This is a genomic window from Gallibacterium sp. ZY190522, from assembly GCF_054166015.1.
In genome coordinates, this window is record NZ_CM135118.1 from 1,436,482 (window position 1) to 1,494,152 (window position 57,671).

Consider the following 57,671-nt stretch of genomic DNA (forward strand, 5'->3'; position numbering starts at 1 on the left):
CATCATCACAAACCACTACAAATTTAGTATACATAAACTGTCGTAAGAATGACCAAACTCCCATCATTACACGTTTAGCGTGGCCAGCATACTGCTTTTTGATCGTCACTACCGCTAAACGATAAGAACACCCTTCCGGTGGTAAGTAAAAATCAACAATTTCCGGAAATTGCTTCTGCAAAATAGGAATAAAAACCTCATTCAATGACTCCCCCAGTACCGCTGGCTCATCCGGTGGACGACCAGTATAAGTCGAATGATAAATCGGGTCTTTACGCATTGTTAGATGAGTGACGGTAAATACCGGAAAGTGTTCCTGCTCATTGTAATAACCGGTGTGATCGCCATAAGGCCCTTCTAATGCAGTTTCATTCGGATCAATATATCCCTCCAGCACAATTTCCGCACCAGCAGGAATCTCCAGATTGCAACTTAATGCTTTCGACACTTCTGTTTTATTACCACGAAGCAAGCCTGCAAAGGCGTACTCAGAAAGCGTATCTGGAATAGGTGTTACTGCACTTAAAATAGTTGCAGGATCAGCGCCCAACGCTACAACAACTGGGAATTTCTCGTCTGGATGGACTTCTTTCCATTCCTGAAAATCTAAAGCACCACCACGATGCGATAGCCAACGCATAATTAATTTATTTTTTCCAATCAGTTGTTGACGATAAATACCGATATTTTGCCGTTTTTTATAAGGCCCTTTTGTAACTGTCAATCCCCAAGTAATTAAAGGGGCTACATCATCCGGCCAACAGTGCATAATCGGTAAACGGTATAAATCCACCTGATCTCCACTTAAAACAACATCCTGACATTCCGGTTTACTCACCGTTTTTGTCGGCATATTCAACACAGGGCGAAATTGCGTAATGCTGCTGAATAGATCTTTGATCCCTTTCGGTGGCTCTGGTTCTTTCAAAAATGCCAACAATTTGCCTACTTCACGCAAGGCGCTAACATCCTCTTGCCCCATCCCCAATGCAACTCTCTTCGGCGTACCAAACAGATTACATAAAACAGGTATATCAAATCCTTTTGCATTTTCAAACAACAGTGCCGGCCCTCCTTTACGCAAAGTACGATCCGCTATTTCTGTCATTTCTAAATACGGATCCACTTCAACAGTAATACGTTTCAGTTCTCCTTGCTGTTCCAACAATGCAATAAATTCACGCAAATTTTTATACTTCACCCTCTGCTCCTTATTAAGCCAATACTATCCAAGCTAATAAAATTGCTAAGATAAAGCGATATATAGCAAAAGAAACGAATGAGATTTTACCAATTAAATGCAAGAATGTTCGAATAGCAATCATTGCTACTACAAATGCGGTAACGAAACCAACCACAAATAACGGTAAATCATCCCACGAAAGAAAAGGACGGCTTTTATATAAATCCAATGCTGTTGCACCAATCATCATCGGCACAGCTAAAATAAAAGAATATTCTGCTGCTGCTTTTTTACCTACTCCCATCAACAACCCACCGGAAATAGTCGCTCCGGAACGAGAAAAACCAGGGAATAATGCCAAACACTGGAATAGCCCGATCGCAAATGCCTGACGGTAAGTAATTTGATCCAACTCTTCCGCATATGCCGGTTGCGGACGAAATTTTTCCGCCAAAATCAATAAAATACCACCGGCAACCAAAGCACCGATAACATTATGAATATTAAACCAAGATTTGATCGTGGAATGAAATACTAACCCCAACACCACTGCTGGGATCATCCCTAAAATAATATGTATTAAATTTAAGTGAGCTTTGTTACGCTCCACTTTCTCACCGAAATGAATACCGATCAATCCGAACATTTTGCGCCAGTACACAAAAATAACTGCCAAAATCGACCCTAATTGAATAATCACTTCAAACGTTGCCGCTTTTTGCCCTTCAAAGCCAAGAAAATGACCGGCAATTATCATATGTCCAGTTGATGAAACAGGTAAAAATTCGGTTAAGCCTTCAACACAACCTAAAATGAAAGCAATTAATAATTCAGACATTCAAAACTCCTGCTTACGGCAACATTTTGCCAAGCTGTTTACCACCAACCAAATGCATATGTAAATGAAACACTTCCTGTCCGCCGTGTTTATTACAATTCACAATGAGGCGATAACCATCCTCATCAATACCTTGTTCTTTTGCAATTTTTGCAGCAATGACAAACAGATGCCCTAAAACTTGTTCATCTTCCGCTGTTACATCGTTGACAGTTGGGATGATTTTATTCGGAATAATCAAAATATGTGTCGGTGCTTGCGGAGCAATATCGCGAAATGCCGTAACTAAATCATCCTGATAGACGATATCTGCCGGAATTTCTTTACGGATAATTTTGCTAAAGATAGTTTCTGTTGCCATAACTTTTCTCCTTAAAAATAACTAATAATATGAAGGTTAAAATAACTCGTCTATTATAAAGGCTTTTTTATAGTTATGCTTGTAAAAGAGAAGAAAACTTCTTTACATTGTTTTAAAACAACTTTTTAACAATATTTCAATAACTTAATTTGAAATTTGATCTGTATCAACGATACCTCAAAACGGTAATTTCTAAACACTGAATTTGCTATTTATTCCCACTAAAACTTCCTATAATTAGCAAAATTTTTGAAAATATAAAATTTTTTTGAAGGAAATCGTGTTTATGAAAGATGCGACAACTATTGCACTGAATCCGGCACAGATGACAGATCTGGCGGAAGATGTTGCCGCTTATAAAGCACAGAAAAAACCTTTTCTCTCTTTTGCCTCCGGTATTTCCGCCGGTGCCTGTATTGCACTTGCCTTTGTGTTTTATACAACAACACAAACCGGATTAACTAATGCTTCGTGGGGATTGGCTAAACTCGTTGGCGGTTTGGTTTTCTCTCTTGGTGTCATTATGGTAGTGATTTTGGGAACAGAACTTTTTACCTCCTCCACACTAACCGCCACCGCCAAAGCTTCCGGTAGAATTACTGCTGTACAAATGCTACGCAACTGGGTTGTTGTTTATTTTGGCAATTTCGTAGGCAGTTTAATCATTGTGGCGTTAATCTGGTTCGCTGGGCAAACAATGGTCGCGGAAGGTCAATGGGGATTAACTATTCTGAAAACTGCACAACATAAAATTCACCATTCTTGGTTAGAGGCTTTTTGCTTAGGTATTTTATGTAATATTATGGTTTGTGTCGCCATTTGGATGGCTTATTCCGGACGGACGGTAACCGATAAAGCATTAATTATGATTTTACCGATTGGGATGTTCGTTGCTTCAGGTTTTGAACACTGTGTAGCAAATATGTTTATGATTCCAATGGGTATTTTGACAGCACATTATAGTGATGCTTCATTTTGGCAACAATTGGGAATTGATGCTTCACAGTTTGCCGATTTAGATTTCTACCATTTTATTGTGAAGAATTTAATTCCTGTCACATTAGGTAACATTATTGGTGGTGCGGTTTGTATTGGCTTATTCCATCGCTTTTTAGCCAAAGCGCACTAAAGCATTTATTTTTATTCATTATTCAATTAAGGAAATGATTATGACTCAATTAACAGAACAACAACAATTAGCTTGGTCAGGTTTCCAAGCTGGTGATTGGCAAGAAAACGTCAATGTACGTGATTTTATTCAGCGTAACTACACTCCATATGAAGGTGATGAATCTTTCTTAGCTGGTGCTACTGCTGCTACCACCAAACTTTGGGATAAAGTTATGGAAGGTATTAAAGAGGAAAACCGCACTCACGAACCTCTTGATTTTGATACAGACATTCCTTCAACAATCATTTCTCACCCAGCAGGATATATCGAGAAAGAATTAGAACAGATCGTTGGATTACAAACTGATGCTCCTTTAAAACGTGCCATTATTCCTTTTGGTGGGATCAAAATGGTTGAAGGATCTTGCAAAGTTTATGGTCGAGAATTAGATCCTAAAGTAAAAAAAATCTTTACTGAATACCGTAAAACACATAATCAAGGTGTATTTGATGTTTATACACCAGATATTCTACGTTGTCGTAAATCAGGTGTATTAACCGGCTTACCAGATGCTTATGGACGTGGACGTATCATCGGAGATTATCGCCGTGTTGCCCTTTATGGTATTGATTTCTTAATGGCTGATAAATATAAACAATTCTCTTCACTTCAACCACGCTTAGAAAGCGGTGAAGATCTTGAAATGACCATCCAATTACGTGAAGAAATTGCTGAACAACATCGCGCATTGGGTCAAATCAAACAAATGGCTGCCAGTTATGGTTACGATATTTCCGGACCGGCAAAAAATGCTAAAGAAGCTGTACAATGGACTTACTTCGGTTACCTTGCAGCAGTTAAATCACAAAACGGTGCAGCGATGTCATTTGGTCGTGTCTCTTCATTCTTAGATATTTATATTGAGCGTGACTTAAAAGAAGGCACTTTGACTGAAGAACAAGCTCAAGAGTTGATCGATCATCTTGTTATGAAATTACGTATGGTACGTTTCTTACGTACTCCTGAATACGATCAATTATTCTCAGGAGACCCAATTTGGGCAACAGAATCTCTTGGTGGTATGGGTTTAGATGGACGTACTTTAGTAACTAAAAATACATTCCGTTTCTTAAATACTCTTTACACTATGGGACCATCACCTGAACCAAATATGACAATTCTTTGGTCTGAAAAATTACCGGATAACTTTAAACGTTTCTGTGCAAAAGTTTCTATTGATACCTCTTCTGTACAATATGAAAACGATGATTTAATGCGTCCAGATTTCAATAGTGATGATTATGCTATTGCTTGCTGTGTGAGTCCAATGGTTGTTGGTAAACAAATGCAGTTCTTCGGTGCGAGAGCCAACTTAGCGAAAACAATGCTTTACTCTATCAATGGTGGTGTTGATGAGAAAAACGGTATGCAAGTTGGTCCGAAAACAGAGCCAATCAAAACTGAATATCTTGACTACGATGATGTTATGACCCGTATGGATAGCTTTATGGATTGGTTGGCAAAACAATATGTTACTGCCTTGAACATCATCCACTATATGCACGATAAATACAGTTATGAAGCTGCATTAATGGCATTACACGATCGTGATGTTTATCGCACAATGGCTTGCGGTATCGCCGGATTATCCGTTGCGGCAGACTCACTTTCTGCTATCAAATATGCAAAAGTTAAACCTATCCGTGGCGACATCAAAGATAAAGATGGTAATGTTGTGGCTAAAGATATTGCTATCGACTTTGAAATTGAAGGTGAATATCCACAATTCGGTAACAACGACAGCCGTGTAGATGAAATCGCTTGCGACTTGGTTGAACGCTTTATGAAGAAAATTCAAAAACTTAAAACTTACCGCAATGCAGTGCCTACTCAATCTGTATTGACCATTACTTCCAACGTGGTTTACGGTAAGAAAACCGGTAATACTCCGGACGGTCGTCGTGCCGGCGCACCATTCGGACCAGGTGCAAACCCAATGCACGGTCGTGACCAAAAAGGCGCGGTAGCTTCATTAACTTCTGTGGCTAAATTGCCATTCGCTTATGCGAAAGACGGTATCTCTTATACCTTCTCAATCGTACCAAATGCGTTAGGTAAAGATTACGAAGCACAAAAACGTAATTTAGCAGGCTTAATGGACGGTTATTTCCACCACGAAACGACCATTGAAGGCGGACAACACTTGAACGTGAACGTAATGAACCGTGAAATGTTGTTAGATGCAATGGAAAATCCGGAAAAATATCCACAATTAACCATTCGCGTTTCCGGTTATGCAGTGCGTTTTAACTCTTTAACTAAAGAGCAACAACAAGACGTTATTACTCGTACTTTCACACAAACTATGTAATTAATAACTATTGATTAAAAAACTGCCTTTCGGGGCAGTTTTTTTATATCTTTTATTCAAAAATTAAACATATTTCAAAAATATCCGGTTTATTTATATCTCATTTAACTTTTCTTATTTTTCTTAAAAAAAACTAGCCTTTTTTTTGCCTTGCTTGCTACACTGACTAACAATTCAAACATAACAACAAAATAGGAAGGCAAACATATGAATGACTTAACACTTTTATTCGAAAAAATTAAACAACGTGATCCGAACCAAGCACCATTTCATCAAGCAGTTGAAGAGGTTTTCGGTAGTCTAGCACCTTTTATCGCCAAACATCCGAAATATGCACAACAAGGCTTACTTGAACGTATCGTTGAACCGGAACGAGTAATAATGTTCCGAGTATCTTGGGTTGATGACAAAGGTCAAGTGCAAGTAAATCGTGGTTATCGTATTCAAATGAACTCCGCCATCGGTCCTTATAAAGGCGGATTACGCTTCCATCCGACTGTTGATCTTGGTATCTTAAAATTCCTTGCTTTTGAACAAGTCTTCAAAAATGCTTTAACCACGTTACCTATGGGTGGCGGCAAAGGCGGTTCTGATTTTGATCCTAAAGGCAAATCTGATGCGGAAGTAATGCGTTTCTGCCAAGCATTTATGACCGAACTTTCTCGTCACATCGGTGCCGATCTTGATGTACCTGCCGGTGATATTGGTGTTGGCGGACGTGAAATCGGCTATCTATTTGGACAATACAAACGTGTTCGTAATGAATTTGCTTCTGTATTAACCGGAAAAGGTTTACCTTACGGCGGTAGTTTGATTCGTCCGGAAGCCACCGGTTACGGTGTGGTGTACTTCGCACAAAGTATGTTAAAAACCAAAGGACAAAGCATTGAAGGTAAACGCGTGCTTATTTCCGGTTCAGGTAATGTTGCGCAGTATGCAGCTGAAAAAGCGATCCAATTAGGTGCGAAAGTCTTAACCCTTTCCGACTCAAACGGTTTTGTTAAATTTGCTGACAGCGGTATGACAGAAGCTCAATTAGCAGCATTAATTGAATTAAAAGAAGTGCGTCGCGAACGTATTTCTGTTTATGCCAAAGAACAAGGCTTAGAATATTTTGCCAACCAAAAACCTTGGGGAATTCCTTGTGATGTCGCACTACCTTGCGCAACTCAAAATGAATTGGATGCAGAAGATGCCAAAACATTATTGAGTAATGGTTGTATCTGTGTTGCCGAAGGGGCGAATATGCCTTCTACTTTAGGTGCTGTAAACGTATTTATCGATGCAAAAATTCTTTATGCACCGGGTAAAGCTAGCAATGCCGGTGGGGTAGCGACATCAGGATTGGAAATGAGCCAAAACGCAATTCGTTTATCTTGGAGTCGTGAAGAAGTGGATCAACGTCTTTTCGACATTATGGCAAATATCCACGAAAACTGCGTTGCTAACGGTAGCGAAAATGGCTACATCAACTATGTAAACGGCGCAAATATTGCCGGTTTCCGCAAAGTGGCCGATGCAATGTTAGCTCAAGGTATCGTATAACCCTTTTCTACAATTCCTTTTATCTCTTGAAGATGGGTATTTCCCATCTTCTTTTTTTATCATTCTAATTATTCCTTCTTCAAAAAAGATCAACATTATTCAACATTATTTTAAATGCAGATTTCTTATAACATTTCCGATTACTATCATACTTTTATTTCTTTTAGTTATAAAAAATAATAAAAAGTGCTAAATAGCCATCTAGCCGTATAGAAATAAATTTATATAATGCCTTTATGTTTTAGTTTAAATGGAATCTAAAAATGGATTGGCAATACGTTGTTAATGCAATTCCAAAATTTATTGATGCAACCTTACTCACACTTTATTTAGCAGGAGCCGGTATTATTTTCTCTCTAATTATCGGCATTATCTGTGCAGTGCTGCTGGTGTATCCGGTACGGGTTTTATCTCGCATCACTAAAGCCTATATTGAAATCTCTTGCAAGATTGTTTACCACGAAATGACTTTCGCTCGTCAAGTTTCAGACCACATTATTTTTATGGATCAAAGCAATATTATTGAATAGAACACTCCAGAACAATTTTTAAGAAGTCGGTAAAATAGATTCCGTCATCACTGATATTCAGCAATTAACTGATAAAACATTATTAGTTAATAAGGGCACTACCGCCGATGCCTTCTTCACAAAAAATTATCCTAATATCAAATTATTGAAATTTGAACAAAATACAGAAACCTTTGATGCCTTAAAAGATGGGCGTGGCGACGCATTAGCACACGACAACACACTATTATTCGCGTGGGCAAAAAATAATCCAGGCTATACCGTTGGTGTGCGTAGCTTGGGCGAACAAGAGTTCATCGCTCCGGCAGTACAACAAAATCAACCTGAATTATTAAAATGGTTAAATGATGAAATCGTAAAACTAACTAAAGAGGGTAAAATTAAAGCCGCTTACGAAAAAACACTACATCCAGTTTACGGCGATACCATCAGCGAATCTGATATTTTGGTAGATTATTAGTAATAGACAAAAAAGGTAAAGGCTTATCCTTTACCTTTCATAACTTCTCATCTACCAGCGATACCAATATCTGTGAGACCAACGTGGACCTAAATCGTATGGAGGAAAATCATCATAATAAAATTGTCGCTCAATCTCCATCTGTCGAATCTGTTGTTGAGCCATATAATTTTGTAATGCTAATTTATAACAAGATTGGAACATTAGATCATTCACTCGTTTGGTATATTCCACTTTAAATGCTTTCTGCTCTTTTTCCGTTAAACCAATATCCTGATCAAACTGACGCTTCATTAAATATGCCGTTTCTTCATCACACTGTTTTGCCAAAGCAACCTGTAACGCCTGCTGCTGCCGAATTTGGGCTTCCTCTCTAGCTCGCTGTTGCTCCGGTGTCAAAGCACAAGAGGTTAGAAGGACAACAAGACTCATAATCAATATTCGTTTCATAATCTCACCTTATCTTCACAAGATTCTGTAAGATTAGAATACTACCAATAACGATTAAAAAACAGTAAATGATTTTATGATAGTTAATATTATATTTATGCATCAATTGATATCCGAATAGTCCAAGTAGTAATCCTATAATAAATGCAGGAAACATACTTACTATGTGAGAAAAGACCTCTCCTGTTAGCAAATCTTTATTCCAAAATCCTATAATTGCCCCTATCATTTGCAACATAAACAATGGCTCACTATTTTTGAAAAACAAGTCAAAGCGTGTGAAGCAAAAATTCAAGAAGAGGATCAAGCTGCATTAAAATAATAAAAAACAACCTCCTACTACTTGCCCCATAATATATGAATATGGGGCTTTTTTATGCTTTGAATATTTTTTTCTTATATGTTGTAGTTAGGTTATATATTCGAGACAAAAAACCGCATCTAGTCGATGCGGCTTTATTATAAACTTGTGGAAGAAAGATTATTTCTTCTTCGCATATTTTAAAGAATCTATTGCTACTGCAAGGATAATGATAGTACCTTTGATAATATATTGCCAATATGGGTTTACACCAATGTAGGTTAAACCATAGTTGATAACAGTGAAAATAATAACACCTGTGATAACACCAATAACAGTACCAACACCACCGGCAAAGGATACACCTCCAACCACGCAAGCGGCGATTGCATCCAATTCGTACATAAAACCGAGATTGTTAGTAGCACTACCGATACGACCACCTTCCAACATCCCGGCAAAACCGTAAAATGCACCAGCAAGTACATAAACAAAGATTAGGTTCCTAGCAACGTTTACACCGGACACGCGTGCTGCTTCCGGATTACCGCCGATAGCAAACATATTTTTACCAAAACGTGTTTTATTCCACACGACCCAGACAAAAAATGCAGCGATTGCAGCATAAATGGTGATGTAGGAGAGTCTGAAATCACCAAGTTGGAAGAAACCTTGAGTAAATTCAGAGAAAGATTTGCTGAAACCGGCGATCGGAGAAGAGCCAACCGCATCATAGTAAAGTGAGTTTGCACCATAGACGATAATCATCGTTCCTAAAGTCGCAATAAACGGTGTTACATTCAGATAGGCGACGATTAAGCCGTTAATCATTCCGATAACTGCACCGATAGCACAAACGATTAAAATCACAACAGGAATTGGCATTTCAGCAAGATCAGGGAACACGCGATTGGTATTATCCAACGCTTGTAACATTGTGGCGGAAACCACCGCTGCCAAACCGACCTGACGACCGGCGGATAAGTCCGTACCTTGCGTAATCAAAATTCCAGCCATCCCCAATGCAATAATTAAACGCACGGATGATTGTGTCAAAATATTACTGAAGTTCAATAAACTTAAAAAGGTATCATCTTGTGAAACGATCACCCCTAACAAGATTAAAAGAACAAAATAAATTGCATTTTGTTTCATAAAATCAAGTGATTTTTTTTGTTGAATACCAGCCATAATTCAATCCTTTTATCAACTTATAAATATTTTGCTGCAAGTTGCAAAATCTGTTCTTGCGAGGTTTTTGCCGTTTCGACAATCCCTGCTACCCGACCATTACTCATCACTAAAATTCTATCCGTTACTCCGAGCAACTCCGGCATTTCGGAAGAGATCATAATGATACCTTTATCTTTCTCTGCTAATTGCATCATTAATTGGTAAATTTCAAATTTCGCACCGACATCAATACCGCGTGTCGGTTCATCCATCATTAGAATTTCCGGTTGTGTTAATAACCAGCGCCCAATAATCACTTTTTGTTGATTACCGCCTGATAATGAACCGATATTGGTACGATGTGATGGTGTTTTCACATTCATCGAATCAATTACCCATTGTGTATCGCTTTTCATCTTTGCGGTGCTGAGAAGACCTAATTTACCTAGATACGATTTCATATTAGAAATCAATGAGTTAAATTCGATACTTAAATTAGCATAAATCCCTGTTGAACGGCGTTCTTCTGTGATTAAGGCAAAACCGTTATTAATCGCTTCCAATGCACTTTTATTGCGCATCTCTTTGCCGTGCAGTTTGATCGTTCCACTTGCTCTTTCACGAATACCAAAAATAGTTTCAACAATATCAGTTCGTTTTGCGCCCACCAAACCGGCAATACCTAAAATTTCACCTTTACGAAGTTCAAAACTGATATCTTGGATAGACGGTTGATTTTTTGCCGTTAGGTGTTCAACAGTAAGAATGGTTTCTTTCGGCACATTGCGTTTTTCAGGGAAACGCTGGGTTAATTCGCGACCAACCATCATCGTTACTAATTGATCCATATTAGTATCTTTAATTTTGACGGTATTGACCCATTTTCCATCACGTAAAATGGTCACTTCATCACAAATCTTAAAAATTTCATCCATTTTGTGAGAAATATAGATAATGCCACAACCACGATCTTTTAGTTTGGCAATAATTTTGAACAGATGCTCCACCTCTTTTTCAGACAATGATGAAGTCGGTTCATCCATAATAACGATTTTGGCGTTATAGGAGAAAGCTTTTGCAATTTCAATCATTTGCATCTGTGAAACAGATAAATTGGCAACTTTCTCTTTCGGATCAATATCAATATCCAATTCATCAAAAATCGCTTTTGTATCACGATACATTTTCCCGTGATCCACTAAAAAACCATTCAACGGATAACGCCCCAACCAGAGGTTATCCATTACACTTCTTTGACGAACGAGATTCAATTCTTGGTGTACCATCGAAATCCCATTTTCAAGGGCTTCTTTTGAGGTACGAAAATTAACGTCTTTGCCTAAATACAGAATTTCGCCTTCATCTTTCGCGTAAATTCCAAATAGGCACTTTAATAATGTGGATTTTCCCGCGCCATTCTCGCCCATTAATGCGTGAACGGAATGTGCGTGAACTGTTAAATTGGCGTGGTCAAGTGCTTTCACACCCGGAAATGACTTGCTGACATTTTTCATTTCTAGCAGCACTTGACTGCTATTTGTTTCGGCTTGTACTACCATATTCAACCCCAAAGCAGGAAAGAGGGGGATTGCTCCCCCACGATCTGGTAATCAGATATTATTTTAAGAAATCACTTAAATTTTCTTGATCGACACCTACATAAGGAATACGAACAACGCGTTTTTCTAATTTCCATTGTGTTCCCTCTGTCGCTTCTTTGCCTTTAGCTAAGTTGCTGGACAAATCAACAACTGCTTGAGCTTGACCAACACCATCATTCAAGACAGTGCCGGCAATTTCACCTTTCTTGATAAGTTGAAGCACTTCAGGCAATGCATCCACACCATAAATCGGTAATTTTTTACCGTGTGCTTTGGTTGCTTCTAATGCGCCCATCGCCATACCATCATTGTTGGAGATGATCACTTCGATATCGTTAGCTTTTGAACTGGACAACCAAGCATCAGTTTTATCTTTCGCCATTGCGGCATCCCACATACCAGTATCCAAGAAGAGTTGTTCGGTTGGAATACCTTTTGCATTTAATTCTTCAACCACATATTTTGTACGAGCCTCCGCATCAGGATGTCCCGGTTCACCTTTTAATAAGGCAAATTGGATTTTACCATCTTTATTTAAATCCCATTCCGGATGTGCATTCCACTGTTTTGCAATCAAATCACCTTGGATAATACCTGATTCTTTTGGATCAGTTCCTACATAGTAGGCCGCATCATAACTGTCAATTGCTTTTTGACCTGGATCTTTATTGAAGAAAACAATCGGTACGTTCAAACCTTTCGCTTTATTAATCACTGTTGGCGCTGCAGATGGGTCAACCAAGTTAATCGCCAATGCTTTTACGCCTTTAGAAAGTAAAACATCGATTTGGTCGTTTTGAATAGATTGTGCATTTTGTGAGTCATTCATCAATAATTTAATGCCTTCCACTTTTTCAGCATCTTTATTGATTTCTTTGCGCATCAAAGACATAAAGTTGTCGTCATATTTGTAAATGGTTACACCGATACGAACATCTTTTGCCTGCGCCATAGTGCTTAATCCTAAGCCTAATGATAATGCAATCGCACTGAGTACAATTTTCTTCATAATACACATCTCCTATTAAATTTACTGGAAATTCATAATCTTAAGAGCAGCTCACTCTTTATTTATACAGTCAAAACTATCGTTATCAACTGTCGGTTATCTTTCCATACCGCTATTGCAGAAATATAACTGTGAATAGCATACAGATTTTTTTAAATATTTGATGTGATCGGTTTCACAAAAATGTAACTCAATTACAATTTTTTTTATTTTATCCGTCTTTCAACAGAAAAACGCCTTACCAAAGTCGGATTAAATTGAATCGGTTCCGGCAGATCAATATCATTATTAGCTAGGCTTAATGCTAATTTAGCTGCATAATTTGCCATCAAATCAATAGGATAACGGATAGTCGTTAATTTAGGGATTAAATGATTGGCGATCGGCATATCGTCAAAACCGATTAAAGAAAAATCTTTAGGCACAATAATACCGTTTTCACTCAATACCGACATTGCACCGGCTGCCATTGAGTCGTTATAGGCAACAACTGCTGTTAAGTCACTGTTATAACTCAATAAATTAATCATCGCCTCTTCACCGCCTTCAAAATTCGGTGAGCTTTTCGTAATTGCTAATTCTCGGATAGGAATTTTATATTTTTGCAATGTATTTAAATAACCTTGTAGTCTATCAGTTTCATCGTGTATCGGATGATTAGAACCGATGTAACCAATACAACGATGTCCACTCCGAATTAATGTTTCAGTAGCGATTTCTGTTCCTTTGACATTGTCTAAACCTATACAGCGGTTCTCGAATCCAGGAACAATACGATTAATAATTACCATTCCTTTAATCGCCGTTAAATATGAAGACAACTCCTCATCTGATAAGGCTTTTGCGTGTATTACCAAGCAGGTGCAACGTTTTCGTAGCAGGTTATCAATCGCTTTGCGCTCTTTATCCGCATTGTGGTATCCCATACCAATCAAAATATTTTTCTGATAACTTTCCGCCACTTGATCTATAGATTTCACTAAAATAGCAAAAAACGGATCTGTTACATCTGTTACAACAACACCAATAGTATCTACAGCGTGTGATGCTAAGGCCTGAGCATTTGCATTCGGTTGATAGTTTAATTCTGCAACTGCTTGTAATACTTTATTTTTTGCTTTTTCGCTAATACTTGGATGATCATTGAGTACACGAGAAACCGTTGCAACTGAGACCCCAGCTACTTTAGCTACATCGCGAATTGTTACCATATTTTTATCCTATACCAATCTTTGTTACATTATTTTCGTAAATAATAACGCTAAATAGATACATCGTACTAAAAATATGTTCTTTTTGTGATCTGGATAACAGTTTATTGCGAAAATAATTGGTATCTTACGCATTAAATTGTAACCGTTTACATTTGATAGCAAGGAATACTTTATGAGCGAAATTTTTGATCCTACAGAACATCCACATCGCCGTTATAATCCATTAAAAGGCGAATATGTGCTGGTTTCACCACATCGAGCAAAACGCCCTTGGCAAGGTCAACAGGAAAAAGCAACAGATGAACAAAAACCAAGTTACGATCCAAGCTGTTATCTTTGTCCGGGAAACAGACGCATCACGGGTGAACAAAATCCACAATATACCCAACCTTTTGTCTTCAAAAATGATTTTTCAGCACTATTGAATGAAACACCAGCACCACCAATAAGTACTAATCCATTATTTCAATTTAGCCAAGCAACCGGTGAAAGTCGTGTAGTTTGTTTCTCTCCAGATCACAGCAAAACCTTACCGCTGTTGACTGAACAAGAAATTTTTCAGGTTATTCAAGTGTGGCAACAACAACTTAAAGAATTAGGGAAAACCTATCCGTGGGTACAGATTTTTGAAAACAAAGGGGCAGCAATGGGTTGTTCCAATCCTCATCCACACGGCCAAATTTGGGCAAACAGTTTTTTACCAAATGAAATTACGCGCGAAGATCAAATGCAACGTCAATATTTTCAGCAACATCATTCTGTATTGTTGGTCGATTATGCCCAACAAGAATTGGAACGGAAAGAACGTATTGTGGTAGAAACTGAACATTGGCTTGCCGTTGTGCCGTTTTGGGCAGTTTGGCCGTTTGAAACACTACTCTTGCCTAAAGCTCACGTAACTCGAATGACAGAATTAAACGACTCACAAAGTCGTGATTTATCCACCGCTTTGAAACAATTAACAACAAAATATGACAATCTTTTTATGACCTCTTTCCCTTATTCAATGGGCTTTCACGGTGCGCCATTCACTAATCAAGATCAGCAACATTGGCAATTACACGCCCATTTTTACCCACCACTGTTGCGTTCAGCAACAGTGCGTAAATTTATGGTTGGTTACGAAATGCTAGCTGAATCACAACGTGATTTAACCGCAGAACAGGCAGCCGCTCGACTAGCCGCATTATCCACCACCCATTACAGCCAAATTTGATTGAGAGGAATTTATGCAACCTATTGAAATTGCCAAAAAAGTATTTATTGAACGTTTTACCACTCAACCGACATTGCAAGTTTATGCACCCGGTAGAGTAAATTTAATCGGTGAACATACTGACTACAATGATGGTTTCGTTATGCCTTGTGCCATTAATTACGGCACTTCAATTTGTGGGAAACCACGAGATGATCATCATTTTAATGTTTATGCCGCTGATTTAGATGAACAGGATCAATTTTCATTGTTGCAAGAAATTAAACCGAGTGAACGGAAATGGTGTAATTATGTTCGAGGCGTTGTCTATTTTATTCAGCAAGCCTGCCCTAATTTTACACAAGGAGCAGATATTGTAATTAGCGGTAATGTTCCGCTTTCATCAGGGTTAAGCTCATCCGCCTCATTGGAAGTGGCAACCGGCAAATTCTGCCAACAACTAGGAAATCTACCACTAACTAATACACAGCTCGCCTTAATTGGTCAAAAGGCAGAAAATATTTTTGTCGGTTGTCAATGCGGTAATATGGATCAGCTTATTTCTGCCTTAGGACAACAACACCACGCAATGATGATTGATTGTCGTAGTTTAGAGACAATTCCAACACCGATTCCGGATAACTTAGCCATTATGATTATAAATTCTCACGTCAAACACGATCTGGTTGATGGCGAATACAATACGCGCCGGCAACAATGTGAAACCGCTGCTAAATTTTTCGGAGTCAAGGCATTGCGTGATGTGAGTGTGGCGCATTTTAATGCTTACGGAAAAGAGTTGGAGCAGCGAGATCCGCTAGCTTATAAACGTGCTAAACATATCGTGACCGAAAATGCTCGTGTATTAGAAGCGGTTGAAGCTTTAAAACATAATAATATCAAATATTTAGGTGAATTAATGGCTCAATCGCATCAATCTATGCGTGATGATTTTGAAATCACCGTACCGGAAATTGATTATTTGGTGGAATTAGCTCAACTAACTATAGGCAATAGCGGCGGTGCAAGAATGACAGGTGGCGGTTTTGGAGGTTGTATTGTCGCCATTGCACCATTTGAAAAAGTGGAGTCTGTGCGTAAGATAATCGCCGACAACTATCAAAAACAGACCGGCTTAAAAGAAGATTTCTATGTTTGTACCGCTTCACAAGGGGTTCATTTATGCTAACTTCAACAAAAATTATCGCCGCAGATAACTTGCCCTATCAATTGGTGACACTCACAAACAAAAACGGAATGCAAGTGCAATTAACCGATTGGGGCGCAACCATTTTATCCATTTTAGTGCCAGTAAAAGGCAAACTTCGTGAAACAGTTTGTAGCTGCCCTCTCTCGAAGTTAGCAGAAAACCAAGCATTTTTAGGGGCTACTATCGGACGTTTCGCTAATCGTATCAATCAAGGTCAATTCCGCTTGGCAGCAAAAACACAAAAAATAGTGAAAAATCAAGATAATAAGCACACTCTTCATGGCGGTATAGGCTTTGACAAACGCCGTTGGAAAATTGAACATATCGGTGCACAAACAGCTGTTTTTTCCCTCTTTTCAGCGGATGGTGATCAAGGTTTTAGCGGTAATTTACAGGTTTCACTACAATATCGCTTGACTGACGATAATGCCTTACTTATTGATTTCTCAGCGCAATGTGATCAAGACACTGCCTTAAATTTAACCAATCACAGTTATTTTAATCTTGATGAAGGCGTTACTGATGCTCGTCAACATCAATTACAACTGTTTGCCGATTACTATTTGCCGGTCAACGCAGAGGGTATTCCAAATCGTCCATTGACCGCAGTTGAGGCAACACATTTTGATTTCAGAACAGCAAAAATCATCGCTACCGACTTTCTAAAAGATGCCGATCAGCAAGCGGTCGGTGGTTATGATCATGCGTTTCTGCTGCAAGGTAAAAATGGTCAACTAAAACCTGCAGCCAAATTAACCTCATCATCTGGTGATTTGACATTACTACTTTCCACTACTCATAATGCAATTCAGTTTTATAGTAGCAATTTCCTTGCTGGCACCCCAAGCCACACTGGAAAATATCAAAATTATCAAGCCATTGCGTTAGAGCCTGAAGCATTACCAGACACTCCAAATCATCCGGAATGGTATCAATATGGCGGCATCCAAAAAGCCCACCAACCTTATCATCAACAAATTGTTTATCAATTTATTTAGCACAAAAAAAGGTGGTCAATAAAAAATGACCACCTTGTATTTTTCTTATTTATCAATTATTTAATAAATCATTTATCCAACAAAAACGCTTTCAACTTATCAAAATCTGCCGGCATTGTGATTGATAATAACGGTAAGGCGTTATGTTTAGCCAATGCTTCCGGTAATGCTACTTCAGTCTCTAAAATACGTTCAACACTCTCTTTAAATTTTGCCGGATGCGCAGTGCAAAGGAAAATACCGGTTTCTCCCGGTTGTAAATCCTGTTTCAGCACTCGATAAGCGATAGCACCGTGCGGTTCGCAGAGATAGCCTTTTGCAAACATATCCTTCAATGTCTGCTCGGTTTCAGCATCGGTTACACTATCGGAATGCAAGTCATTTAAGGACCAGTTTTCACGGCGGAATAACTCTTCAACACGCGGCCAGTTATTTGGACGGCTAACATCCATTGCATTGGATAAAGTTGCCACGGTGGCATTCGGTTGCCACTGATGAGAACGCAAATAACGCGGTACAGTGTCATTAGCATTGGTTGCGGCAATAAAACGTTTAATCGGTAAGCCGATCGCTTTGGCAATTAATCCGGCAGTTAAATTACCGAAATTACCGCTCGGCACAGAAACCACTACATTTTGGCGTTGCGCTTTCGGCAATTGGGCAACGGCTTCAAAATAGTAACAAATTTGAGCCAATAAACGGCTGATATTAATTGAATTCGCTGAATTTAGACCAATTGCCTCACGCAATTCCTGGTCATCAAAGGCCTGTTTGACTAGAGCTTGACAAGCATCAAAATCACCTTCAATGGCGATAGTACGAATATTGCCCCCCAAGGTGCAGAATAATTTTTCTTGCAATACACTGATTTTACCTTTCGGATAGAGAATTACTACATCAATATTTTCCAATCCATAAAATGCGTGTGCCACCGCCGCACCGGTATCGCCTGAAGTTGCTGTCAAAATAGTAATTTTTCCATCTTTACGAACAGTTGCTAATGCTTGAGCCATAAAGCGTCCACCGAAATCCTTAAAAGCCAATGTCGGACCGTGAAACAACTCCAATGCATAAATATGATCTTCAACTTTGACTAAAGGTGCCGAAAAGGTAAACGCTTTTGCTACCATATTTGCTAACTGTTCAGCACTAATTTCATCACCAATTATAGCAGATAAAATTCGTTGACTACGCTCTACCAAAGGCAGTGCTAATAATTCTTCAACATTCTCAAAATGCGGCAATGTTTCTGGGAAAAATAAACCTTGATCTTTTCCTAATCCTTGACTCACTGCCTGTGAAAAATTGACTTTCTCTTCCGGATGTTTGATGTTGTATAAATTCATTCTTTTTCCTTTTATTCCTTAACTAAGTTGTCTTGCACCTTGGTTGTCGACCTGACAAATATGCACAAAACCTTCATTATTTTGTAAATAGTGTTTTTCTAAATAATCCGCCACTTTATTTGCGGTGGTTAAATCCGGTGCAATAGCGAACATTGTTGGCCCTGAACCTGAAATACCTGTTGCCAACGCTCCAAGATCTTGCGCCGCCTGTTTCACTTCTGCAAAATTTGGTAATAATTGCTGGCGATAAGGCTCTGCAATGACATCTTTCATCATAATGGCGGCTAAATTTTCTTGATGAGTATGACAAGCGTGTACGAATCCCCCTAAATGTCTGCCGTGAGCAATCACATCCTGACGGGTATAACTCTTCGGCAAAATTGCTCGCGCCTCTGCGGTGGAAACTTCAATCCCCGGGTAAGCCAACACCCAATACCAATGATCGAAAAACGGCAAACGTTGACAAATTGAACCGAGCGACTGCACCATAAACTGCACACCGCCCATAAAGCAAGGCGCGACGTTATCGTAATGGATTGAACCGGAAATTCTGCCTTCCAATTCCCCCATCATCTCTAACAATTCCATATCAGAAAACGGTTCTTGGTGGAATTGATTTAATGCCACCAATGTAGCCACAATTGAACAGGCACTTGAACCTAATCCTGAACCTATCGGCATATTCTTTTCTAAGGTTAAACGCAACGGTTTTAATGGCTGATTACGCAATTTCAAACGCTCACTAAACAACACATAAGCCTGATAGACAATATTTTTCTGTGGCTCTTTCGGCAATTTACGCACAAAATAACCGACACTTTCAAATTCAAATTGGTTTACACAATCCTCAATTTGAATAATATCACCCAACAATGAACCATCAATCGGTGAAATTGCTGCCCCTAAAGTATCAAATCCGACACTGATATTGGCACTTGAAGCCGGAGCATAAATTCGTAGCATAATTAATCCTCTTTATTAACGGCGTAAAGTCCGCAAAATATCTGCAAAAATTCCAGCGGCAGTCACATTATTTCCTGCGCCATAGCCCCGTAATAATAAAGGAATTGGTGAATAATAACGAGTATAAAATGCTAATGCATTTTCACCATTTTTCACTTTATAGAGTGGATCTTCCGCATCTACCGCTTTGATCGCCACTTTACACTTACCGTGATTGATTTCACCGACATAACGCAACACTTTGCCTGTTGCCTGTGCCGCTTGCACTCGTTTTGCAAACTCTTCATCCAATTCAGGCAACATTGTCATAAATTCAGCGGTTGATTTACCTTCAGCAAAGCCTTTCGGCAACACCCCTTCCACTTCAATATCTTTGAGCTCCAATTCCAAGCCGGTTTCACGCGCTAAAATCAATAATTTACGCGCTACATCCTGTCCGGAAAGATCATCACGAGGATCTGGTTCAGTAAACCCTTTTTCTTTCGCTAAACGTGTTACTTCAGATAATGATTTTCCTTGCTCCAATTCACCGAAAATAAAGGAAAGCGAACCGGATAAAATACCATCAAACAGTTCAACTTCATCACCTGCCGCTAATAAGTTTTGCAAATTTTCAATCACCGGCAAACCGGCACCGACATTGGTGTCATAAAGGAAAAGACGCTGATTAACCAAGGCTGCATCACGCAATTTGTGATAATACGCCAAACTTGAGGTATTCGCTTTTTTGTTAGGCGTAACTACGTGGAAACCGGAATTCAAGAAAGTTAAATAGCTGTCGGCAATCTCTTGATTGGAGGTGCAGTCTACAAAAATCGGATTCAGAACGTGCTGATCTTCCACCGCATCAATAAAACGGTGTAAAGAGAAATGTTCATTTGAATTTGCCAATTTTTCACGCCAATCCGTTAAATCCAAACCATCAACATTCAATAAAAGACGTTTTGAATTGGCTATGCCGCAAACACGAATGGCAATATTTTTTTCCGCTAAAAACTGTTGCTGATGAGCGATTTGATCCAATAATTCACCGCCTACCCCACCTGTTCCGACCAAAAAAATACGCAATGATTGTTGACTATTAAACAACGCACGATGTGTTGCTTTTACTCCTTCTATTGCTTTTGATTGTGGCACTACAGTTGAAATAGAACGCTCAGACGACCCTTGAGCAATCGCAACGATGTTGACATTCGCCTGTGCTAATGCAGTAAAGAATTTTGCGGCTATACCACGACTTTTACGCATTCCATCTCCAACAACAGAAATAATTGCCAAATTATCCAAAATTTCAATTTCATCTAAAGCACCAGAAGACAATTCATTAGCAAAAGCACGTTTTAAAGCACTCTTCGCTTTAGCAGCAGATTTTTGTGGTACACAAAAACTAATACTATATTCTGATGAAGACTGAGTAATTAAAATCACTGAAATACCAGCTCTTGACATTGTGTCAAAAACACGTGCCGCCATACCAACCATTCCTTGCATTCCCGGTCCAGAAACATTAAACATTACCACGTCATTCAAATTGGTAATACCTTTCACCTGCAAGGTTTCAGAATGCACATTGCCATCAATCAATGTGCCTGCTGCACTTGGATTACCGGTATTTTTAATCAAACAAGGAATATTAAATTGAGCAATCGGTGCAATGGTACGTGGATGAATAACTTTCGCACCAAAATAGGAAAGCTCCATCGCCTCCTGATAAGACATTGTTTCCAACAATCTCGCATCTGGCACTAAACGCGGATCACAAGTGTAAACACCATCCACATCAGTCCAGATTTCACAACAATCTGCGTGTAGACAAGCGGCTAAAACCGCTGCGGAATAATCCGAACCGTTGCGACCTAACACCATTAATTCGCCTTTATCATTACCGGCAGTAAATCCTGCCATTAGTACCACACTCTGTTTCGGAATTGACGGTGCATTAATGCGTTTAGTGGATTCCTCAATATCCACAGAAGACTCCAGATATTCCCCTTGTGCTAACAGTTGTTTTACCGGATCAATAACGTGTACTTGGTAACCTTGCGCTTCAAACCAAGCTGCCATCATCGCAATTGACAGTTTTTCACCACGAGAAATGATAGAAGCATTAATATTATCCGGACATTGAGATTGAGGAGAGAATTGAGAAAGGGCAGATTCGATTTGGTCAAATTCCTGCTGGACAACTTGTCTTAATTTTTCATCATCAAATTTCACATTTTTTTGTTTCAAGCCACTCAAGATATTCTCAAAAATCTGCTTGGCTTCTTTGACATCCTGTTGTTTATCCTCGCCTTTATTTGTCTTATCCACCAGTGCCACCAAATAGTTAGTGATTTTTGCCGGCGCAGAGAGCACGGCAGCTGCCTGATCTTTTAAATGTGCTTGCAGAATAAGCTCACCCGCTTGAGAAAAACGTTCCGGATTAGCTAATGATGTTCCACCAAATTTTAATACTCGCATAATGTTGTCCTCTTTATTGTATTTTGAAAATTATCTAAAAACTGCTCATAAAAAAACCCGCACTTTTTTAAGATGCGGGTTTAACAATCCTGTTTTTTGAGTGCTAACCCGCCCCACTAATAATAATGGTCATCATAATGCGGGTCATCGTAATAACAGTCATTGTCATGGAAATCTTTATAGCTCATTTTGAATTTCAATAGTGATAATAAGTACCTAAATTCATTCCACTTGTCAAATAAATTTATGAGAATAATTGAAATTTTTTCTATAATAAAAACAGTTTTAGACATTTAGGAGATCAAAATGGAGATTGCACAAAATTTAGCACATATTCGCCAACAGATTGCGGATTGTCATCCCACTCAAAAGGTAACACTTTTGGCTGTCAGCAAAACTAAACCTTTCGCCGACATTCTCACCGCCTATCACGCCGGACAACGTCAATTCGGTGAAAATTATGTACAGGAAGGTGTGGAAAAAATTCAGCTGGCACAACAACAAAATCTTAACGACATTACTTGGCATCTGATCGGTCCGTTACAATCCAATAAAACACGGAGCGTGGCGGAGCATTTCGATTGGGTGCAGACAATTGATCGCGTAAAAATTGCCGAACGTCTAAGCCAACAACGCCCTGATCACCTCCAACCGTTGCAAGTGTTGATCCAAATTAATATCAGTGATGAAAATTCAAAATCCGGCATCACTCCTCAACAAATGGAAGAACTGGCACAGCAAATCATTAACTTACCAAAATTGCAATTGCGTGGACTAATGGCAATTCCGGCACCGACAGAAGATATTAACCAACAAACTGCCGTTTTTAATCAGATGAAAGTGCTGTTACAACAGCTGCAACAACGTTTCCCTCAACAAAAAATTGACACCTTATCAATGGGAATGACGGACGATATGCAAACGGCAATTGCTTGTGGTTCTACGATGGTACGCATTGGTACTGCCATTTTTGGTAAACGAAATTACTCAATTTAAGGTATTTTGATTCCCCTTAGGGAAAGGCTTATGCTGACCAACGTTTTGATTTTTTATTAACTTAAGCAAAGGAGTAACAATGAAAAAACTACTGTCAGCAGCTGCCATTTTCGTATTTGCCTCTTCTGCCTCTGCCGGAATGATGCATTCCCAGCAGATGTCAGCAGCAAACGAAGCTTATATGCAATCTATGGGCGCAATGCACGATTCAATGATGAAAGGCATTTCCCACCAAGATCCGGATGTTGCTTTTGCCGCCGGAATGTTACCCCACCATCAAGGTGCGGTAGCGATGGCGGAAGTCGAATTAAAATATGGTAAAGATCCGGAACTAAGACAACTCGCTGAAAATATTATTAAAGCCCAACAAGCAGAAATCGAATTTATGCAAAAGTGGTTGGAAAAACACGGCGAGAAATAAGGAACTCACAATAATAAAAAAGTGTTGATTTTAATTATTTTTGTAATTATTACCAACACTTTTGTCTACTATGCCTAAAAGAATCCACATCTTAATCAGTTAGAAAACTAACTTTTTGGATCTGGATTCTTTTTTTGTTCTGTTTTACTTTTAGTGATTTACACCAACTTTTCCAACACTGCCAACACAATCTTAGAAGACTGTTTTACCGCAATCGGTAAAAACTCATCAAAAGAGAGATGTGACTCTTTATCCGCCACATCGGAAATAGCACGAATAACGACAAACGGCACATTAAAAGCATAACACGTGTGTGCTATTGCCGCCGCCTCCATTTCCACAGCCGCCACCTCAGGAAAATTCTGACGAATTTGAGCAATCATTTCTGCTCCGTTGATAAATTGATCGCCAGAACAAACCAAACCGATAACCGCATTTTGCGCCTGCTCGGTTACCACTGTTTTCACCGTTTCAATCAATTTTTTATCTGCCGTAAATTTTTCCGGACACGCCGGTAACTGCCCTTTCGCATAACCAAAAGCGGTAACATCAGAATCGTGATAGCACACTTTATCAGAAATAATAATATCGCCGATATTTAATTGTGAATTTAAACCTCCTGCCGAGCCGGTATTAATAATACAATCCGGTTGGCAAGTTAAAATCAATGCTGTTGTTCCCATTGCTGCTGCGGTTTTGCCAATTCCTGATTGCAATAATGCCACCTGATGACGACCGATTTCGCCCTCATAAATTGTACAAGTCGCTAATTTATTAATGCGTTTATTTTTCATTAAATTCTGTAAGATTTCGACTTCTTGTGCCATCGCACCAACAATACCTATTTTCATTTTTTTCCTCGTTGTTCTTGTACAATTTTTGCTATTAATGAATCCAAAACCGCCATTGTGTAATCGTCATTATAGAGCGTACTGCCGGTTAAAACATAACGCCCACTGACCGAAACAAACGGCAAGGTAAATACACCATATTTTAAGGTCGAGTTAATGGATTGATTCACTTTAGCGGCAACCAATTCCGAATTAAACACATCCAAAAAGGTTTCAATATTAATCTGCTTGCGTGTCAGCCACTCTTGTAAGAATTTGCCTCGATTACGGCTATTTCGATTAAACTTCTGTTCCGCCGTATCAAAAATAAATAGATCGGCAAGATCCGGATGTCCCATACTCTCTAGAGAGTAATAAACCGCTGCCGAAAAATAACCTCCCGGTGTCGCCGCCGGAATCCATTCAATATCAACTTTATCCGGATTCATGCGTTTATATAAACTCAAATTATCCGCCGCCATTAAACAAATACGACACTCATAGGAAAAGAAAAATTTAATTTTGATCTTATTGTCTGCTGCCGGTTCTTCTTGTATCGGTTGCTTATAGGAAAAATAGTCCTTACCATCTTTAAAAATCGGCAACTGTTCTGCGTAACTCACCGTCGCCGATAACGCAAAAAGCAAAAAATAAAAAATTTGCATTGCCAACTTAATACTGTTCATTATTTATTCCAATACCTCTATATAATTGACTAATAGTTGCACTTGTCTATTACATCTATACTCATTGATTGAAAGATGATAGACCATCCGTGCTGTTTTAATCGATAAATCAGGGAACCGTCTAGTATCGACATTAAACTGAATTGCATCAAACAATCCTCCTCCCTGTATCGGTTCCAGCAACATTTTTAGATGTTTTTCCCCTACAAGTCGTTGCTGTAAGATGCGAAATTCTCCATCAAATTGAGGCTCTGGAAAATGTTGCCCCCACGGACCGGCAAATTGCAACATTTCCGCCGTTGTTACATTCATTTGTTGAGCGCCTAATTCACCATCAGTATAAATAACACCTTGTAATGATTTTTCATTCAACCAAGCTTTTGCATACTGGTTGAACAATCGTTGAAATTCCGGGAAATATCTCTGGTGAATACTCAAACCGGCTGCCATTGCGTGACCGCCGAATTTAATAATGATTTCAGGATGTTGACAATGGATATGATCAAGCAGATCACGAATATGCAAACCTTCTATTGAACGCGCAGAACCACGCAAAATGCCCTCATCTTCCTGTGTAAAAATCGCTGTCGGACGATGAAATTGATCTTTCATTCTTGCCGCTAAAATGCCTAATACGCCTTGATGCCAATCCGGACGATAAAGCGCAATAGCAAAAGTATCTTCCTGATAGATCGGTTTTAACTCACGCAAATAATGCAATGCTTCCTGTTTCATCCCAATTTCTATCTCTTTGCGCGTTTTATTAAGTGTATCCAATTCCAGCGCTAACGCTCGCGCCTGTTCCATTGTTTCTGATAAAAGTAACTCCACGCCAATCGACATATTATCAATTCTACCGGCAGCATTTAATCGGGGAGCAATAGAAAAACCTAAATGACTAGAAACTATTTGTGTAATATCAAGATTAGCGACTTCAATTAAAGCACGAATTCCACAATGGCAATGTTGAGCGCGTATTCTTGCCAAGCCTTGAGAAACAAGAATACGGTTATTGTGATCCAACGGCACCACATCAGCCACCGTTCCCAATGCGACAAAATCCAATAATTCCGCAAAGTTAGGCTCTTTTTTATCGGCAAAAAGTCCTTGTTGGCGAAAGGCAGCGCGTAATGCCACCATTAAATAGAAAGTTACGCCCACGCCGGCGAGATATTTGGATGGGAAACCGCAATGCGCTAAATTAGGATTAACAATAACATCGGCATTTGGCAATTTTTCTCCCGGCAAATGGTGATCGGTCACAATCACTTGTACCTGATGCTGTTTTAAATAATCAACTCCCTCTAGTGAGGAAACGCCGTTATCAACAGTAATCACCAACTGCGCCTGTTTGTCCAACGCATCTTGCGCCACAGAAACACTCAAGCCATAACCTTGTTCAAAACGATCCGGCACTAAGAAATCAACTGACTGAAAACCTAACTGACGTAAAGCGAATACCGCAACCGCAATACTGGTTGCGCCATCCGCATCAAAATCACCGACAATCACAACCCGCTTTTGTTGATGATAGGCTTCAATCAATAACGCCGTTGCTTGCTCCAAATGCGTCAATAAAGAGGGCGGCAACATATATTTCAAGGCATAATTCAATTCCGCTTCAGATGCTATGCCTCGACTGCGATAAATGCGATCCAATAACGGATCAGCGTTCACTTGAACTCCGTTTGCAACTTCTCTCCGTTGAATAATTTTTACAGCCTGATCGTTCATACTATTTTTACTGCTCTATCTACTACAATTCTGCTTTTAAGCCTTCAAGTATTACTCTTGTAAGATTTTTAACAACTCTTGCGGCGGCACGTAACCTCCCAACAATTCACCGCTAGGCAAAATGATACTCGGTGTGCCACGCACGCCATATTGTAAACCTAATTGGTAATGTTTGCTGACGATATTCGGCGTTTTCATTTTGGTCGGCAAATGACCTTTTTCAGCTTCATTCAACGCATATGCCGGATCTTTATCCGTCCAAATACTTTCCATTTGTTGTGCCGCTTGGCTGGATAATCCGCCTCTTGGAAAAGCTAAATAACGTACGGTAATACCCAAATCATTATATTGTTTCAACTGTTCGTGCAGAATATGGCAATAATGGCAGGTAATATCCATAAATACCGTAACCACATATTTTTCTTTTTTTGCCGGATAAACAATCATCTCATTTTTTAAATTTTCTACTTGTGCTGCCAATAATTTATTGGAAAGATTAATTGCACCGTCATCCGTTAATTGATACAAATTGCCTTGCAATACATATTTGCCATCTTCAGAAACATATAAAATGCCTTGATCGGTAACTGCCGCTTTCAAGCCATTTAATGGCGAATCTTGAACTTCCACTTTTTCAACGCCCAATTTCTTTAATTGCGCAATAATTTTCGCGTTATCGGCGAAAACTGTGGTCACCATAGAAAGTGCCAATAATGCTAATAGCTGTTTTTTCATAATTTATCCTTTTATATATTTTTTTACTGGTGCAAAACTTTGTCGATGTTCAGCCAAAATGCCATATTTTTCAATCGATTCCAAATGCAATTTGGTCGGATAACCTTTGTGACGATCAAAGCCGTATTGCGGATATTTTTGATGCAATAATAACATTTCCTGATCTCGTGCAACTTTTGCCAAAATGGATGCCGCACTGATTTCCGCTACTAAACTATCTCCTTTTACCACTGCTTGTGCTGCTATCTTTAACGCTGATGGAATTCTGTTACCGTCAATCAAGACAAAATCCGGCTGAATGTGTAATCCTTGTACTGCACGGCACATCGCTAACATTGTTGCTTGTAAAATATTAATCCGATCAATCTCTGCTGCTTCTGCTCTACCCAAACTCCACGCTAACGCCTTTTCTTTTATCTCTTCAGCAAGCAACTGACGTTTTTTTTCAGACAATTTTTTAGAATCGGCTAAACCGGCTATCGGTCTTTCTGGATCTAAAATCACTGCTGCTGTTACCACTGCACCGACTAATGGACCTCGACCGACCTCATCCACGCCGGCAATCAGTTTTGCATTCGGATAGACAAAATCGGTCATACTTCAATATTTCCTTCTAAAATATCGCTTACCGCTTCTGCCGCTAATTTATCCGCATCTTGTTGGATAGATCGATGCAAATCGGTAAACGTTTGCCGTAATTCAGCACAATAGCGGCGATCCTGTTCACTTTCAGAAAAGTAGATTGTCAATTTTTCTGCCAATAATGTCGGCTCACATTGTTCTTGAATCATCTCCGGCACCAACATTTTATTCGCTAAAATATTAGGCAAGGAAATATAATTGGTTTTCACTAATCGTTTTGCTAACCAATAAGTGCTGCCTTTCATTTTATAGCCAACTACCATCGGTGATTTACATAACATTGCTTCCAATGCTGCCGTGCCGGATGCCAATAATGTCGCTTCCGCCGCAATCATCGCCTGCTTAGCGTGTCCATTTAATAAAATCATTTCCAGATCCGGTGCAGTCTGCTGCAAAATTTGCTCAAACTGTTGACGACGTTTCTCGTTCGCCAACGGTACTAATAATTTGATATCTGGATATTGTTGTTTAAGCAAAATAGCGGTTTTAATAAAAGTTTCCGCCAAAAAAGCAACTTCATTATGGCGACTACCAACTAAAATCGATAAATAACGTTGCTGCGGATCAATTTGTAAAAACTGGCAAGCTTCTAATCGATCAGGTTTCAATGGTAAGGCATCCGCCAAAGTATGCCCTATAAAACGGCAAGGCACTTGATGTTTATCATAAAACGCCTTTTCAAACGGCATAAAAACCAACATCATATTTACTGCCTTAGCAATTTTATGAATTCTATTTTGTCGCCACGCCCATACTGACGGACTCACATAATGCAAGGTTTTAATGCCGTTCTGCTTAAGTTTTAATTCAACATCAATATTAAAATCCGGCGCATCAATCCCGATAAAAACATCTGGTTTTAAGTTTAATAATTGTTCAATCAGTGAGTGGCGTATTTTTAACAAACGAGGTAAATGTTTCACTACTTCCATTAACCCCATAACACTCAACTCTTCCATATCAAAAAGCGACTCAAAACCTTGCTGTTGCATTTTAGTGCCACCGATACCGATAAATTTCGCTTGCGGATAACGAATTTTTAAGGCTTGAATTAATCCTGCACCTAATGTGTCACCGGACACCTCTCCAGCAACAATCGCAATAGTAGGTGCATAATTCACACTAAGCTGAAGATCCTGCATTCTCTTTCTCCTTATTCAACACGTTTGCTGTTTCAATCTCTTAATTTATAGAAAATCAGATAAAATATTCTCTATAAATTCTTTGATCTGGAAGGGCTACACTGCTCCCAAATTAAATACATTCTGCCACCGTAAATGGTGAAGTTATAGCTGCTAACAAGTTTTGATAAATAAACCGCACTTTATTGGTATATAAAGTACGGTTTAGATTCAATTAATAATATAAATACAACAATTAACGAATAATGCCACGTGTTGAACGTTTAAAGAAATCAATAAAGAAACTGATTGAGGACTCAGTTGAAGCAATCTGCTCAATTTCCGGCATAATCTCTTCTAAAGTTTTATCACTACGATAGATCAATTTATAAACACTACGAATAACGTGTAGTGTCGACTTATCAAAACCACGCCGTTTCAATCCTTCAATATTGATACCGAATGGACGAGCGTGATTTCCTTGTGCCATCACATATGGTGGCACATCCTGACTTACCATTGAACCACCACCCAACATTACATGCGCACCAACAATAACAAATTGATGGATAGCTGACATTCCGCCTACGATGACGAAATCATCTAATTGAACGTGTCCTGCTAATGTTGCATTATTAGCCAAAATACAGTTATTTTTAATTTGACAATCGTGTGCAATATGCGCATTCACCATAAATAGATTATTATCACCAATTTTGGTGATTCCACCACCTTGCACTGTGCCTCGATGGATTGTAACGTGTTCACGGATACGGTTATTATTACCAATAACCGTTTCTGTCGGTTCACCAGCATATTTCAAATCCTGATTAATTTCACCAATAGTAGCAAATTGGAAAATATGGTTGTTTTCACCAATTTTCGTTTTGCCTTTTACTACAATGTGTGAATTTAATATAGTATTCGCTCCGATTTCGACTGTTTTCTCTACAATACAAAACGGGCCGATCACCACGTTTTCGGCGATCTTCGCCCCCTCTTCGACAATAGCTGTCGAATGAATCTTGGCACTTGGATGGATCATATTACACTCCTCGTCTGGCACACATCAAATCAGCTTCGCACACTAATTGCCCATCAATTGTCGCTACACCTTTAAAACGCATTACACCACGTCTTTCGCGTTCAAACTCAATCGTTAGTAACAATTGATCACCCGGGAATACCGGTTTTTTAAAACGCGCATTATCAATCGCGGCAAAATAATAAAGCTCATTTTCAGAAAGCTGTGTGGTTTTAAATGCCAACACACCGGCTGCCTGTGCTAATGCCTCAAGGATCAACACGCCCGGAAAAATTGGTTTTTGTGGGAAATGACCGGTAAAACAAGGCTCGTTAACGCTTACATTTTTGATCGCTTTAATCCATTTTCCTTCTTCAAAATCCAGCACTCGATCAACCAACAAAAATGGGTAACGGTGTGGCAAAAGTTGCATAATTTCATCAATATCGACTATTCGTGGTTCTCGTTCGGTTGTCACTGTAGTTGCCCCTTAAAAATAGAGTTAATTGTTGATATTCTTAATTTGTTTTTCTAACGCTTTCAAACGCTTATTCATATCGTTAATGCCCAATGTTAAAGCTGCGGTCTTACGCCACTCCTTATTAGTTTGTAACGGAATGCCTGAAGAATAGACGCCTGGTTTGGTGATCGGACGCATCACCATCCCCATACCAGTAATGGTAACACCATCACAAATTTCCATATGACCGTTAATCACGCTTGCACCACCAATCAAGCAATAACGCCCAACGTGCAAACTACCAGCCATAATCACACCTCCAGCAATAGCCGTTCCTGTACCAATATGGACGTTATGTGCAATTTGACAGAGGTTATCAATAATTACATTATCTTCAATTACGGTAGAATCCAATGCTCCACGATCAATACAGGTGCAAGCTCCAATTTCAACACGATTACCGATAATCACGCTACCAGTTTGAGGAATTTTAATCCATTTCCCCTTCTCATTCGCATAACCGAATCCATCACTACCGATAACTGCTGAGGATTGAATTAAACAGTCTTCACCGATCTCAACATTGTGATAAACCGATACATTTGCCCATAATTTTGTTCTTGCACCAATTTTAGCATTTTTACCAATAAAACATCCGGCACCAATACAAACATCATCACCAATGATAGCTCCATCTTCAATTACGGCATTCGCTCCAATGCTGACATTTTTTCCTAATAATGCGCTTGTAGAAATCACTGCGCTTTCTGCAATATCGGCAGAAGGTTGCGGTGTAATATCCATTAATTGTGCCAAAATTGCATAAGCTACATAAGGATCTTTCACAACAATCACATTCTGATCATCAGCGCAATAAGGCAAATCGGCTTCGCTAACCAACAACACACCGGCTTGGCTTTGTGCAAGTAGTGGGCGAAGCTTAGGATTAGAAATGAAGGTTAATTGTTGCGAAGTCGCACGTTCCAACGGTGCAATACTCTCAACGAAAATATCGGCGTTACCCTTAAGAGTACCGCCGACTTTTTCCGCCAAATCAATTAGACGGTATTGTTGCATATTCCAGCGAGCTCCTATTTTTTATCTGCTGCCGGTGCAAGTTTAGCCATTACATCTTTAGTAATATTTTTGTTATCTGTAGCAAAAGCAACAGCATTTGCATCAATCACGAAAGTGTATTTTTTCTCTTTAGCAATTTCATTAATTACTTTTTGAATAGACTCAACAACTTTATTATCCTCTTCTGCACGACGAGCATTGATTTTTTGTTGTAATTCACTAGCTTCTTTATCATAGTCAACACGTAATTTGTTGATTTCGTCTTCACGTTTTTTGATATCTGCTTGACGTAAGTTTTTCGCATCTTTCTGTAATTTTTGGATTTTATCCATAATTACTTTTTCTTTCTTCTGTAATTCCTCTACAGGTGTTTTGAATTCAGCATCCAATTTTTTCAATGCCGCTTCACGTTCCGGTGCGTGTTGGAAAATATAAGCAGAATTAATAAATACGATATTTTCCTCTGCATTTGCTGCTGAAGCAAATAATGCACTGCTCGCCAATGCTAAAGTTAATCCTGCAACTTTTAATGATTTTTTCATAAAAAACTCCTAACGATTTTTAAATTATTGAGTATATTAGAGAACTTATCCTTTAATAAGTTCCCTTTTTAATGATTTAGAATGAACCACCAATACTAAATTGGAACTGTTCAATATCATCACCATCATATTTTTTAATAGGTTTTGCATAAGAGAATACCAATGGCCCAATCGGTGATTGCCATTGAAACGAAATCCCTGCTGATGCTCTAATTCGGCTTGGATCGCTATAATCTGGAATACCTTGTGTTGATAACGACTTATCCCAATGTGTATCCCAAACACTTGCCGCATCTACGAATAATGAAGTTCTCACTGAAGTTTGATTCTTATCGCTAACAAACGGAGTCGGCATAATCAACTCAACACTTGCGGTTCCCATTACATTACCACCAACCACATCGTCATCAATACCATCTTTATAACAATTAAAGTTTGTATTAATTTTGTTTCCTACTACCGACTTACATATATTGGTATCGATATACAATGCATTTGGACCCACAGAACCATAAGAAAATCCACGTAATGAGCCTATGCCACCAGCAGTATAATATTGATAAAACGGTAATTTCTTACCACCAAAACCATTAGCATAGTTAATGCCTGCTCGTCCGGAAATTACCCACGAATTATCTCGATTTAATGGATAATAGCCAATAATATTGGCATTCAGTTTATAGTATTTGTTATCAGAACCCGGAATACTCACTCTACCACCGATAGTCGCTTTCACCCCTTGAGTCGGAAAGAAACCACGATTCAAGCTGTTGTAAACCCAACCTAAACTAAAATCAAAATCATCATTGGAGAATTCCCAAGAATCCGCTTTGATAGAATCAAGATAAAGCGCACGATGATATTCAGGATCGATATCTTTTAATTTATTATGTGCGTAACTTAAACCAAGATAGTAAGAGTTATTTTCATTAACAGGAAAACCTAAAGTAGCATCTACACCATAAGAGGTTTTTGAGTAGGATGCTTGGTCATCATTTTTCGAGTTATCATATTTATCGTAGAAAACACTTCCGCCAAGACTGACACCATCTTTAGTAAAATAAGGCTCGTTATAACCTAATGCGATACTCATACCATAATCATTTTTTGTACCTGATAAACTAGCCGATGCCCCTGTTCCCAAGAAATTATCCTGTTTCACGCTAGCGTTATAACTTAAACCGCTTTCAGTACCGTAACCAATACCGAAGTTGATACTTCCGGTATTCCGCTCTTTTACATTATAGATGACATCCATTTGATCATTAGTGCCATTAACCATTTCTGTGCTGCTTTCAACCGTTTCAAAGAAACCAGTACGCTCTAAACGTAATTTACCTTGTTGAATTGCAGAAAGTGAATACAATGCACCTTCCTGTTGACGCATTTCCTGACGCAATGTTTTATCTGCACTGGCATCATTTCCTTTAAATATGATATTTCGCACATAATAACGACGACCTGCATCCACTACATAAGTCAAATTCACTTTATGATTAGCTTCATCAAATTCCGGTACTAAATTCACTTGTGCTGCGGCATAACTATGATTACCTAAAATATTCTTAATACCATCTTCCACATCTTTAGCGTTATCACCGTTAAACAACTCACCAACATAGATTTTTTTCAACAACGGCTGCATTTCATCTGATAAACCGGCAGTATCACCGACAATACGAACACCGCTCACTTCATATTTATCGCCTTCGGAAACATCAATGGTAATGTTGATGTCTTTCTTGTCTTCGCTAACATCAGTTTTCACATCGATAATATTGAATTTCGGATAACCGTGATTGAGATAGAAAGTTTTTAATGCTTGTAAATCTTTTTGGAATTTTTGTTGATCTAACTTACTGCTAGCAAAGAAATTCCACCAAGACACATCTGGCTGAATTTCCATCTGCTCTAATAAAGTAGAACTATCAAAAGATTTATTTCCTTCAAATTTGATCTGTTTCACCAATGCACGATCACCTTCTACAATCTCTAACTTCACATTAGCTTGATTACCGTTGACGGTATCGACATTAAAATGCACTTTGGCATTATAAAAACCAATAGAATGATAATAATTAACCAGTTCCGTGCTGAATGCGTCCATTTTTTCACGATTCAATAGACTACCTTGTTTAATATTATTAGCATCTAAATTTTGTTGTAATGCGTCTTTTGGAATCGAATCATTGCCAGAAATTTCAAGGCTACTGATCGTAGCCCGTTGAGTTACGTTAACGACTAGTGTATTCCCTTCCTGTGAAGCTTGTACATTAGCAAAAGAACCATTCAAATATAAAGTCCGCACAACATGCGCAATATCTCGATCTGTAATAGTTTGCCCTACTTTAACCGGCAATTGTGCCATAACGGCAGGCTTATTATCCGCCGCTACGCCATCAATACGGATATCTTTTACTACAAACGGTGCAGCAAACGTTGTTGTGCTGCTGAATAATAAAGTGGTTAATAAAAGTTTTTTCATATTGCTTAATCCTGTTGTTCGAATAACAGTAAAATCTCATTTTTTATGGTTGTATTATAAACGCATTATATCATTAAATAATACAAAAACCGTGAGCCATAATAGTAATGCAATCCCAATTCGGTATGCAATATTCTGTATTTTTTCCGATACTGGTCGTTTAGTGATACCTTCTATCAATAAAAACACTATTTGACCACCATCTAAAACTGGCAATGGAAACAAATTCATCATTCCTAAGTTTACACTGATCAATGCCATAAAACGTAAGAAATAGGTAAAACCATTTTCCGATGATATACCCGCTCCTTGTGCAATCGAAATTGGCCCTCCTAAGCTGTTTAGACCAACCTCACCAGTAAAAAGTTTACCAATAATTTTTAGTGTCGCCCACGACAACTGCTCTACCATTTGCCACGAATGTGAAAATGCGGAAAGCGGATCATACTGCTGCGTTTCAATATATTTTGCATCAACTTGATGTACTGTTGGCATCACACCGATATAAGGCTTTCCTTTTTCGTTTAATTCAGGTTGAATCTTAACTGTTTGTGCTTGACCATTTCTTTGAATTGTCAATTCAAAAGGCTGTAATTTATATTGTTGAATTGCTTCAACAAACTGTCGCCAATTCACTTTCTGTCCATTAATTGCCACTATCTGATCACCAACTTTCAAGTCACTTTTTTGTGCCGGAGAATTTTCTGATATTTTAGCAATCACATTTTCAATTTTTGTTGCTTTCGGCTCAATTCCCAATGCCGTCATTGCCGATTGTTCACTTGGATCAAAATGCCAGTTTTCCAAGTGCAATACTTTATTCACAGAATTATCTGATGTGGTATCCCGTAAAGAAATAGTTACGAAAGGTTCCCCCATTTTCGCCGCTAACACTAGATTAACATCTTCCCAGTTATGAATAGCCTGCTGATCAATAGCTGTAATCTGATAATCTTTTGGCAATTTTGCCTGTGCTGCAATAGAGTCAGGACGGATATTATCAATAATAGGACGCAAAGTAGGAATGCCAATCAGATATACGATCCAAAAAGCGAACAGTGCAAATAAAAAATTCGCTAATGGTCCAGCGGCATAAATCAGCAGGCGATTACGTACAGGTTGATAATTAAATGCCTTTTGACGCAATTCCGGTGCAACAGTTTCATTGCGCTCATCCAGCATTTTGACATAGCCACCGAGAGGAATAAGAGAAATAGCAAACTCAGTACCATATTTATCCGTCTTGCGCCATATTACCTTTCCAAAGCCTATGGAAAAACGTTGCACCATTACCCCACATCGTCTAGCTACCCAAAAATGCCCAAATTCGTGTACAAACACGAGAATAGCAATAACAACAATAAATGATAAAGTTGTCCACAAAAATGATGGCATAGCAATCCTTAATTTAAAACAAAGAAAAAGGCACTGAATACAGGCAACGCAGCAGTTAAACTGTCAATACGATCCATAATACCGCCATGTCCCGGAATCAATTGACTACTATCTTTGATGCCGCAATGGCGTTTAAACATACTCTCACTTAAATCGCCAAGAATAGATACAAACACAGTTAATATAGATACTGTAATTAATTGTAGAAATGAGAGATCGCTTTGTTGATAAAAAGGTGTAATGCTAAGAAAAATACAAGCTACCAATGCAGACAATAATACACCACCAATCGCTCCTTGCCACGTTTTCCCCGGAGAAACTTTAGGTGCTAACTTATGTTTACCAAATTTCCTACCGGCAAAATAGGCGCCGGTATCCGCTGCCCAAACCAATAAAAACACATAAAGTAACAATACAATACCTTGATACGGATTGCTGTTGTAATGATAAAAGCGTAATGCCATCAAGCTTAAAAAGAAGGGAACTAAAGTAAAAAATGCAAATAACAGTTGGGCAATGCTAGAATTTCCCCAAAATGCTGTACTTTTCGGATAACTCAACACCAAGCAAAAAGCAATAATCCACCATACCAATGAAGAAACAATCAATAATTCAGACATATTATTCAGAATATTACCAACTGAAATATAATCGCTATTAGCATAAAGGAATAAATAAAGAAATGCCGCAGCAATCGTAGCAATAATCAGGCGAACAATCGGTTGTTTAATATTAGCAAATTGCGTCCATTCCCACACTGCCAAAGTAACCAACAATGCTACAGTACAAGCAAACAGCAATGGAGGAAAAACAAATAATACAATGAAAACAATGGCAACTAATACCAATGCAGACAAAATTCGAGCTTTTAACAAAATAGACTCCTATGATCCTTTTGAAAGGGCTCCGAACCGGCGCTCCCGTTGTTGATAAAAATATAATGCTTGTTCAAACTCTTGCTCTGAAAAATCTGGCCATAAAACTTCTGTAAAATAGAATTCAGCATAAGCCGCTTGCCACAGCAAAAAATTACTGATGCGTTGTTCACCGCTGGTACGGATCAAAAGATCAACCATCGGTTGATTTTCGGTTGTTAAATAATTTGAAAACAGAGATTCATCCACATTTTCCAACTCAATAACGCCACGCTGAACTTCATAACACATATGTTTTGCTGCCTGTAAAATATCCCATCTGCCGCCATAATTAGCAGCAATATTTAGCGTTAATTGGGTGTTATTTTGTGTGAGCTGTTCCGCATGATGAATTCGTTTTTGTAATCCTTCACTGAATCGGGAAATATCGCCAAGAATATTTAATCGAATATTATTCTTATGCAATTTATTCACTTCCAGATCAAGCATTCTAATAAAAAGATCCATTAGTGCATTCACTTCATTCTCTGGCCTCTGCCAATTTTCACTGCTGAATGCATAAAGTGTTAAATATTTGATACCGGTTTGTGCCGCATAATAAACTGCACGTTTAACTGCTTGCGCACCATTTCGATGCCCAAAAACGCGCAATTTACCTTTTTGTTTTGCCCAGCGACCATTACCATCCATAATGATAGCAACGTGCTGAGGAATATTTTCCGGATCTAACGACATTTTTCACCAAATAGACTAATTAAAATCGAGCGACAATATACCACGTGAACTATAGATTAAAAACTTAAAATACGATCATTAGCAACTTCTCTGGCGATTTTATCAACATCTAACACATCATCTACTGAATTAATTGCTTGTGAAGGAATTTTTTCGACAACAAATCGATTAATTTCGGCAATTTGAGTAAATTTAAGTCTTTGTTGTAGAAATGCCTCAACCGCTACCTCATTTGCGGCATTCATTGCTGTTGTTGCATATTGTCCAGCAGCAAATGCTTCAATCGCTAACTTTAAATTAGGATAACGTTGAAAATCCGCTTCCATAAAAGTTAACTCAGAAATTTTGGTAAAATCTAATGGTGCTACCCCGGAAACAATCCGTTTCGGGTAAGACATCGCTTCAGCAATAGGTGTCCGCATATCTGGAGTACCCATTTGTGCAATAACACTACCGTCAATATAACGTACCATTGAATGAATAATTGATTGCGGATGAATAATAATTTCCATCTGTTCCGCACTCGCATTAAATAACCAACGAGCCTCAATATATTCCAGCCCTTTATTCATCATTGTGGCAGAATCAACAGAGATTTTTGCTCCCATAGACCAATTAGGATGCGCAATAGCCTGTGCTGGAGTAATAGTTTCAAACTCATCCAACGGTTTAGTTCTGAATGGTCCGCCGGAACCGGTTAGCACAATTTTACTAATACCTAAGCGTTGTAATTCACAAAAACCGATATTTTGTTGTGCTTCCACTGGTAATGATTGAAATATCGCATTATGTTCACTGTCCACCGGCAATAATGTTGCACCATATTGTTTTACTGCATTGAGAAAAACCTGTCCGCAAGTTACTAAAGATTCTTTGTTTGCCAACAAAATACGTTTGCCTGCTTTAATTGCCGACAAAGTCGGTAATAATCCTGCCGCACCAACAATTGCCGCCATTACCATATCTGCTTTTTCGTGTGCCGCCAATTCACAAATCGCTTCTTCGCCCGCCAATACTTCTGTCGCACAACCTTGTCGTTTTAATTTTTCCGCTACCTGTTTAGCGGCATCATGGTTTGCTAAAGCAACAAAGAGCGGTTCAAATTCTAAACATTGCTCTGTGATCAGCTCAACATTACTATTGGCAACTAACGCAAAAACCTGATAATCCTTATTTTGTTTAATGACAGAGAGTGTACTTTTCCCGATTGAGCCGGTAGAACCTAAGATAACGATATTTTTCATAATGTTAGATTGATCTGTTAATAGACGTATTTCAATATTGGATAAGCGCTGTAATATTAATCTTATTAGCCAAGTTTAGGAACAATTCCAATCCCGATTTACCATATCTGCTAAAATTTTAATAAAAAATAACTGGTACGAGCCGCACCAGTTACTTCATATTGCAATTAGAAATCCATTAATTCTTTTTCTTTTTCTGCTAATGCTTCATCAACTTTCTTCACATAAAGATCTGTTAATTTTTGGATTTCATCCTGTGCCTTACGTTCATCATTTTCACTGATTTCTTTTTCTTTCAATAATGCTTTAATTTTATCATTTGCATCACGACGAATATTACGAACTGCAACGCGCCCTTGTTCCGCTTCAGCTCGAACAATTTTAGTTAAATCACGACGACGCTCTTCTGTTAATGGTGGGAGTGGAACACGAATTATAGTACCTGCAGATGCTGGATTTAATCCCAAATCTGATGCCATAATCGCTTTTTCTACAGCAGAAATAAGGCTACGGTCAAATACAGTGATAGCAAGTGTACGAGCATCTTCAGCCACTACATTCGCTACCTGACGCAAAGGTGTTGCTGCACCATAGTACTCAACGTGAATACCATCCAATAAACTTGGATGAGCGCGTCCGGTACGAATTTTTGAAATTTGATTTTTTAACGCTTCAACACTTTTTTCCATACGTTGTTGCGCTTCATCTTTAATTGTTTTAATCACACTATGTTCCTTTTATTTTGAATGAAATGACAATTTCTGATATTTTATTTGCAAAATAATCCATAAGGGTTTACTGCCTTATGGATTTTGTGCAAATATGAATCCAGTTTTTACTCTTTCAATCCTATTCCCGCCATATAGCGGTTGCCAATTTAGAGGATTGCTTGAATTGTAACGAATGCAAAACGATTTTTAAATCTATTTTTTGTCTGTAATTAATGTACCTTCCGGTTCACCGAGGATAACGCGACGCAATGCGCCTGGTTTATTCATATTAAATACACGAATCGGCATTCCGTGATCACGTGCCAATGTAAAGGCTGCCAAATCCATCACTTTTAACTCTTTTTCCAACACTTCCTGATAAGTCAATGTAGAATAAAGTTTAGCATTCGGATTGGTAGCCGGATCACAATCATAAACCCCGTCTACTTTGGTCGCTTTCAATACCACATCTGCTTCAATTTCTATACCACGAAGACAAGCTGCTGAATCAGTAGTAAAGAACGGATTTCCTGTCCCTGCTGAAAAAATAACAACTTGCCCCTGTCTTAATAAACGAATCGCTTGCGCCCAGCTATAAGTATCACACACACCGTTTAATGGAAACGCCGACATCAATTTTGCATTTACATCGGCACGATGTAAGGAATCGCGCATCGCTAAACCATTCATTACAGTCGCCAACATTCCCATATGGTCACCAACAACACGGTTCATACCCGCTTTAGCCAATTTTGCACCACGGAATAAATTCCCCCCACCTAATACAACCGCTACTTGCACACCTAACTCAAGCAAATCTTTAATCTCCATTGCCATACGGTCAAGAATAGAAGGATCAATACCAAAACCCTCTTCTCCTTGCAAAGCTTCGCCACTTAATTTAAGCAAAATACGGTTATAAATCGGTTTTAATTGACTCATTGTGCTTTCCTTTTTTATTTCCAAATAAATTATTTATCATTCTTTTTAATATCACTATAATTTCAAAAATACTAAATAATTTATTTATAAAAAAAGCGAGTTTCCTCGCTTTTTTCACTCATTAATTAGGCTTTTGACATCGCTGCAACTTCTGCTGCGAAATCAGATTCAACCTTCTCAATACCTTCACCTACTTCTAAACGAATGAAGCTAGATACTGTCGCACCTTTTTCTTTTAATAATTCACCAACAGTTTTTGATGGATCCATTACAAATGGTTGACCTGTTAAAGACACTTCGCCGGTAAATTTCTTCATACGGCCTTCTACCATTTTTTCTGCAATTTCACGAGGTTTACCAGATTGCATTGCAATATCAACCTGAATTTGACGTTCGTGAGCAACAACATCTGCTGGAACATCAGAAGGATTTACATATTCAGGACGACTTGCTGCAATGTGCATTGCGATATGTTTCATTAATTCTTCATCCGCATTGCTTGCTGCAACCAATACACCGATTTTCGCTCCATGCAAGTATGAACCGACAGCATCGCCACTGATTGCAGAAACACGACGAATATTCATATTTTCACCGATCTTCGCCACTAATGCAGTACGTTCATCTTCAAAGTGAGCTTTTAATACATCAATATCTGTTACTTTATTTTCTAACGCATAATCAGCAACTTTGTTTGCCAATGCCAAGAATCCTGAATCTTTTGCTACGAAGTCTGTTTCGCAATTCATTTCAACAGCAACACCATAACCATCTTTAATACGAACGATGATTACACCTTCAGCAGCAACACGACCTGCTTTTTTAGCTGCTTTTGCTTGACCTGATTTACGCATATTGTCGATTGCTAATTCGATATCGCCGTTTGCTTCAACAAGTGCTTTTTTACACTCCATCATACCAGCGCCGGTACGTTCACGTAATTCTTTTACTAATGATGCTGTAATTTCAGCCATTTTTAAATCCTCTCTGTCTACTCGACTTATAAAACAGGGAACTTAAAAAAGTCCCCTGCTAACCAGTTAATTTACTGCGGTTAATAAGGGATTTAACCTTATTATATCCCGATACAATTATTCAGCTTTAGCTTCGGCGTCTGCAGCTAATTCTTCAAAAGCTTCTTCAGCTACTGCACCTTGAGCTTGAGCCTTACCTTCTTTAACAGCTTCTGCCGCTGCAGTTAAGTAAAGTTGAATCGCTCTTACTGCGTCATCGTTACCTGGGATCACGTAATCAACGCCATCCGGATCAGAGTTAGTATCAACAATAGCAAATACAGGAATACCAAGGTTATTTGCTTCTTTAATTGCAATATGTTCGTGGTCTGCTGCGATAACGAATAATGCATCAGGTAAACCACCCATATCTTTGATACCGCCAAGACTTAACTCTAATTTTTCCATCTCACGAGTACGCATTAACGCTTCTTTTTTGGTTAATTTATCAAATGTACCGTCTTGAGATTGAGTTTCTAAATCTTTTAAGCGTTTGATTGATTGACGTACTGTTTTCCAGTTAGTCAACATACCACCTAACCAACGGTGGTTTACATAGAATTGTTGGCAATCTAATGCTGCTGCTTGCACCGGATCGGTTGCTGCACGTTTTGTACCAACGAAAAGAATTTTACCGTTATTTTGTGCAATACGTTTTAATTCTTCTAACGCTGCATTAAACATAGGTAAAGTTTTCTCTAAGTTGATGATATGAACACCATTACGAGGTCCAAAAATGAAAGGTTTCATTTTTGGATTCCAATAACGAGTTTGGTGACCGAAATGAACGCCAGCTTGTAGCATCTCACGCATTGTAACTTGTGCCATAATTTTTTCCTTATTCAATTGGGGTTTAGCCTCCACATATCCCTAAACAACCGACCGTTTGGCACCCCGATTGCTAGTGTCGATATGTGTGTGAATTAAAATTAAACCTTTCAAATTTTTACGACAGAAAGGCGGTGCGTTTTATACCACAAAATACAGTAAAAAACCAATATTATTCGGAAATATTTTATGTATTAATCATTAAAATCCATCCAACACCTGCAAAGCATCACTTAATTTTTTAACTGAAAAAACTTGCATATTTTCAATTGTGTTTTTAGGTCGATTAGCAAATGGCACTATTGCTCTGCGAAAACCGTGCTTAGCTGCTTCACTGATACGTTCCTGTCCACTTGGAACAGGGCGAATTTCGCCTGCCAAACCAACTTCACCAAACACCACCAAATCACGAGGAAGAGAGCGATTACGAAAACTAGAGATTAACGCTAATAATAATGCCAAATCCGCACTGGTTTCTGTCACCTTCACGCCACCAACAACATTGACAAAAATATCCTGATCTGCCATTTGTAAACCACCGTGTCGATGAAGCACTGCTAATAATAATGCTACACGGTTATGATCCAATCCAACCGCCACACGTCGAGGATTTGCCAACAAAGAATGATCTACTAATGCCTGAATTTCCACTAAAAGAGGTCGAGTTCCCTCCCATAATACCACTACGGAACTGCCCGGCGTTTGTTCTTCACCACGGCTTAGGAAAATAGCTGATGGATTTTTAACCTCTTTTAATCCCTGTTCTGTCATTCCAAATACACCCAGTTCATTTACTGCACCGAAACGATTTTTTTGGCTGCGAAGTGTACGAAAACGAGAATCTGCTTCTCCTTCTAATAAAATTGAACAGTCGATACAATGTTCCAACACTTTCGGCCCAGCTAATGTACCGTCCTTTGTCACGTGACCTACCATAATAATCGCCACCTGATTCATTTTGGCATAACGCGTTAAATAAGAGGCGCATTCCCTAACTTGAGAAACACTTCCCGGTGAAGATTGAATGTCTGCCAGATGCATTACCTGAATGGAATCAATTACCATTATTTTCGGTTTTATCTGATCAGCTGTGATACAAATTTGCTCGACCGAAGTTTCTGATAACATTTGTAAATTATCCATCGGTAAATTCAGGCGTTTCGCCCTCATTGCCACTTGCTGTAATGATTCCTCACCCGTAACATAGAGAGTCGGCATTGATTGTGCTAAACCGCACATCACTTGTAATAACAATGTACTTTTACCAGCTCCCGGATGTCCACCAATTAAAATTGCACTGCCCGGCACAATGCCACCGCCTAAGACACGATCAAACTCATTAAAACCGCTACTGAAGCGAGGTAATTCCGACAAACTAATATCAGACAATTTTTGTACTTTACTGCCACTTGCTCCGGCATAACCACTAAAGCGATCATTCTTATTATTTGTGGATGCAATCCTTACTTCTGTTATCGTATTCCACGCGTGGCAAGCACTGCATTGCCCCTGCCAACGAGCATATTCCGCACCACAATCATTACATACATAAGCTGTTTTTACTTTTGCCATACTTATTTCAATGTCATTTTTAATAGATTAATCATTTTTTGTAGATATCTTCCTTGAGAAGTTAATTCCACCAGCCGTTTCAATACGATGTGATTATCCTGCTGCTCCACGTGTTGAGCAATAATTTTTCGGATTTGTTGATATACAAATAAGTTTATTTCAATCATTTCTGACGCATCTTCTTTGTCTGAAAATTGTGCAAACAACACTTCTTGCTCACAACTATGTTGATAAAGCGTGAAGAATAGTCCAATTAATGCTGTTGTTTCCATTTGATTTTGTGATATGAGATCAAGATTGAGTTTTTCTAAATTTTTTAATAATTTCAATTCATATTGAAATAATGCCTTTAATTGCTGCTGTGGTGATTGAAATACCTGTTCAAGAAATTGTCGCCATTCATCGATTGTCATTAGTGTAGCTTTTGGAGTTATTCCAGCTAGTCGATAACCTCTTTCTGCTTTACTAATCTGCCCTAATCTCATTCCATCTAAAAAAAGAAAATGCTGCACAAAATTCAGTACATCCTCTACATTTCCGGATTTTAATTCAAATTCAACCTCACAAATCGGCGCTTTCGCATTATTCGCCTTAATTTCCCCTTGATCGATAGCAATTTCCAATTGTGTACCATTACCAGTTTCCAGTAAATAATATTCCCGCTGAAAATCAGTATAAAAAATAGGTTGGAGTGAACGTTGCAATTCCTCATAAGGACGAGCTAATGTCAATTCAGAAAATTGACTAAATAACTTCAAGTCCGGCTGCTGTTGCGATAAACGAACATTATATTCCGGACGCATATGCAACCCACCTTGTGCTATACCGGCTGTTTTTAAGGTCATCGTATAAACATCATCTTCCTTGCGAACTCGTAACCCCATTCTTTGTTGTGAGAAAAAATAGTCTTCTGTATCAAAATAACAATTTTGACTGGTTGTCTGATAATGTTTTAATAAACGAAAATGACTCAATTCTTGCTTTAAACCATTGATAACTTCTTGATTTGTCGTTAATTTCAATTCTATTTCTTGCATTTTTTCGATTCTCTTACTTAATTTTATCAATTTCGTTACTTTAACAAATTTTGCTATCACTGTATAAAATAAAATCTTGTCAGTAGGAAATACTCTATTGTAAAATTCGCGCAGCTTTTATCTGGCATTACAGCCAACAAACCCAATTAAGGAGATGTCTATGGCAATCAATAATATTCTTGGTCTATTTGCCCAATCCCCCCTTAAACCATTACAAAAGCATTCCACTAAAGTTAATGAAGCATGTGCAATGTTAGTTCCCTTCTTTGAAGCCTGTTATGCCAATGATTGGGATACTGCACAGCAAATTCGTAATAAAATTTCAGAATTAGAAAAGCAAGCTGATTTATTAAAACGTGAAATTCGTTTAAAACTGCCTCGTGGTATTTTTATGCCTGTCGAACGTGGTGATTTGCTGGAATTAGTCACACAACTGGATAAATTGGCGAACTATGCAAAAGATATTTCAGGTCGTGTAATTGGTCGAAAATTACACGTTCCAGAACAAATTCAAACTGAATTTTTAGCTTATGTGCGCCGTAGTTTGGATTCCAGTGATCAAGCTCGTCGAGTAATTGATGAAATGGATCAACTGCTTGAAACCGGCTTCAGAGGACGTGAAGTAAATTTCGTAAACGATATGATCAATGAATTGGATAAAATTGAAGATGATACCGATCATATGCAGATTGTTCTACGTCGCACCCTTCTTGATCTGGAGGCTTCTTATAATCCAATTGATATGATGTTCTTATACAAAATTATCGAATGGGTCGGTGTATTGGCAGATCAAGCACAGCGTGTTGGTTCTCGCATTGAATTGATGTTAGCGCGTTCATAATACAATAACGCGACTTTAATAATTAGGGTTCATTATGGAAACACTATCTAATTACAGCACACTGTTAGTTATCTTAACTGCCGTCTTTGGCTTTTTAATGGCATTTGGAATTGGAGCCAATGACGTTTCAAATGCTATGGGAACTTCTGTCGGCTCAAAAGCAATTACTCCACGTCAAGCAATTATAATTGCAATTATTTTTGAAGGTGCCGGTGCTTATTTAGCCGGTGGTGAAGTAGCGGAAACCATTAAAGATGGTATTATCGATCCAACACTCTTTATTCATCAACCGGATATTCTGGTGTTAGGAATGATGGGTGCTTTGCTCTCTGCCGGTTTCTGGTTAGTATTAGCTTCTCGCTTAGGTTGGCCAGTTTCCACCACACACACCATCATTGGTGCGATTGTTGGTTTTGCCTGTGTTACTATCGGCAGTGATGCTGTAGAGTGGAGCAGTCTATTAGGTATTTTCGGTAGCTGGATTATTACCCCTTTTATCGCAGGTATTATCGCTTATCTCATTTTCGTCAGTACCCAAAAATTAATTTTTGATACCGACAGTCCTTTACTGAATGCAAAACAGTTTGCACCATTTTATATGGGGTTAACCATTTTTATCATTTCATTGGTTACTATTAAAAAAGGCTTAAAACATATCGGCTTACATCTCTCCAATGGGGAAACATTCATTATTTCTTTAGCACTCAGCATCATTGCTATTATCGGCTGTTTTATCTATTTACGTAGCCAATCTTTTGAAAAGAAAGCCAGTGCCGGTTTCGGTGCAGTAGAAAAAGTATTCCGTATCTTAATGCTATTAACCGCTTGTTCTATGGCGTTTGCTCACGGTTCAAATGATGTTGCCAACGCAATTGGCCCACTCTCTGCTGTCGTTTCCATTATTGATCACGGAGGCGTTATTGCCGGTAAAACGACAATGGCGTGGTGGGTATTACCATTGGGTGCGTTAGGTATTATCGCTGGTTTGGCAGTAATGGGGCAACGTGTAATGGAAACCATCGGTACAGGTATTACTGATTTAACACCAAGTCGTGGTTTCGCTGCACAGTTTGCAACAGCAACTACCGTTATTTTAGCATCCGGCACCGGTTTACCAATTTCCACAACACAAACCTTAGTCGGAGCAGTTTTAGGAGTTGGTTTTGCTCGTGGTATCGCAGCATTAAACCTAACCGTTATCCGCAATATTATCTCTTCGTGGATTATTACATTGCCTGCCGGAGCAGTTTTCTCCATTATAATTTTCTATATCCTTAAAGCGATATTATTGTAAAATAATCTCCATAACTTATGGCTAAATATGTAAATTGCATATTTAGCCGCTTTCTTGTTTTATTACGGTTGTTTCAATTCACAAAACAACATTAAGTATCAGGCGATGAATTGTGCTGATTTGGAAAAGATTACACCTCTTCCAAATTAAATTAATTGCACCACCGTGAACGGCGGATTTTCAACCATTTAGGAGTTATTGATGAAGAAAATTATCTCTCTACTTCTCATCTTACTTACTTTTTTAGGCATCGGTTTCAGTGCAAATGCAGAAACTCAATATGTATCAGAAAATTTGAATACCTATTTGCGTAAAGGAGCAGGTGATCAATTCAAACTCGTCGGTACAATTAAATCAGGTGAAGCCGTCACTATTTTAAATAAAAAAGATAAATATACCCAAATCAGAGACAGTCGTAATCGTGAAGGCTGGATCTTAACTAGTGAACTCACTCCCAACGCAAGTAGCAAAGAACAACTACCTGTTTTGCAAAAACAGATTGATGAGTTGACGTTAAGACTAAATCGGATTAATAACGACTGGCAACAACGTACCAACGAAATGCAACGTCGAACTCAACAAGCTGAAAAACAGAGCAGCGAATTATTAGAGCAGAATTCCCAACTTAATCGCCAAGTCGAAATTCTCAAAAATAAGAATAAAGATCTTGAAGCAATGTTAGATTCTGAGAAACGTGGATTGATTATCCGTTGGTTTATTTACGGCGGTTCTGTGCTTGCTGTCGGTTTAATTTTAGGCCTGATTATTCCTATGATTATTCCGAGAAGACGTAGAGATCGTTGGTAATGACAGAAGAAATTAAAATCTATTTAGTTGGTGGTGCAGTGCGTGACCGTCTTTTAGGATTACCGGTCAAAGATAGAGATTGGTTGGTCGTTCACGCCACTCCTGAATGGCTATTAAACCAAGGCTATATCCAAGTGGGAAAAGATTTTCCGGTTTTCCTCCACCCACAAACAAAAGAAGAATATGCCTTAGCGCGTACTGAACGCAAAAATGGTCGAGGATATACCGGTTTTTATTGTGATTTCTCCCCTGATATTACGTTAGAACAAGATCTAAAACGTCGTGATTTAACCATTAATGCTATTGCTCAAGATACTGACGGCAATTTATATGATCCTTTTCACGGCATTCAAGATCTAAAACAACGTAAATTACGCCATATATCTCCGGCTTTTTGCGAAGATCCATTGCGAATTCTACGTGTTGCTCGTTTTGCAGCACGTTTTTATGCATTTAATTTTACTATTGCGCCGGAAACCATCGATTTAATGAAGTCTATGGTAAAACAGGGAGAATTAGCTGATCTCACCGTTGAACGAATTTGGCTAGAAACTGAAAAAGCATTATTATCGCCACGTTGTGATGTCTATTTTTCAATATTACATAAAATAGGTGCCACTTCATTATTTCCCGAATTTAAATCACTGTTTCAAGGTAAATGCGATTTACTGACACAAAGTTTGAAACGGCTAAATTTATTGTTAGAAGATCAACCCCCTGATCAATCCACACTCTTTCATTTTGTGTTGTTCTGTGCTTTGTTGGTCAGTTCAGAAACATTGTCAGCAACACAACGAAAACAATTGATAGAAAAAATTCAACAATTGTGCCAACGTTACAAAATACCTAACCACTACGGCGAACTAGCGAAAATTGCAATGCAGTTTACCTTACCGTTTGCTCAAACAGAACGCCTTAGTGCCAACGATGTAATAGATGTACTTGATCAATTAGATTGTTGGCGAAAACCACAGAGATTACAACAACTTAATATTTTATATCGTGCCATATTTACCGATTTTGGTTTAGCACAGGAAAAACAGTGGGAACATTGGTATCAACAAGCGAAAAATGTTGATATTCAACAAATTATTGCGGACGGTTTTCAAAAACAGGCAATCAAAAAAGAGCTATATCGCCGCCGTGTCGCCACCATTTCACAATACTTTAACGGATAAAACACTATGTTAAACAATTTAGAATTAGAATCTATTTTAAATCAATTACTTAACAGCACAAAAATTAATGATTATGCCCCGAACGGTTTGCAGATTGAAGGCAAATCCGCTATCCACAAAATCGTTACCGGTGTTACCGCTTCACAAGCTTTAATTGACTATGCCATTACTGTCAATGCCGATGCTATTTTGGTTCATCACGGTTATTTTTGGAAAAATGAAAATCCGTGTATCCGTGGAATGAAAGGAAAAAGGATCAAAGCATTACTACAAAATAACATCAATCTATATGCTTATCATCTGCCATTAGACATTCACCCTACTCTTGGTAATAACGCACAACTCGCTCAACTACTCGGTATCGAAAATCTGCAACCTTTAGAAGATAGCCCTTTTTCTATTCCAATGTGGGGAATATTAACTCAACCGATCAGCGGTAAACAATTTGCGCAACGCATTAATCAATGCTTAAAACGTGAATGTTTACATTGTGCCAATCAGCCTAACAAACCGATTCAAAAAATCGGAATTTGTACCGGTGGCGGTCAAGGTTATATCGATTTAGCGGCAAGCAAAGGTTGTGATGCTTTTATCAGCGGCGAAATTTCCGAACAGACCGTGCATTCCGCACGAGAACAAGATATTCAATTCTTTGCTGCCGGTCATCACGCCACCGAACGCTACGGCATTAAAGCACTGGGAGAATGGCTACAACAAAATTACAATATCGAAGTATTGTTTAAAGATATTGATAATCCGGCTTAAAATCCAAATTTTTATACTTCATTTACCTAACAAAGCGTCAAATTAATTTATATCGTCTATCGGTCTGATTTGTTCAAATCTTGATTTCTGATATAATCCGTCCGTTTTATTGCTATAAAGATAGGAAAAAATTTATGGGATTTTTAACAAATAAACGTATTTTAATTGCCGGTGTGGCAAGCAATCGTTCTATTGCTTATGGTATTGCACAGGCAATGCACCGCGAAGGCGCAGAATTAGCATTTACTTATCAAAATGACAAATTAAAAGGTCGTGTTGAAGAGTTTGCTAAAGAATTAGGTTCTTCTATTGTCATTCCTTGCGATGTTGGTACCGATGAAAGCATTGAAAACTGTTTTACCGAATTAAAAAAACATTGGGATAAATTTGATGGTTTTGTCCACGCAATTGCATTTGCACCTGGTGATCAGCTTGACGGAGATTATGTTAATGCCGTAAATCGTGAAGGTTTCCGTATCGCTCACGATATTAGTGCCTACAGTTTTGTAGCAATGGCAAAAGCGGCACGCGCAAATCTTAATCCGGGTGCAGCATTATTAACACTTTCCTACTTAGGAGCAGAAAGAGCCATTCCTAACTATAACGTTATGGGATTGGCGAAAGCTTCTCTTGAAGCTAATACTCGCTATATGGCATCTGCATTAGGTAAAGAGGGAGTACGTGTTAATGCAATTTCAGCTGGTCCGATCCGGACATTAGCAGCTTCTGGTATTAAAAATTTCAAGAAAATGTTAGGACATTTCGAAAATACTGCTCCATTACACCGTACCGTTACCATTGAAGATGTTGGTAACACAGCTGCGTTCCTATGTTCTGACTTAGCAGCAGGCATCACCGGTGAAGTGGTTCACGTTGATGCCGGCTTTAGCACCGTTGCAATGAGTGAATTGGAACTCGCTTAATTTAACACTTATTTACACTTGCTCCGTTATATTCTAACGGAGCAAATTTTTTCTTAAACTGGAATTTTTATGCTTCTTGATAATCCTCTTCTTAGCCAACTCAAACAACAAATCCGCGATAGCAAACCACACGTTGAAGGCGTGGTAAAAGCCACTGATAAAGCTTTCGGTTTTTTAGAGTGTGATAAAAAAAGTTATTTCATTCCACCACAAGCAATGAAAAAATTGATGCACGGCGACAAAATTAAAGCATTAATCGATACTGTCGGTGATAAAGAGCAGGCAGAGCCTGACAGTTTGATTGAACCGATGTTAACCCGTTTTATAGCCAGAGTTCGTTTTAACAAAGAGAATAAATTACAACTTTTGGTTGATCATCCCAATATTAAATTGGCGATTCCTGCCAATCAGCATAAAAAAGTGAAGGAAACACTGAACGCCGGAGATTGGGTTGTCGCTGAATTAAAAACGCACCCATTGCGTGATGATCGTTTTTTCTTTGCGCAAGTTACCCAATTTATCTGTCACGCTGATGACCCGCAAACCGCGTGGTGGGTAACGCTTGCCCGTCATCAACAACCTCGTACCGCAGTTGCCGGTTTAGCGGAATATCCTTTTGAGGAAACAGCGATCCGTCAAGATCTTACCGATCTGAATTTTGTCACCATTGACTCGGAAACCACCGAAGATATGGATGATGCATTAACCATCAAGCCGATTCTTGAAAATCAGCAGCAGATTGGCTGGAAACTGAGTGTTGCGGTTGCTGATCCGACAGCTTATATTCCACTGGATTCACAAATTGAAGCCGATGCGAAACAACGCTGTTTTACCAACTATCTTCCCGGCTTCAACATTCCAATGTTGCCGCGCGAATTATCGGATGATCTCTGTTCATTGATGGAAAACGAAAAGCGTCCGGCGTTGGTGTGTGAGATTGAAACCGATATGCAAGGTGCTGTGATTGCCGAGCCGATTTTTACTTTAGCGTGGATTCGTTCCAAAGCAAAATTGGCATATGATGCGGTTTCCGATTATTTGGAAAATCGTGAAAACAGCTGGCAACCACAAAATGAAGTAGTTAAAACACAAATCGATTATTTGCATCAATTCAGTTTGGCTAGAATTGAATGGCGAACTAAAAATGCGATTATGTTTAAAGATCGTCCGGATTATAACTTCATTCTGGATGAGAACGGTGCTGTAGCGGAAATTTGTGCCGATCATCGCCGTATTGCCAACCGTATTGTTGAAGAGTGTATGATTATTGCCAACAGTTGCGCTGCTAAATTCTTAGCGCAACACCAAGCAGCAGCCATTTTCAATACGCATAGCGGTTTTGACAGCAAATTCTTAAGTGCCGCCAGTGCTTTTTTACTCAACCACCTAGCAACTGATGATAATAGTGATCAGCTTACTCCTCGTTATGCGACCGAACAATTGGCAACCCTACAAGGTTATTGTGATATGCAACACGATTTAGATCATCTTGGCGCAGAGTATCTTGAAGCAAGATTACGTCGCTATCTTACTTTTGCAGAATTTAAAGCAGAAGTCGCACCGCATTTCGGTTTAGGTTTAGCCGAATATGCAACTTGGACATCACCAATTCGTAAATATTGCGATATGGTCAATCACCGTGCCATTAAAGCGATTCTACAGCAACAAACACCTAGTGTGATTGATGATGCAATATTGGTACGCTTACAGGAGGCTCGTAAACAAAATAGGTTGGTTGAACGTGATATTGCCGATTGGCTTTATTGCATTTACCTTACCGATAAAATCGCTGAAAAGACAATTTATCAAGCACAAATTATTGATATTATGCGTGGTGGTTTACGAGTACAGCTGCTTGAAAACGGTGCGACGATCTTTGTTCCTATGTCATTGATTCACGATAAAAAAGAGGAAATTGAAGTCAATAGCGATGATATTGCACTTTATATTAAGGGTGAACGCCGCTATCAACTTACTGATAAACTCAATATCCAATTAACCGAAGTGAATTTAGATACTAGAAGTATTATCGGGCAACCTGTCTAAGCTGTGCATAAAAGTATATGCACACAATGTGCATATACTTTATTCCTCAAACCGTTTCTGTTGAATTCTTACCATTTCCAGCATATCTTCCAATGCCATACTTAATAAGGCTCTATCGTGGCGATAACTGATATCATCGGCATTCAATTTGCGGCTTAAAATACAATATTGCCGGCGAAAATCACTCGGCAACGAAAAATCAGCATCGGTAATAATGCCGTCAATAACTCTACAACCAATATAATTATGAATCCAATCTATGCGTTGTACTAAATTTAATTGTGCCGACGGGCTATGCTCCAAGCCGAGATTATCAATAAAAATTTTTACTGCCGTACTCTGTTGCAATGCAGTTTTAATTTCCGACAACAACAACGGCGGCATAATGCTGGTAAAGAAACTGCCCGGCCCCAATAGAATAACTTCAGCACGATTAATCGCGGTTACCGCCTCCTCCGTTGCCGCCACATCAGGTTCAATACTTAACTGCAGCGGAATCGCATCCAGTTTATCTACATTGACTTCACCGACCACTTTTTCACCGTTTGCCAGCTGCGCCGCTAAATGCGCCGGCTGTTCCGACATTGGAATAATAAAAGGCTCAACGTGAAGCAGTTCACGGATCAAATTTACGGCATCTAACGGTCTTACCTTAATATTTTCCAATGCTTTTAACATTAAATTGCCTAAATTATGCCCGGCAAGCTCGCCTTCGCCCTCAAAACGGTATTCAAACAGTTCTGAAGCCGTGGTCGGCGTGGTGATAATCTGATTAAGGCAATTGCGTAAATCCCCCCAAGCAATGCCGCCGAATTGCAATCGAATACGTCCGGTTGAACCGCCGTTATCGGTCGTTGTCACAATGCCGGTCAAACGAGAACGCATAAAACTGAGTGCAGACATCACCCTACCCAAGCCGTGTCCACCGCCGATCGCAACAATATGTTTTGTTTGATTTAGATTTGGCGTAACAATTGATGAAAACGTCATAACAAAATCCTGTTAGAAATTAACAACCCATTTTTTCTTTATAATGACGGCGACAAACCGATAAATAGTGATCATTACCACCGATTTGGATCTGATCACCCTCTTTGATCACTTCGCCCTGCTCGTTTAAGCGTAATACGAAATTGGCTTTGCGACCACAATAACAAATGGTTTTTAGTTCCTCCAGCTGATCTGCCCACGCCAGCAAATAACGGCTGCCCTCAAATAATTCCGCCTGAAAATCGGTTCTTAAGCCGTAACATAACACCGGAATATTTAATTTATCGACCACTTCACTGAGCTGATAGACCTGCGCTTTAGTTAAAAACTGCGCCTCATCCACTAAAATACAGTTGAGATGTTGCTGTTGATTAATGCGTTCAATTTCACTAAATAAATCCGTTTGCTGATCAAACAGTTGCGCCTGTTCTTCAATGCCGATGCGCGAAGTCACTTTGCCAACACCATAACGATTATCGATTGCTGCGGTATAAACCAACGTATTCATTCCGCGCTCGCGATAATTATAAGAAGATTGCAATAAAGTGGTTGATTTTCCCGCATTCATTGAAGAGTAATAAAAATAGAGTTTTGCCATAACTAAAATCCATTATTTTTTTGCGCGTTAGTATAGCGTATTAAGCCCCAATAAACAGCTTTACCAATGGATTTGATAATTGATCCGTTTAGACTTTATCAACTGAACTCTCTATAATAATCGCATTAAATTTTAGGCTAGAGGTAATTATGCAGTTTTCTAAAATGCACGGCTTAGGCAACGATTTTATGGTGGTTGACGGCATTACACAGAGTGTCTATTTTTCTGAAGATATCATCCGCCGTTTAGCTGATCGGAATCGCGGCATCGGTTTTGACCAGCTGTTATTAGTTGAACCGCCTTACGATCCGGAACTGGATTTCCATTATCGGATTTTCAATGCAGATGGCAGCGAAGTGGAACAGTGCGGTAACGGTGCCAGATGCTTTGCCCGTTTCGTTCGTCTTAAAGGCTTAACCAATAAAAAAGAGATTAACGTCAGCACCGCAAAAGGGAAAATCGTGTTGATCGTCAATGATGACGAAACCGTGCGCGTGAATATGGGCGAGCCGATTTGGGAACCGGCAAAAGTGCCTTTTATTGCCAACAAATTTGAGAAAAACTACATTTTACGCACCGATATTCAAACCGTACTTTGCGGTGTCGTTTCAATGGGCAATCCACACTGTGTGTTGCAAGTTGAAGACGTGAAAACAGCCAATGTTGAGCAGCTTGGACCTTTGCTTGAACATCACGAGCGTTTTCCGGCACGTGCCAATATCGGCTTTATGCAGGTGCTTAACCGTAAACAGATTAAATTACGCGTTTTTGAACGCGGTGCCGGCGAAACTCAGGCTTGCGGAACCGGTGCCTGTGCGGCGGTGGCGGTCGGTATTATGCAAGGGCTGCTCGACAATCAAGTCGAAGTCGAATTACCGGGTGGAAAACTAATGATTGAGTGGCAAGGTGTTGGTTATCCACTCTATATGACTGGTGATGCAACTTTTGTTTACGACGGCAATATTCAGCTTTAAGGGGAAATTATGAGTGAAATCAATGCTGATTTTGAGCAACAAATTCACGATTATTTAAATGATCATTCCGACTTTTTCGCTCGTCATTTGTTATTATTGGATAAAATGCAAATTCCTCATCAACGTAAAGGGATGATTTCCTTAGTGGAAGCACAATTGGGGCGGCAACGTGAAAAAATCGCAACACTAGAGCAACAGCTCTATCAAATTGGTAATACCGTACAGCAGAATGAAGAGCTTTTTTTTAGTTTGTTGCCTTTGCAAAAATTACTATTACAAGCAGATAATTTTACAAAAGCCAATCAAAATCTTAACCAATGGGCAAAAGCATTAGAATTAAAAAGTGCAAAAATTTTATTACTCAAAGATGTTTGGGAAGAACAAAATGAGATTAAAGCGCAATATTGGATCGATAGAAAAGCTTTTGAAATTATTCGATTAGAACGTTTCGGTTTGCAATCTTTTTATCTCGGAAAACTTACTAATCGAGAAAAATCATTGTTATTTTTACCTGAAGAACTGCCTGTCGGTTCCGTTGCTCTCTGTTTATTAAAACAGAATCATCAACCTTATCATTCGGTATTAGTGTTTAGCTCACATAATGAAGATCACTTCTATCGTAGTCAAAAAACTGATTTTTTAGAAACCATTGTTGATTTAATTGAACCATTAATCGAACAATGGTTAACAAAGAAAGCATAGTTATGTTACAAGATTGGTTAGAAAAATATTGGGATTATCTGCGTATTGAACGTCAGCTAAGTGCGAAAACGTTGCAAAGTTACCAACAACAAATTGTTGCTTGTGTTGAATTATTAACTAATGAAGGCATTACTGATTGGCGACAAGTGGACGGGAGCGTGATTAGATTTATCCTGACACAAGGGAAAAAATCAGGTTTGCACGAACATAGTTTGGCGTTACGTCTTTCCAGTCTGCGCGGTTTCTTTCAATTTTTATTACGCAATCAACAAATTAAGGTCAACCCAACTGATGGAATTTCCGCCCCAAAGGCTGGCAAACGACTACCCAAAAGTATTGATGCAGAATCTATTTCTCAATTACTTGATATAAAAAGTAAAGATCCACTTTCACTGCGCGATAAAGCTATTATGGAATTGATGTACAGTTCCGGTTTACGTCTTTCCGAATTAAGAGGACTCAATTTGGAAGACATTAATTTTAAAGCACGAGAATTAAAAGTTTTAGGTAAAGGTAACAAAGAGCGTATTTTGCCATTTGGGCGTTATGCCGCTGGTGCGTTACATCAATGGCTAGAAGTAAGATTACAATTTAACCCTCAAGACAATGCTTTATTTATCAGTCATTTAGGACATCGCCTTACTAGCTCTGCGATTCAACAGCGTCTTGAACAATGGGGAATCAAGCAAGGATTAAATGTGCATTTAAATCCACATAAATTACGCCACTCCTTTGCCACTCATATGTTGGAAGCCAGTTCGGATTTACGCGCCGTGCAAGAGTTATTAGGGCACGAAAACCTCTCCACCACCCAAATTTATACACACCTTAATTTTCAACACTTAGCGCAAGTTTATGATTCCGCACATCCTCGTGCAAAACGGAAAAAATAGGAACGGAAAAATAGGAAAAGTTATGCTGCATTTTTACCGCCAATTACAACCAATTAAAGTGATAACGTTCGATTTGGACGACACTTTATATGATAACTATTTTGTAATCAGAGCAGCAGAACAAGCATTTCTTGATTGCCTGCAACAACTGGCATCAATTGATATCAATAATTGGAAAAATTATAAACAACAACTTTTTCAACAAGATCCACTTCGCTATGAAGATGTCATTGT

General features: G+C 38.8%; 54 protein-coding genes and 1 pseudogene (2 of these 55 only partly in view). 21 read left to right on the forward strand and 34 right to left on the reverse strand.

Annotation, left to right across the window (positions count from 1 at the left end):
* The 3 genes in view from ubiD to hinT are tightly spaced (at most 13 nt apart) and all read right to left on the reverse strand, a layout consistent with a single transcriptional unit that may run on beyond the window.
* A protein-coding gene (ubiD, locus tag ACXPAV_RS07020; protein WP_458003078.1) for a 4-hydroxy-3-polyprenylbenzoate decarboxylase crosses the window boundary here: on the reverse strand, positions 1 to 1,201 show its 5' portion. It extends 263 nt beyond the left edge of the window; the window shows 1,201 of its 1,464 coding nt (coding positions 1-1,201); its start codon is at positions 1,199 to 1,201; its stop codon lies beyond the left edge, outside the window.
* Between the two features lie 13 nt (positions 1,202 to 1,214).
* Positions 1,215 to 2,021: an undecaprenyl-diphosphate phosphatase gene (bacA, locus tag ACXPAV_RS07025; RefSeq protein ID WP_458003079.1), complete on the reverse strand. Its 807-nt coding sequence runs from the start codon at positions 2,019 to 2,021 to the stop codon at positions 1,215 to 1,217.
* 13 nt (positions 2,022 to 2,034) lie between these two features.
* Positions 2,035 to 2,382: a purine nucleoside phosphoramidase gene (gene hinT / locus ACXPAV_RS07030; RefSeq protein WP_039136831.1), complete on the reverse strand. Its 348-nt coding sequence runs from the start codon at positions 2,380 to 2,382 to the stop codon at positions 2,035 to 2,037.
* Between the two features lie 286 nt (positions 2,383 to 2,668).
* On the opposite strand from hinT, the gene focA reads away from it, so the two are divergent.
* The 5 genes and pseudogenes from focA to ACXPAV_RS07055 form a co-directional block, all read left to right on the forward strand.
* Positions 2,669 to 3,511, forward strand: coding sequence for a formate transporter FocA (gene focA, locus ACXPAV_RS07035; protein WP_458003080.1), 843 nt, complete (start codon positions 2,669 to 2,671; stop codon positions 3,509 to 3,511).
* Between the two features lie 40 nt (positions 3,512 to 3,551).
* Entirely contained in the window at positions 3,552 to 5,864 is a 2,313-nt protein-coding gene (pflB, locus tag ACXPAV_RS07040) for a formate C-acetyltransferase (protein ID WP_458003081.1), read from the forward strand.
* A 207-nt stretch (positions 5,865 to 6,071) separates the two neighbouring features.
* Positions 6,072 to 7,409, forward strand: coding sequence for an NADP-specific glutamate dehydrogenase (gene gdhA / locus ACXPAV_RS07045; RefSeq protein WP_458003082.1), 1,338 nt, complete (start codon positions 6,072 to 6,074; stop codon positions 7,407 to 7,409).
* Positions 7,410 to 7,672: 263 nt separating this feature from the next.
* Entirely contained in the window at positions 7,673 to 7,939 is a 267-nt protein-coding gene (locus ACXPAV_RS07050; RefSeq protein ID WP_458003083.1) for a hypothetical protein, read from the forward strand.
* A gap of 25 nt (positions 7,940 to 7,964) precedes the next feature.
* Positions 7,965 to 8,399 (forward strand): annotated as a pseudogene (locus tag ACXPAV_RS07055) (ABC transporter substrate-binding protein); the annotation flags it as partial.
* Positions 8,400 to 8,450: 51 nt separating this feature from the next.
* Here the strand turns inward: ACXPAV_RS07055 and ACXPAV_RS07060 are convergent.
* The 5 genes from ACXPAV_RS07060 to ACXPAV_RS07080 form a co-directional block, all read right to left on the reverse strand.
* Complete coding sequence (locus tag ACXPAV_RS07060) at positions 8,451 to 8,849, reverse strand: hypothetical protein (RefSeq protein WP_458003084.1); 399 nt, start codon at positions 8,847 to 8,849, stop codon at positions 8,451 to 8,453.
* Positions 8,850 to 9,330: 481 nt separating this feature from the next.
* Positions 9,331 to 10,341, reverse strand: coding sequence for a galactose/methyl galactoside ABC transporter permease MglC (mglC, locus tag ACXPAV_RS07065; RefSeq protein WP_013746683.1), 1,011 nt, complete (start codon positions 10,339 to 10,341; stop codon positions 9,331 to 9,333).
* A 20-nt stretch (positions 10,342 to 10,361) separates the two neighbouring features.
* A complete protein-coding gene (mglA, locus tag ACXPAV_RS07070) occupies positions 10,362 to 11,882 on the reverse strand; it encodes a galactose/methyl galactoside ABC transporter ATP-binding protein MglA (RefSeq protein ID WP_021461189.1) in 1,521 nt (506 codons plus the stop codon).
* 58 nt (positions 11,883 to 11,940) lie between these two features.
* Complete coding sequence (mglB, locus tag ACXPAV_RS07075; protein ID WP_039136032.1) at positions 11,941 to 12,933, reverse strand: galactose/glucose ABC transporter substrate-binding protein MglB; 993 nt, start codon at positions 12,931 to 12,933, stop codon at positions 11,941 to 11,943.
* 206 nt (positions 12,934 to 13,139) lie between these two features.
* On the reverse strand, positions 13,140 to 14,144 hold the full coding sequence (locus tag ACXPAV_RS07080) for a substrate-binding domain-containing protein (RefSeq protein WP_039149431.1): 1,005 nt from the start codon (positions 14,142 to 14,144) through the stop codon (positions 13,140 to 13,142).
* 175 nt (positions 14,145 to 14,319) lie between these two features.
* On the opposite strand from ACXPAV_RS07080, the gene galT reads away from it, so the two are divergent.
* From galT to ACXPAV_RS07095, 3 genes are read left to right on the forward strand one after another with little or no spacing between them, the layout of a single operon-like run.
* Positions 14,320 to 15,363 (forward strand): galactose-1-phosphate uridylyltransferase, encoded by a 1,044-nt coding sequence (galT, locus tag ACXPAV_RS07085; protein WP_039088457.1) that lies wholly within the window; start codon positions 14,320 to 14,322, stop codon positions 15,361 to 15,363.
* Positions 15,364 to 15,376: 13 nt separating this feature from the next.
* Positions 15,377 to 16,531 (forward strand): galactokinase, encoded by a 1,155-nt coding sequence (galK, locus tag ACXPAV_RS07090; RefSeq protein ID WP_458003085.1) that lies wholly within the window; start codon positions 15,377 to 15,379, stop codon positions 16,529 to 16,531.
* Positions 16,525 to 17,550, forward strand: coding sequence for a galactose-1-epimerase (locus tag ACXPAV_RS07095; RefSeq protein WP_458003086.1), 1,026 nt, complete (start codon positions 16,525 to 16,527; stop codon positions 17,548 to 17,550). Before galK ends, ACXPAV_RS07095 begins: the two co-directional genes overlap by 7 nt.
* 68 nt (positions 17,551 to 17,618) lie before the next feature.
* On the opposite strand, the gene thrC is transcribed toward ACXPAV_RS07095, so the two are convergent.
* Genes thrC through thrA form a run of 3 tightly spaced genes read right to left on the reverse strand, consistent with a single transcriptional unit; the run spans position 17,619 to position 22,322 of the window.
* Entirely contained in the window at positions 17,619 to 18,896 is a 1,278-nt protein-coding gene (gene thrC / locus ACXPAV_RS07100; RefSeq protein ID WP_458003087.1) for a threonine synthase, read from the reverse strand.
* Between the two features lie 18 nt (positions 18,897 to 18,914).
* On the reverse strand, positions 18,915 to 19,859 hold the full coding sequence (gene thrB, locus ACXPAV_RS07105; RefSeq protein WP_458003088.1) for a homoserine kinase: 945 nt from the start codon (positions 19,857 to 19,859) through the stop codon (positions 18,915 to 18,917).
* Between the two features lie 15 nt (positions 19,860 to 19,874).
* Complete coding sequence (thrA, locus tag ACXPAV_RS07110; RefSeq protein WP_458003089.1) at positions 19,875 to 22,322, reverse strand: bifunctional aspartate kinase/homoserine dehydrogenase I; 2,448 nt, start codon at positions 22,320 to 22,322, stop codon at positions 19,875 to 19,877.
* Between the two features lie 306 nt (positions 22,323 to 22,628).
* On the opposite strand from thrA, the gene ACXPAV_RS07115 reads away from it, so the two are divergent.
* Positions 22,629 to 23,318 carry a YggS family pyridoxal phosphate-dependent enzyme gene (locus ACXPAV_RS07115; protein ID WP_458003090.1) on the forward strand — a complete coding sequence of 230 codons (690 nt, stop codon included), beginning with the start codon at positions 22,629 to 22,631 and terminating at the stop codon, positions 23,316 to 23,318.
* Between the two features lie 79 nt (positions 23,319 to 23,397).
* Positions 23,398 to 23,739, forward strand: a complete 342-nt coding sequence (gene copM, locus ACXPAV_RS07120) for a CopM family metallochaperone (protein ID WP_013746668.1) — start codon at positions 23,398 to 23,400, stop codon at positions 23,737 to 23,739.
* Between the two features lie 158 nt (positions 23,740 to 23,897).
* On the opposite strand, the gene mtnN is transcribed toward copM, so the two are convergent.
* The 21 genes from mtnN to ACXPAV_RS07225 all read right to left on the reverse strand — a co-directional run bounded on the left by mtnN (position 23,898) and on the right by ACXPAV_RS07225 (position 45,426).
* Positions 23,898 to 24,590 carry a 5'-methylthioadenosine/S-adenosylhomocysteine nucleosidase gene (mtnN, locus tag ACXPAV_RS07125; RefSeq protein WP_302508040.1) on the reverse strand — a complete coding sequence of 231 codons (693 nt, stop codon included), beginning with the start codon at positions 24,588 to 24,590 and terminating at the stop codon, positions 23,898 to 23,900.
* On the reverse strand, positions 24,587 to 25,255 hold the full coding sequence (locus ACXPAV_RS07130) for a thiol:disulfide interchange protein (RefSeq protein ID WP_458003091.1): 669 nt from the start codon (positions 25,253 to 25,255) through the stop codon (positions 24,587 to 24,589). The genes mtnN and ACXPAV_RS07130 overlap by 4 nt, the downstream gene beginning before the upstream one ends.
* 3 nt (positions 25,256 to 25,258) lie before the next feature.
* The gene (gene recJ, locus ACXPAV_RS07135) at positions 25,259 to 26,989 is read right to left on the reverse strand and encodes a single-stranded-DNA-specific exonuclease RecJ (protein WP_458003092.1); all 1,731 of its coding nucleotides are present in this window, start codon (positions 26,987 to 26,989) and stop codon (positions 25,259 to 25,261) included.
* 51 nt (positions 26,990 to 27,040) lie between these two features.
* A complete protein-coding gene (dsbC, locus tag ACXPAV_RS07140) occupies positions 27,041 to 27,724 on the reverse strand; it encodes a bifunctional protein-disulfide isomerase/oxidoreductase DsbC (RefSeq protein ID WP_039155654.1) in 684 nt (227 codons plus the stop codon).
* A gap of 3 nt (positions 27,725 to 27,727) precedes the next feature.
* A complete protein-coding gene (rnhB, locus tag ACXPAV_RS07145; protein WP_458003093.1) occupies positions 27,728 to 28,321 on the reverse strand; it encodes a ribonuclease HII in 594 nt (197 codons plus the stop codon).
* Positions 28,318 to 29,508: a lipid-A-disaccharide synthase gene (lpxB, locus tag ACXPAV_RS07150; RefSeq protein WP_065233121.1), complete on the reverse strand. Its 1,191-nt coding sequence runs from the start codon at positions 29,506 to 29,508 to the stop codon at positions 28,318 to 28,320. Before lpxB ends, rnhB begins: the two co-directional genes overlap by 4 nt.
* Positions 29,509 to 29,743: 235 nt before the next feature.
* On the reverse strand, positions 29,744 to 30,532 hold the full coding sequence (lpxA, locus tag ACXPAV_RS07155; protein WP_065230420.1) for an acyl-ACP--UDP-N-acetylglucosamine O-acyltransferase: 789 nt from the start codon (positions 30,530 to 30,532) through the stop codon (positions 29,744 to 29,746).
* A 1-nt stretch (position 30,533) separates the two neighbouring features.
* Entirely contained in the window at positions 30,534 to 30,989 is a 456-nt protein-coding gene (fabZ, locus tag ACXPAV_RS07160) for a 3-hydroxyacyl-ACP dehydratase FabZ (protein WP_013746660.1), read from the reverse strand.
* 24 nt (positions 30,990 to 31,013) lie between these two features.
* The gene (lpxD, locus tag ACXPAV_RS07165) at positions 31,014 to 32,048 is read right to left on the reverse strand and encodes a UDP-3-O-(3-hydroxymyristoyl)glucosamine N-acyltransferase (RefSeq protein WP_458003094.1); all 1,035 of its coding nucleotides are present in this window, start codon (positions 32,046 to 32,048) and stop codon (positions 31,014 to 31,016) included.
* 14 nt (positions 32,049 to 32,062) lie between these two features.
* Complete coding sequence (locus ACXPAV_RS07170; protein ID WP_039171594.1) at positions 32,063 to 32,590, reverse strand: OmpH/Skp family outer membrane protein; 528 nt, start codon at positions 32,588 to 32,590, stop codon at positions 32,063 to 32,065.
* Between the two features lie 76 nt (positions 32,591 to 32,666).
* On the reverse strand, positions 32,667 to 35,075 hold the full coding sequence (gene bamA, locus ACXPAV_RS07175; RefSeq protein ID WP_458003095.1) for an outer membrane protein assembly factor BamA: 2,409 nt from the start codon (positions 35,073 to 35,075) through the stop codon (positions 32,667 to 32,669).
* Positions 35,076 to 35,129: 54 nt separating this feature from the next.
* Positions 35,130 to 36,470 carry a sigma E protease regulator RseP gene (gene rseP / locus ACXPAV_RS07180; protein ID WP_458003096.1) on the reverse strand — a complete coding sequence of 447 codons (1,341 nt, stop codon included), beginning with the start codon at positions 36,468 to 36,470 and terminating at the stop codon, positions 35,130 to 35,132.
* An 8-nt stretch (positions 36,471 to 36,478) separates the two neighbouring features.
* Positions 36,479 to 37,345 carry a CDP-archaeol synthase gene (locus ACXPAV_RS07185; RefSeq protein WP_039136078.1) on the reverse strand — a complete coding sequence of 289 codons (867 nt, stop codon included), beginning with the start codon at positions 37,343 to 37,345 and terminating at the stop codon, positions 36,479 to 36,481.
* A gap of 9 nt (positions 37,346 to 37,354) precedes the next feature.
* Positions 37,355 to 38,080, reverse strand: coding sequence for a polyprenyl diphosphate synthase (uppS, locus tag ACXPAV_RS07190; protein WP_458003097.1), 726 nt, complete (start codon positions 38,078 to 38,080; stop codon positions 37,355 to 37,357).
* Between the two features lie 56 nt (positions 38,081 to 38,136).
* On the reverse strand, positions 38,137 to 39,324 hold the full coding sequence (gene ispC, locus ACXPAV_RS07195) for a 1-deoxy-D-xylulose-5-phosphate reductoisomerase (RefSeq protein WP_039136082.1): 1,188 nt from the start codon (positions 39,322 to 39,324) through the stop codon (positions 38,137 to 38,139).
* Positions 39,325 to 39,491: 167 nt separating this feature from the next.
* Positions 39,492 to 40,049 carry a ribosome recycling factor gene (gene frr, locus ACXPAV_RS07200; RefSeq protein WP_021461170.1) on the reverse strand — a complete coding sequence of 186 codons (558 nt, stop codon included), beginning with the start codon at positions 40,047 to 40,049 and terminating at the stop codon, positions 39,492 to 39,494.
* A gap of 198 nt (positions 40,050 to 40,247) precedes the next feature.
* Positions 40,248 to 40,976, reverse strand: coding sequence for a UMP kinase (gene pyrH / locus ACXPAV_RS07205; protein WP_021461169.1), 729 nt, complete (start codon positions 40,974 to 40,976; stop codon positions 40,248 to 40,250).
* Between the two features lie 125 nt (positions 40,977 to 41,101).
* Complete coding sequence (gene tsf / locus ACXPAV_RS07210) at positions 41,102 to 41,950, reverse strand: translation elongation factor Ts (RefSeq protein WP_021461168.1); 849 nt, start codon at positions 41,948 to 41,950, stop codon at positions 41,102 to 41,104.
* Between the two features lie 117 nt (positions 41,951 to 42,067).
* A complete protein-coding gene (rpsB, locus tag ACXPAV_RS07215) occupies positions 42,068 to 42,817 on the reverse strand; it encodes a 30S ribosomal protein S2 (RefSeq protein WP_021461167.1) in 750 nt (249 codons plus the stop codon).
* A gap of 201 nt (positions 42,818 to 43,018) precedes the next feature.
* Complete coding sequence (radA, locus tag ACXPAV_RS07220) at positions 43,019 to 44,389, reverse strand: DNA repair protein RadA (RefSeq protein WP_039136085.1); 1,371 nt, start codon at positions 44,387 to 44,389, stop codon at positions 43,019 to 43,021.
* Between the two features lie 2 nt (positions 44,390 to 44,391).
* The gene (locus ACXPAV_RS07225) at positions 44,392 to 45,426 is read right to left on the reverse strand and encodes a CYTH domain-containing protein (RefSeq protein ID WP_458003098.1); all 1,035 of its coding nucleotides are present in this window, start codon (positions 45,424 to 45,426) and stop codon (positions 44,392 to 44,394) included.
* 160 nt (positions 45,427 to 45,586) lie between these two features.
* On the opposite strand from ACXPAV_RS07225, the gene ACXPAV_RS07230 reads away from it, so the two are divergent.
* From ACXPAV_RS07230 to ACXPAV_RS07260, 7 genes are all read left to right on the forward strand, one after another.
* A complete protein-coding gene (locus ACXPAV_RS07230; RefSeq protein ID WP_039136089.1) occupies positions 45,587 to 46,267 on the forward strand; it encodes a TIGR00153 family protein in 681 nt (226 codons plus the stop codon).
* Between the two features lie 34 nt (positions 46,268 to 46,301).
* Entirely contained in the window at positions 46,302 to 47,561 is a 1,260-nt protein-coding gene (locus ACXPAV_RS07235) for an inorganic phosphate transporter (RefSeq protein WP_021461164.1), read from the forward strand.
* A gap of 201 nt (positions 47,562 to 47,762) precedes the next feature.
* Complete coding sequence (locus tag ACXPAV_RS07240; RefSeq protein WP_458003099.1) at positions 47,763 to 48,368, forward strand: TIGR04211 family SH3 domain-containing protein; 606 nt, start codon at positions 47,763 to 47,765, stop codon at positions 48,366 to 48,368.
* On the forward strand, positions 48,368 to 49,546 hold the full coding sequence (locus ACXPAV_RS07245) for a CCA tRNA nucleotidyltransferase (protein ID WP_458003100.1): 1,179 nt from the start codon (positions 48,368 to 48,370) through the stop codon (positions 49,544 to 49,546). The genes ACXPAV_RS07240 and ACXPAV_RS07245 overlap by 1 nt, the downstream gene beginning before the upstream one ends.
* Positions 49,547 to 49,552: 6 nt before the next feature.
* Positions 49,553 to 50,311, forward strand: a complete 759-nt coding sequence (locus ACXPAV_RS07250; RefSeq protein WP_458003101.1) for a Nif3-like dinuclear metal center hexameric protein — start codon at positions 49,553 to 49,555, stop codon at positions 50,309 to 50,311.
* A 134-nt stretch (positions 50,312 to 50,445) separates the two neighbouring features.
* Positions 50,446 to 51,234 (forward strand): enoyl-ACP reductase FabI, encoded by a 789-nt coding sequence (fabI, locus tag ACXPAV_RS07255; protein WP_039136099.1) that lies wholly within the window; start codon positions 50,446 to 50,448, stop codon positions 51,232 to 51,234.
* 69 nt (positions 51,235 to 51,303) lie between these two features.
* Positions 51,304 to 53,280, forward strand: a complete 1,977-nt coding sequence (locus ACXPAV_RS07260; RefSeq protein ID WP_458003102.1) for an exoribonuclease II — start codon at positions 51,304 to 51,306, stop codon at positions 53,278 to 53,280.
* A gap of 39 nt (positions 53,281 to 53,319) precedes the next feature.
* Here ACXPAV_RS07260 and ACXPAV_RS07265 read toward each other — a convergent pair whose 3' ends face one another.
* Positions 53,320 to 54,270, reverse strand: coding sequence for a gluconeogenesis factor YvcK family protein (locus ACXPAV_RS07265; RefSeq protein ID WP_039083660.1), 951 nt, complete (start codon positions 54,268 to 54,270; stop codon positions 53,320 to 53,322).
* Between the two features lie 19 nt (positions 54,271 to 54,289).
* Positions 54,290 to 54,868, reverse strand: a complete 579-nt coding sequence (locus tag ACXPAV_RS07270) for a thymidine kinase (protein WP_013746634.1) — start codon at positions 54,866 to 54,868, stop codon at positions 54,290 to 54,292.
* A 149-nt stretch (positions 54,869 to 55,017) separates the two neighbouring features.
* On the opposite strand from ACXPAV_RS07270, the gene dapF reads away from it, so the two are divergent.
* The 4 genes in view from dapF to ACXPAV_RS07290 are tightly spaced (at most 25 nt apart) and all read left to right on the forward strand, a layout consistent with a single transcriptional unit that may run on beyond the window.
* Positions 55,018 to 55,842 carry a diaminopimelate epimerase gene (gene dapF / locus ACXPAV_RS07275; protein WP_458003103.1) on the forward strand — a complete coding sequence of 275 codons (825 nt, stop codon included), beginning with the start codon at positions 55,018 to 55,020 and terminating at the stop codon, positions 55,840 to 55,842.
* 9 nt (positions 55,843 to 55,851) lie between these two features.
* Positions 55,852 to 56,544, forward strand: a complete 693-nt coding sequence (locus ACXPAV_RS07280; protein ID WP_039143115.1) for a DUF484 family protein — start codon at positions 55,852 to 55,854, stop codon at positions 56,542 to 56,544.
* A 2-nt stretch (positions 56,545 to 56,546) separates the two neighbouring features.
* Positions 56,547 to 57,437, forward strand: a complete 891-nt coding sequence (gene xerC, locus ACXPAV_RS07285) for a tyrosine recombinase XerC (protein ID WP_458003104.1) — start codon at positions 56,547 to 56,549, stop codon at positions 57,435 to 57,437.
* A gap of 25 nt (positions 57,438 to 57,462) precedes the next feature.
* Positions 57,463 to 57,671, forward strand: the 5' portion of a protein-coding gene (locus ACXPAV_RS07290) for an HAD-IA family hydrolase (protein ID WP_458004403.1). Its footprint extends 499 nt past the window's final position; 209 of the gene's 708 nt are visible here — the first part of the coding sequence; it begins with the start codon at positions 57,463 to 57,465; the stop codon falls past the right edge of the window.

Excerpts from the sequence above, each read along its gene's own strand:
- pflB (WP_458003081.1), top strand. The coding sequence starts at position 3,552 with ATGACTCAATTAACAGAACAACAACAATTAGCTTGGTCAGGTTTCCAA.
- gdhA (WP_458003082.1), top strand. The coding sequence starts at position 6,072 with ATGAATGACTTAACACTTTTATTCGAAAAAATTAAACAACGTGATCCG.
- ACXPAV_RS07095 (WP_458003086.1), top strand. The coding sequence starts at position 16,525 with ATGCTAACTTCAACAAAAATTATCGCCGCAGATAACTTGCCCTATCAA.
- ACXPAV_RS07130 (WP_458003091.1), bottom strand. The coding sequence starts at position 25,255 with ATGAACAGTATTAAGTTGGCAATGCAAATTTTTTATTTTTTGCTTTTT.
- ACXPAV_RS07115 (WP_458003090.1), top strand. The coding sequence starts at position 22,629 with ATGGAGATTGCACAAAATTTAGCACATATTCGCCAACAGATTGCGGAT.
- dsbC (WP_039155654.1), bottom strand. The coding sequence starts at position 27,724 with ATGAAAAAACAGCTATTAGCATTATTGGCACTTTCTATGGTGACCACA.
- ACXPAV_RS07270 (WP_013746634.1), bottom strand. The coding sequence starts at position 54,868 with ATGGCAAAACTCTATTTTTATTACTCTTCAATGAATGCGGGAAAATCA.
- ACXPAV_RS07240 (WP_458003099.1), top strand. The coding sequence starts at position 47,763 with ATGAAGAAAATTATCTCTCTACTTCTCATCTTACTTACTTTTTTAGGC.
- thrA (WP_458003089.1), bottom strand. The coding sequence starts at position 22,322 with ATGCGAGTATTAAAATTTGGTGGAACATCATTAGCTAATCCGGAACGT.
- ACXPAV_RS07230 (WP_039136089.1), top strand. The coding sequence starts at position 45,587 with ATGGCAATCAATAATATTCTTGGTCTATTTGCCCAATCCCCCCTTAAA.
- copM (WP_013746668.1), top strand. The coding sequence starts at position 23,398 with ATGAAAAAACTACTGTCAGCAGCTGCCATTTTCGTATTTGCCTCTTCT.
- bamA (WP_458003095.1), bottom strand. The coding sequence starts at position 35,075 with ATGAAAAAACTTTTATTAACCACTTTATTATTCAGCAGCACAACAACG.
- ACXPAV_RS07080 (WP_039149431.1), bottom strand. The coding sequence starts at position 14,144 with ATGGTAACAATTCGCGATGTAGCTAAAGTAGCTGGGGTCTCAGTTGCA.
- rnhB (WP_458003093.1), bottom strand. The coding sequence starts at position 28,321 with ATGACCGATTTTGTCTATCCGAATGCAAAACTGATTGCCGGCGTGGAT.
- mglA (WP_021461189.1), bottom strand. The coding sequence starts at position 11,882 with ATGGTAGTACAAGCCGAAACAAATAGCAGTCAAGTGCTGCTAGAAATG.
- mtnN (WP_302508040.1), bottom strand. The coding sequence starts at position 24,590 with ATGAAAATAGGTATTGTTGGTGCGATGGCACAAGAAGTCGAAATCTTA.
- ACXPAV_RS07280 (WP_039143115.1), top strand. The coding sequence starts at position 55,852 with ATGAGTGAAATCAATGCTGATTTTGAGCAACAAATTCACGATTATTTA.
- galK (WP_458003085.1), top strand. The coding sequence starts at position 15,377 with ATGCAACCTATTGAAATTGCCAAAAAAGTATTTATTGAACGTTTTACC.
- xerC (WP_458003104.1), top strand. The coding sequence starts at position 56,547 with ATGTTACAAGATTGGTTAGAAAAATATTGGGATTATCTGCGTATTGAA.
- galT (WP_039088457.1), top strand. The coding sequence starts at position 14,320 with ATGAGCGAAATTTTTGATCCTACAGAACATCCACATCGCCGTTATAAT.
- ACXPAV_RS07060 (WP_458003084.1), bottom strand. The coding sequence starts at position 8,849 with ATGAAACGAATATTGATTATGAGTCTTGTTGTCCTTCTAACCTCTTGT.
- pyrH (WP_021461169.1), bottom strand. The coding sequence starts at position 40,976 with ATGAGTCAATTAAAACCGATTTATAACCGTATTTTGCTTAAATTAAGT.
- ACXPAV_RS07170 (WP_039171594.1), bottom strand. The coding sequence starts at position 32,590 with ATGAAAAAATCATTAAAAGTTGCAGGATTAACTTTAGCATTGGCGAGC.
- ACXPAV_RS07050 (WP_458003083.1), top strand. The coding sequence starts at position 7,673 with ATGGATTGGCAATACGTTGTTAATGCAATTCCAAAATTTATTGATGCA.
- bacA (WP_458003079.1), bottom strand. The coding sequence starts at position 2,021 with ATGTCTGAATTATTAATTGCTTTCATTTTAGGTTGTGTTGAAGGCTTA.
- lpxA (WP_065230420.1), bottom strand. The coding sequence starts at position 30,532 with ATGATCCATCCAAGTGCCAAGATTCATTCGACAGCTATTGTCGAAGAG.
- mglC (WP_013746683.1), bottom strand. The coding sequence starts at position 10,341 with ATGGCTGGTATTCAACAAAAAAAATCACTTGATTTTATGAAACAAAAT.
- dapF (WP_458003103.1), top strand. The coding sequence starts at position 55,018 with ATGCAGTTTTCTAAAATGCACGGCTTAGGCAACGATTTTATGGTGGTT.
- lpxB (WP_065233121.1), bottom strand. The coding sequence starts at position 29,508 with ATGCAGGATCTTCAGCTTAGTGTGAATTATGCACCTACTATTGCGATT.
- fabI (WP_039136099.1), top strand. The coding sequence starts at position 50,446 with ATGGGATTTTTAACAAATAAACGTATTTTAATTGCCGGTGTGGCAAGC.
- lpxD (WP_458003094.1), bottom strand. The coding sequence starts at position 32,048 with ATGCAACAATACCGTCTAATTGATTTGGCGGAAAAAGTCGGCGGTACT.
- focA (WP_458003080.1), top strand. The coding sequence starts at position 2,669 with ATGAAAGATGCGACAACTATTGCACTGAATCCGGCACAGATGACAGAT.
- rpsB (WP_021461167.1), bottom strand. The coding sequence starts at position 42,817 with ATGGCACAAGTTACAATGCGTGAGATGCTACAAGCTGGCGTTCATTTC.
- recJ (WP_458003092.1), bottom strand. The coding sequence starts at position 26,989 with ATGAACGATCAGGCTGTAAAAATTATTCAACGGAGAGAAGTTGCAAAC.
- ACXPAV_RS07250 (WP_458003101.1), top strand. The coding sequence starts at position 49,553 with ATGTTAAACAATTTAGAATTAGAATCTATTTTAAATCAATTACTTAAC.
- radA (WP_039136085.1), bottom strand. The coding sequence starts at position 44,389 with ATGGCAAAAGTAAAAACAGCTTATGTATGTAATGATTGTGGTGCGGAA.
- thrC (WP_458003087.1), bottom strand. The coding sequence starts at position 18,896 with ATGAATTTATACAACATCAAACATCCGGAAGAGAAAGTCAATTTTTCA.
- tsf (WP_021461168.1), bottom strand. The coding sequence starts at position 41,950 with ATGGCTGAAATTACAGCATCATTAGTAAAAGAATTACGTGAACGTACC.
- ACXPAV_RS07265 (WP_039083660.1), bottom strand. The coding sequence starts at position 54,270 with ATGACGTTTTCATCAATTGTTACGCCAAATCTAAATCAAACAAAACAT.
- ACXPAV_RS07225 (WP_458003098.1), bottom strand. The coding sequence starts at position 45,426 with ATGCAAGAAATAGAATTGAAATTAACGACAAATCAAGAAGTTATCAAT.
- thrB (WP_458003088.1), bottom strand. The coding sequence starts at position 19,859 with ATGCTACGAATTTATGCTCCGGCTTCAAGTGCCAATATCAGTGTCGGA.
- ACXPAV_RS07260 (WP_458003102.1), top strand. The coding sequence starts at position 51,304 with ATGCTTCTTGATAATCCTCTTCTTAGCCAACTCAAACAACAAATCCGC.
- ACXPAV_RS07245 (WP_458003100.1), top strand. The coding sequence starts at position 48,368 with ATGACAGAAGAAATTAAAATCTATTTAGTTGGTGGTGCAGTGCGTGAC.
- ispC (WP_039136082.1), bottom strand. The coding sequence starts at position 39,324 with ATGAAAAATATCGTTATCTTAGGTTCTACCGGCTCAATCGGGAAAAGT.
- mglB (WP_039136032.1), bottom strand. The coding sequence starts at position 12,933 with ATGAAGAAAATTGTACTCAGTGCGATTGCATTATCATTAGGCTTAGGA.
- rseP (WP_458003096.1), bottom strand. The coding sequence starts at position 36,470 with ATGCCATCATTTTTGTGGACAACTTTATCATTTATTGTTGTTATTGCT.
- uppS (WP_458003097.1), bottom strand. The coding sequence starts at position 38,080 with ATGTCGTTAGATCCGGAAAATATTCCTCAGCACGTTGCTATCATTATG.
- hinT (WP_039136831.1), bottom strand. The coding sequence starts at position 2,382 with ATGGCAACAGAAACTATCTTTAGCAAAATTATCCGTAAAGAAATTCCG.
- ACXPAV_RS07235 (WP_021461164.1), top strand. The coding sequence starts at position 46,302 with ATGGAAACACTATCTAATTACAGCACACTGTTAGTTATCTTAACTGCC.